55 protein-coding genes, 2 tRNA genes and 1 other RNA gene (2 of these 58 cut by a window edge) are annotated in these 57,671 nt (G+C 37.5%); 49 read left to right on the top strand and 9 right to left on the bottom strand.

The genetic code is table 11. The features are described from left to right. The 9 genes from H5R88_RS03095 to smpB form a co-directional block, all read left to right on the top strand. Positions 1-262 carry the 3' portion of a phosphoglycerate kinase gene (locus H5R88_RS03095; protein WP_182577958.1) on the top strand. It extends 944 nt beyond the left edge of the window, so only the last 262 of its 1,206 coding nucleotides appear in the window; its start codon lies off the left edge, out of view; it ends in the stop codon at positions 260-262. Positions 263-376: 114 nt separating this feature from the next. Further along, entirely contained in the window at positions 377-1,126 is a 750-nt protein-coding gene (tpiA, locus tag H5R88_RS03090) for a triose-phosphate isomerase (RefSeq protein ID WP_182600203.1), read from the top strand. Between the two features lie 90 nt (positions 1,127-1,216). Next, entirely contained in the window at positions 1,217-2,539 is a 1,323-nt protein-coding gene (gene eno / locus H5R88_RS03085; RefSeq protein WP_003666443.1) for a phosphopyruvate hydratase, read from the top strand. A gap of 317 nt (positions 2,540-2,856) precedes the next feature. Then, positions 2,857-4,230 (top strand): amino acid permease, encoded by a 1,374-nt coding sequence (locus tag H5R88_RS03080; protein ID WP_182600202.1) that lies wholly within the window; start codon positions 2,857-2,859, stop codon positions 4,228-4,230. A gap of 130 nt (positions 4,231-4,360) precedes the next feature. Continuing rightward, entirely contained in the window at positions 4,361-5,911 is a 1,551-nt protein-coding gene (locus H5R88_RS03075; RefSeq protein ID WP_182600201.1) for a ClC family H(+)/Cl(-) exchange transporter, read from the top strand. A 67-nt stretch (positions 5,912-5,978) separates the two neighbouring features. Continuing rightward, positions 5,979-6,218: a preprotein translocase subunit SecG gene (gene secG / locus H5R88_RS03070; RefSeq protein ID WP_003667480.1), complete on the top strand. Its 240-nt coding sequence runs from the start codon at positions 5,979-5,981 to the stop codon at positions 6,216-6,218. Positions 6,219-6,296: 78 nt separating this feature from the next. Continuing rightward, positions 6,297-7,073 (top strand): alpha/beta hydrolase, encoded by a 777-nt coding sequence (locus H5R88_RS03065; protein ID WP_182577962.1) that lies wholly within the window; start codon positions 6,297-6,299, stop codon positions 7,071-7,073. Then, entirely contained in the window at positions 7,060-9,465 is a 2,406-nt protein-coding gene (rnr, locus tag H5R88_RS03060; protein ID WP_182600200.1) for a ribonuclease R, read from the top strand. The genes H5R88_RS03065 and rnr overlap by 14 nt, the downstream gene beginning before the upstream one ends. A gap of 17 nt (positions 9,466-9,482) precedes the next feature. Beyond that, positions 9,483-9,956 (top strand): SsrA-binding protein SmpB, encoded by a 474-nt coding sequence (smpB, locus tag H5R88_RS03055; protein WP_182600199.1) that lies wholly within the window; start codon positions 9,483-9,485, stop codon positions 9,954-9,956. A gap of 190 nt (positions 9,957-10,146) precedes the next feature. Here smpB and H5R88_RS03050 read toward each other — a convergent pair whose 3' ends face one another. Further along, complete coding sequence (locus tag H5R88_RS03050; protein WP_182577965.1) at positions 10,147-10,731, bottom strand: LURP-one-related/scramblase family protein; 585 nt, start codon at positions 10,729-10,731, stop codon at positions 10,147-10,149. 150 nt (positions 10,732-10,881) lie between these two features. Here H5R88_RS03050 and H5R88_RS03045 point away from each other — a divergent pair, with 150 nt between their 5' ends. The 4 genes from H5R88_RS03045 to H5R88_RS03030 all read left to right on the top strand — a co-directional run bounded on the left by H5R88_RS03045 (position 10,882) and on the right by H5R88_RS03030 (position 13,693). After that, complete coding sequence (locus tag H5R88_RS03045) at positions 10,882-11,571, top strand: uracil-DNA glycosylase (protein ID WP_182577966.1); 690 nt, start codon at positions 10,882-10,884, stop codon at positions 11,569-11,571. 60 nt (positions 11,572-11,631) lie between these two features. Next, on the top strand, positions 11,632-12,606 hold the full coding sequence (gene pta / locus H5R88_RS03040) for a phosphate acetyltransferase (protein WP_182577967.1): 975 nt from the start codon (positions 11,632-11,634) through the stop codon (positions 12,604-12,606). A gap of 119 nt (positions 12,607-12,725) precedes the next feature. Then, on the top strand, positions 12,726-13,184 hold the full coding sequence (gene tsaE / locus H5R88_RS03035; RefSeq protein WP_182600198.1) for a tRNA (adenosine(37)-N6)-threonylcarbamoyltransferase complex ATPase subunit type 1 TsaE: 459 nt from the start codon (positions 12,726-12,728) through the stop codon (positions 13,182-13,184). Beyond that, positions 13,184-13,693, top strand: a complete 510-nt coding sequence (locus H5R88_RS03030) for a GNAT family N-acetyltransferase (protein WP_182577969.1) — start codon at positions 13,184-13,186, stop codon at positions 13,691-13,693. The genes tsaE and H5R88_RS03030 overlap by 1 nt, the downstream gene beginning before the upstream one ends. Before the next feature lie 31 nt (positions 13,694-13,724). On the opposite strand, the gene H5R88_RS03025 is transcribed toward H5R88_RS03030, so the two are convergent. Beyond that, positions 13,725-14,147, bottom strand: coding sequence for a PAS domain-containing protein (locus H5R88_RS03025; RefSeq protein WP_182577970.1), 423 nt, complete (start codon positions 14,145-14,147; stop codon positions 13,725-13,727). 11 nt (positions 14,148-14,158) lie between these two features. Continuing rightward, positions 14,159-14,698, bottom strand: coding sequence for a 3'-5' exonuclease (locus H5R88_RS03020; RefSeq protein WP_182577971.1), 540 nt, complete (start codon positions 14,696-14,698; stop codon positions 14,159-14,161). A 123-nt stretch (positions 14,699-14,821) separates the two neighbouring features. Between H5R88_RS03020 and murB the strand changes: the two genes are divergently transcribed. From murB to H5R88_RS02935, 17 genes are all read left to right on the top strand, one after another. Beyond that, complete coding sequence (gene murB / locus H5R88_RS03015) at positions 14,822-15,718, top strand: UDP-N-acetylmuramate dehydrogenase (RefSeq protein WP_182577972.1); 897 nt, start codon at positions 14,822-14,824, stop codon at positions 15,716-15,718. 330 nt (positions 15,719-16,048) lie between these two features. Beyond that, positions 16,049-16,972, top strand: a complete 924-nt coding sequence (gene rbsK / locus H5R88_RS03010; protein WP_182577973.1) for a ribokinase — start codon at positions 16,049-16,051, stop codon at positions 16,970-16,972. Between the two features lie 11 nt (positions 16,973-16,983). Then, a complete protein-coding gene (gene rbsD / locus H5R88_RS03005) occupies positions 16,984-17,379 on the top strand; it encodes a D-ribose pyranase (protein ID WP_182577974.1) in 396 nt (131 codons plus the stop codon). 20 nt (positions 17,380-17,399) lie between these two features. Then, on the top strand, positions 17,400-18,755 hold the full coding sequence (gene fucP / locus H5R88_RS03000; RefSeq protein WP_182577975.1) for an L-fucose:H+ symporter permease: 1,356 nt from the start codon (positions 17,400-17,402) through the stop codon (positions 18,753-18,755). A gap of 158 nt (positions 18,756-18,913) precedes the next feature. Continuing rightward, on the top strand, positions 18,914-19,765 hold the full coding sequence (gene cdaA, locus H5R88_RS02995; RefSeq protein WP_231794704.1) for a diadenylate cyclase CdaA: 852 nt from the start codon (positions 18,914-18,916) through the stop codon (positions 19,763-19,765). Further along, positions 19,749-20,645 carry a CdaR family protein gene (locus H5R88_RS02990; protein ID WP_182577977.1) on the top strand — a complete coding sequence of 299 codons (897 nt, stop codon included), beginning with the start codon at positions 19,749-19,751 and terminating at the stop codon, positions 20,643-20,645. The genes cdaA and H5R88_RS02990 overlap by 17 nt, the downstream gene beginning before the upstream one ends. A gap of 30 nt (positions 20,646-20,675) precedes the next feature. Further along, positions 20,676-22,031, top strand: coding sequence for a phosphoglucosamine mutase (gene glmM / locus H5R88_RS02985; RefSeq protein WP_182577978.1), 1,356 nt, complete (start codon positions 20,676-20,678; stop codon positions 22,029-22,031). 281 nt (positions 22,032-22,312) lie between these two features. Further along, positions 22,313-24,133, top strand: coding sequence for a glutamine--fructose-6-phosphate transaminase (isomerizing) (gene glmS, locus H5R88_RS02980; protein ID WP_182600197.1), 1,821 nt, complete (start codon positions 22,313-22,315; stop codon positions 24,131-24,133). Positions 24,134-24,393: 260 nt separating this feature from the next. Beyond that, entirely contained in the window at positions 24,394-24,705 is a 312-nt protein-coding gene (locus tag H5R88_RS02975) for a hypothetical protein (RefSeq protein ID WP_182577980.1), read from the top strand. A gap of 61 nt (positions 24,706-24,766) precedes the next feature. Further along, positions 24,767-26,632 carry an acyltransferase family protein gene (locus H5R88_RS02970; RefSeq protein WP_182577981.1) on the top strand — a complete coding sequence of 622 codons (1,866 nt, stop codon included), beginning with the start codon at positions 24,767-24,769 and terminating at the stop codon, positions 26,630-26,632. A 10-nt stretch (positions 26,633-26,642) separates the two neighbouring features. Continuing rightward, positions 26,643-27,098, top strand: a complete 456-nt coding sequence (locus H5R88_RS02965; protein WP_182577982.1) for a MarR family winged helix-turn-helix transcriptional regulator — start codon at positions 26,643-26,645, stop codon at positions 27,096-27,098. A 4-nt stretch (positions 27,099-27,102) separates the two neighbouring features. Further along, a complete protein-coding gene (locus H5R88_RS02960; RefSeq protein ID WP_182577983.1) occupies positions 27,103-27,909 on the top strand; it encodes a Cof-type HAD-IIB family hydrolase in 807 nt (268 codons plus the stop codon). Positions 27,910-28,231: 322 nt separating this feature from the next. Continuing rightward, positions 28,232-28,840, top strand: coding sequence for an aggregation-promoting factor (apf, locus tag H5R88_RS02955; RefSeq protein WP_182577984.1), 609 nt, complete (start codon positions 28,232-28,234; stop codon positions 28,838-28,840). A gap of 103 nt (positions 28,841-28,943) precedes the next feature. Next, positions 28,944-29,317: a transfer-messenger RNA gene (gene ssrA / locus H5R88_RS02950) on the top strand. A gap of 137 nt (positions 29,318-29,454) precedes the next feature. Then, positions 29,455-30,174: a response regulator transcription factor gene (locus H5R88_RS02945; protein WP_182577985.1), complete on the top strand. Its 720-nt coding sequence runs from the start codon at positions 29,455-29,457 to the stop codon at positions 30,172-30,174. Continuing rightward, positions 30,174-31,661 carry a sensor histidine kinase gene (locus H5R88_RS02940; RefSeq protein WP_182577986.1) on the top strand — a complete coding sequence of 496 codons (1,488 nt, stop codon included), beginning with the start codon at positions 30,174-30,176 and terminating at the stop codon, positions 31,659-31,661. The genes H5R88_RS02945 and H5R88_RS02940 overlap by 1 nt, the downstream gene beginning before the upstream one ends. A 170-nt stretch (positions 31,662-31,831) precedes the next feature. Then, entirely contained in the window at positions 31,832-32,692 is an 861-nt protein-coding gene (locus H5R88_RS02935) for a GRP family sugar transporter (RefSeq protein WP_182577987.1), read from the top strand. A 74-nt stretch (positions 32,693-32,766) separates the two neighbouring features. On the opposite strand, the gene H5R88_RS02930 is transcribed toward H5R88_RS02935, so the two are convergent. Further along, entirely contained in the window at positions 32,767-33,381 is a 615-nt protein-coding gene (locus tag H5R88_RS02930) for a sugar O-acetyltransferase (RefSeq protein WP_182577988.1), read from the bottom strand. Between the two features lie 173 nt (positions 33,382-33,554). Here H5R88_RS02930 and H5R88_RS02925 point away from each other — a divergent pair, with 173 nt between their 5' ends. After that, on the top strand, positions 33,555-34,913 hold the full coding sequence (locus H5R88_RS02925) for a glucose-6-phosphate isomerase (RefSeq protein ID WP_182600196.1): 1,359 nt from the start codon (positions 33,555-33,557) through the stop codon (positions 34,911-34,913). 75 nt (positions 34,914-34,988) lie between these two features. Continuing rightward, entirely contained in the window at positions 34,989-35,195 is a 207-nt protein-coding gene (locus H5R88_RS02920) for a hypothetical protein (RefSeq protein WP_182600195.1), read from the top strand. Positions 35,196-35,497: 302 nt separating this feature from the next. Here the strand turns inward: H5R88_RS02920 and H5R88_RS02915 are convergent, their stop codons facing one another. After that, a complete protein-coding gene (locus H5R88_RS02915; protein ID WP_182577990.1) occupies positions 35,498-36,337 on the bottom strand; it encodes a DNA-binding domain-containing protein in 840 nt (279 codons plus the stop codon). Positions 36,338-36,589: 252 nt separating this feature from the next. Here H5R88_RS02915 and argF point away from each other — a divergent pair, with 252 nt between their 5' ends. Together argF and arcC are read left to right on the top strand one after the other, a co-directional pair. Further along, positions 36,590-37,597 (top strand): ornithine carbamoyltransferase, encoded by a 1,008-nt coding sequence (gene argF, locus H5R88_RS02910; RefSeq protein ID WP_182577991.1) that lies wholly within the window; start codon positions 36,590-36,592, stop codon positions 37,595-37,597. Positions 37,598-37,613: 16 nt separating this feature from the next. After that, positions 37,614-38,546, top strand: coding sequence for a carbamate kinase (gene arcC / locus H5R88_RS02905; RefSeq protein ID WP_182577992.1), 933 nt, complete (start codon positions 37,614-37,616; stop codon positions 38,544-38,546). 212 nt (positions 38,547-38,758) lie between these two features. Here the strand turns inward: arcC and H5R88_RS02900 are convergent, their stop codons facing one another. After that, positions 38,759-39,661 (bottom strand): DMT family transporter, encoded by a 903-nt coding sequence (locus tag H5R88_RS02900; RefSeq protein ID WP_182577993.1) that lies wholly within the window; start codon positions 39,659-39,661, stop codon positions 38,759-38,761. 86 nt (positions 39,662-39,747) lie between these two features. Further along, positions 39,748-40,329, bottom strand: coding sequence for a matrixin family metalloprotease (locus H5R88_RS02895; protein WP_182578109.1), 582 nt, complete (start codon positions 40,327-40,329; stop codon positions 39,748-39,750). Positions 40,330-40,594: 265 nt separating this feature from the next. Here H5R88_RS02895 and H5R88_RS02890 point away from each other — a divergent pair, with 265 nt between their 5' ends. The 10 genes from H5R88_RS02890 to H5R88_RS02845 all read left to right on the top strand — a co-directional run bounded on the left by H5R88_RS02890 (position 40,595) and on the right by H5R88_RS02845 (position 50,612). Beyond that, positions 40,595-40,972: a cupredoxin domain-containing protein gene (locus tag H5R88_RS02890; protein ID WP_182578110.1), complete on the top strand. Its 378-nt coding sequence runs from the start codon at positions 40,595-40,597 to the stop codon at positions 40,970-40,972. Continuing rightward, positions 40,972-41,259: a cupredoxin domain-containing protein gene (locus tag H5R88_RS02885; protein WP_182600194.1), complete on the top strand. Its 288-nt coding sequence runs from the start codon at positions 40,972-40,974 to the stop codon at positions 41,257-41,259. Before H5R88_RS02890 ends, H5R88_RS02885 begins: the two co-directional genes overlap by 1 nt. Then, entirely contained in the window at positions 41,259-43,196 is a 1,938-nt protein-coding gene (locus H5R88_RS02880) for a copper-translocating P-type ATPase (RefSeq protein ID WP_182577995.1), read from the top strand. The genes H5R88_RS02885 and H5R88_RS02880 overlap by 1 nt, the downstream gene beginning before the upstream one ends. Before the next feature lie 123 nt (positions 43,197-43,319). Beyond that, on the top strand, positions 43,320-43,796 hold the full coding sequence (locus H5R88_RS02875; RefSeq protein ID WP_182577996.1) for a DUF7679 family protein: 477 nt from the start codon (positions 43,320-43,322) through the stop codon (positions 43,794-43,796). Between the two features lie 64 nt (positions 43,797-43,860). Further along, a tRNA-Gln gene (locus H5R88_RS02870) sits at positions 43,861-43,933 on the top strand. Positions 43,934-44,024: 91 nt separating this feature from the next. After that, positions 44,025-44,354: a hypothetical protein gene (locus H5R88_RS02865; protein WP_182577997.1), complete on the top strand. Its 330-nt coding sequence runs from the start codon at positions 44,025-44,027 to the stop codon at positions 44,352-44,354. A gap of 61 nt (positions 44,355-44,415) precedes the next feature. After that, positions 44,416-45,972, top strand: coding sequence for a cation:proton antiporter (locus H5R88_RS02860; protein ID WP_231794698.1), 1,557 nt, complete (start codon positions 44,416-44,418; stop codon positions 45,970-45,972). A gap of 62 nt (positions 45,973-46,034) precedes the next feature. Beyond that, a tRNA-Glu gene (locus H5R88_RS02855) sits at positions 46,035-46,107 on the top strand. A 280-nt stretch (positions 46,108-46,387) separates the two neighbouring features. Next, positions 46,388-47,248 (top strand): hypothetical protein, encoded by an 861-nt coding sequence (locus tag H5R88_RS02850; RefSeq protein ID WP_182577998.1) that lies wholly within the window; start codon positions 46,388-46,390, stop codon positions 47,246-47,248. A gap of 253 nt (positions 47,249-47,501) precedes the next feature. Further along, positions 47,502-50,612 carry a mucin-binding protein gene (locus tag H5R88_RS02845; protein WP_182600193.1) on the top strand — a complete coding sequence of 1,037 codons (3,111 nt, stop codon included), beginning with the start codon at positions 47,502-47,504 and terminating at the stop codon, positions 50,610-50,612. 78 nt (positions 50,613-50,690) lie between these two features. On the opposite strand, the gene H5R88_RS02840 is transcribed toward H5R88_RS02845, so the two are convergent. After that, a complete protein-coding gene (locus tag H5R88_RS02840; RefSeq protein ID WP_182578000.1) occupies positions 50,691-51,266 on the bottom strand; it encodes a hypothetical protein in 576 nt (191 codons plus the stop codon). Positions 51,267-51,455: 189 nt separating this feature from the next. On the opposite strand from H5R88_RS02840, the gene H5R88_RS02835 reads away from it, so the two are divergent. The 5 genes from H5R88_RS02835 (at position 51,456) to H5R88_RS02815 (ending at position 57,384) form a co-directional block, all read left to right on the top strand. Continuing rightward, entirely contained in the window at positions 51,456-52,475 is a 1,020-nt protein-coding gene (locus H5R88_RS02835; protein WP_182578001.1) for a serine hydrolase domain-containing protein, read from the top strand. 206 nt (positions 52,476-52,681) lie between these two features. Further along, a complete protein-coding gene (gene arcA, locus H5R88_RS02830; RefSeq protein ID WP_182578002.1) occupies positions 52,682-53,914 on the top strand; it encodes an arginine deiminase in 1,233 nt (410 codons plus the stop codon). Positions 53,915-54,024: 110 nt separating this feature from the next. Beyond that, on the top strand, positions 54,025-54,486 hold the full coding sequence (locus tag H5R88_RS02825) for an arginine repressor (RefSeq protein WP_182578003.1): 462 nt from the start codon (positions 54,025-54,027) through the stop codon (positions 54,484-54,486). A gap of 21 nt (positions 54,487-54,507) precedes the next feature. Beyond that, entirely contained in the window at positions 54,508-55,929 is a 1,422-nt protein-coding gene (locus tag H5R88_RS02820) for a basic amino acid/polyamine antiporter (RefSeq protein WP_182578004.1), read from the top strand. Positions 55,930-55,977: 48 nt separating this feature from the next. Next, positions 55,978-57,384, top strand: coding sequence for an amino acid permease (locus H5R88_RS02815; protein ID WP_182578005.1), 1,407 nt, complete (start codon positions 55,978-55,980; stop codon positions 57,382-57,384). Between the two features lie 63 nt (positions 57,385-57,447). Here the strand turns inward: H5R88_RS02815 and H5R88_RS02810 are convergent, their stop codons facing one another. Beyond that, positions 57,448-57,671: the 3' portion of a hypothetical protein gene (locus H5R88_RS02810; RefSeq protein WP_003667545.1), read on the bottom strand. 79 nt of this gene lie beyond the right edge of the window; only the last 224 of its 303 coding nucleotides appear in the window; the start codon falls outside the window, past its right edge — the gene reads right to left on this strand; it ends in the stop codon at positions 57,448-57,450.

The raw sequence follows: 57,671 nt of genomic DNA, 5'->3' as shown, positions 1-57,671 counted from the left end.
AGATGCTAAGACTGTTGTTTGGAATGGACCAATGGGTGTATTTGAGATGCCAAACTTTGCTAAGGGTACCCTTGAAATTGGCAAGTTCCTTGGTACATTAACAGATGCTACAACAATCGTTGGTGGTGGTGACTCAACTGCTGCTGTTAAGGAATTGGGTGTTGCTGATAAGCTTACTCATATTTCAACTGGTGGTGGTGCATCATTAACTTACCTTGAAGGTAAGGAATTACCTGGAATTGCCGCAATTTCTGATAAATAATTAAAGTTTAACTATTTATAAATGTTGATTAAGAGGCTGAGAAAATTTTTGCTTTTCTCGGCCTCTTACCGTATCTTGGTATTAATACTAGAATAGTAGATGGGAGGGTCAATAATGAGAGTGCCGATTATTGCTGGAAATTGGAAGATGCATAAGGATGTTCAAGAAGCTGTTTCTTTTATTAAACAAGTAAAAAATCAACTTCCACCAGCCGACCAAATTGAAACGGCAATTGCTGGTCCCACCCTTTGTTTAGTACCGATGGTTAAAGTGGCTGAAGAATCCCCGTTAAAAATAATGGCAGAGAATTGTTACTATAAAAATGAGGGGGCCTATACCGGTGAAACAAGTCCATATGCTTTGTACCAAGCAGGAATCCATCATGTGATTTTAGGACATTCTGAGCGTCGGACCTACTTTAACGAAACCGATGAATTAATTAATAAGAAAGTAAAAGCAGCATTAACAAATGGGTTATGTCCCATTGTTTGCTGTGATGATACTATGGGTCGGCGAATTGCTGGAAAGAAAGTGCATTGGGTAGTAAGCCGAATTCTTGCAGATCTTCACGGCTTGACCAATAATGAAATTTGTCATGTTACAGTTGCCTATGAACCCAGTTGGGCTATTGGAACAGGTGAAAGTGCGGATCCAGATCAAGCAGCGGAGGGGTGTTACCTAATTCGTCAGACAATTAGTGATATGTATGGTGATGAAGTTGCAAATAATGTGCGAATTCTCTATGGGGGAAGTGTGACTACTTCTAATATCAATGCATTAATGGCAAAAAATGATATTGATGGTGTCTTAGTTGGAGCAGCTAGCTTAAATCCAGAAACATTTTTACAATTAGTTCACCATTAGGCTGTTAAATGCTTGTTTTTAATTGTGTAAAATAATACAATGTTAAGTGGAATTGCTTTCCAAATAAATAACAGAGGAGAGATTCATCAAATGTCACTCATTACAGATATTTATGCACGTGAAGTCCTTGATTCACGTGGTAACCCAACAGTTGAAGCAGAAGTTTACACAGAAGCCGGTGGTGTAGGCCGCGGTATCGTTCCTTCAGGTGCTTCAACTGGTGAACACGAAGCTGTTGAATTACGTGACGGCGACAAGAACCGTTTTGGCGGTAAGGGTGTTTTAAAGGCTGTTTCAAACGTAAATAACATTATTGCTAAGGAAATCGTAGGGATGGAAGTTACTGACCAAATCGCTATTGATAAGGCAATGATTAAATTAGACGGTACTCCAAATAAGGGTAAGTTAGGTGCTAACGCTATTTTAGCTGTTTCATTAGCTGCTGCTCGGGCTGCTGCTGACGAATTACAAGTACCTCTTTACAACTACCTTGGCGGATTCAACGCTCATGTATTGCCAACACCAATGATGAACGTTATTAATGGTGGTGCTCACTCAGATAACAAGGTTGACTTCCAAGAATTCATGATTATGCCAGTTGGTGCACCAACTGTACGTGAAGCTATTCGTTGGGGTTCAGAAACTTTCCACGCCTTGAAGAAGGAATTGGAAGCTGCTGGTAAAGTAACCTCTGTTGGTGACGAAGGTGGATTTGCTCCTGACTTTGCTAACAATGAAGAACCATTCGAATACTTAATCAAGGCTATTGAAGATGCTGGTTACAAACCAGGTAAGGACATTGCTATTGCCTTTGACGTTGCTGCTTCAGAATTGTGGAACGACGAAGACAAGAAGTACAAGCTTCGTTGGTCAACTGGTGAAGAATACACCACTGAAGAATGGATTAACTACTTATCCGGTATTATTGAAAAGTACCCAGTAGTATCTGTTGAAGACCCAATTGATGAAAACAACTGGGATGATTGGGTAACTATTACTGATAAGTTAGGTAAGAAGGTTCAACTTGTTGGTGATGACTTCTTTGTAACTAACACTGATTACTTGAAGAAGGGTATCCAAATGGGTGCTGCTAACTCAATCTTAATCAAGCTTAACCAAATTGGTACTTTAACTGAAACTGTTGAAGCTATCGAAATGGCTAAGGAAGCTGGTTACACTGCCATCGTTTCACACCGTTCTGGTGAAACTGAAGATACTACTATCGCTGACTTGGTTGTTGCTACAAACGCTGGACAAATCAAGACTGGTTCTATGAGCCGGACTGACCGTCTTGCTAAGTACAACCAATTAATGCGGATTGAAGATCAACTTGGTGATGTTGCTCAATACAAGGGTATTCACTCATTCTACAACTTGAGTCAACAAGCTCGTCAAGATATCGAAAATCGTTAATTTTAAGCATTAGTAAAAAAACAAAAAAGGCTGGGAGAAAACTTTGTTTTCTCCCAGCCTTAACTATTTTCAGGAACAATGGCAAGATAACGTGGTACTGGCTTTGCGTTGTTACAAGGCTCGAGTTTAAGGTCAGCCTATCCTGTGCTAATGATCGTTCTAGCTTAGCCATCTCCCTGGTCGAGAGGTTATTTAATTAATGTCGAAAATGATTTCGTTATTTAGATTAGAAAATAATGAGAAAGAAGCGTTGGAATTTAGTATGAAATATAATATAATTTTTAAGAGTTAAATATAGTGAAAGGATACTGATACAAATGAAAAAATCGGCACCAGAACTTAATCGTTCGATGACTGCTGGTCAGATGGAAATGATCTCTCTTGGTGGAGCGATCGGTGTTGGACTGTTTATGGGGGCAACATCTACAATCAAGTGGACAGGACCATCCGTTATACTCGCATATGCGTTTGTTGGTTTAATTTTATATATTGTTATGAGAGCATTAGGAGAAATGATTTACATTAATCCGGGAACAGGTTCGTTTGCAGATTATGCAACTGAATATGTTCATCCAGTAGCTGGATATCTTGCTAAATGGGCTAACGTGTTTGAGTATATTGTTGTAGGAATGTCCGAAGTAGTAGCGGCAACTGAATATCTTAAATATTGGTGGCCCCATCTTCATACTTGGGTAGCTGGAATTGTCATTATTATTTTCTTAGTACTAGCTAATTTAGCAAGTGCAAAGGCATACGGGTCACTTGAATTTTGGTTTGCGATGATCAAAGTCATTACTATTATCTTTATGATCTTACTTGGCTTTATGATTATTTTCTTTGGCTTTGGGAATGGCGGTCACCCAACTGGTTTTAGTAATCTTTGGTCTCACAGTGGATTCTTCACTGGTGGCTGGAGCGGTTTCTTCTTTTCAATGTCAATTATCGTTGGATCTTATGAGGGAATCGAATTGCTGGGGATTTCTGCTGGTGAAGTAGCAAATCCCCAAGAAGCAATTGTTAAATCTGTTAAATCTGTTTTATTCCGGATTTTAATTTTCTATGTTGGCGCAATTTTTGTAATTGTAACAATTTATCCTTGGAATGAATTAAGTAGTGTTGGATCGCCGTTTGTATCTACTTTTGCTAAGGTAGGAATTACAGCTGCAGCATCAATTATTAATTTTGTGGTGTTAACTGCAGCCCTATCCGGTGCTAATTCAGGTATTTATAGTTCAAGTCGGATGCTGTTTAAGCTAGCGCATGAAGGAAACGCACCTAAGATTTTTGGCCGTCTTTCAAAGCGGATCGTTCCCGATGCTGCCATCCTTGGTATTTCCGGTGGTATTTTGATTGGATTTATTATTGATATGATTTCGGCAACGTATAACCATTCAACTGCTGATATGTTCGTGGTTGTCTTCAGTTCTTCTGTTTTACCTGGAATGATTCCATGGTTTGTAATTTTACTGGCAGAATTACGTTTCCGTCGTAATAATAAAGATATAATGGTTGATCATCCATTTAAACTACCATTATATCCATTTTCTAATTACTTTGCGTTTCTCATGTTAATTGTGATTGTCATCTTTATGTTTATTAATCCTGATACACGTGTTTCGGTTATTGTTGGTGCGGTAGTATTGATACTAGCAGTTGCAGTATACCTTGTTCGACATGGTTTGAAAAAATGAAAAAGTATAAGAAAATAAACAAGAAGCGGGGAAAACTCCTTAGCTTCTATTTTATTTTAAAATTAATTTCGTCTCGCTAAGCGCATGTAGTACAATGGCATGTAGACTTTTAATAAATTGGAGAAAAACAATGGAGAGTAGAAAAGCTGCATTTCATCGATATAGTCAGTTCAACCAGCTAATTCGAGCAATTATTATTGGAATGCTGACTGGTTTAGTAGTTAGTGTATTTAGGCTTATAATTCAGTACTTTTTGCAATTAGTAACAGCAAGTTTTACATATTTTCATTCTCATCCATTATGGCTAATACCGTGGACGATTGGATCAATCATTTTAGCGTTACTGTTAGGATGGTTAGCTCAAACTTATCCTGAGATAAAAGGATCTGGAATTCCACAGGTTGAAGGCCAGTTAACTAATCAGTTTGATGAAAAATGGTGGCCGGTATTATGGCGGAAATTTCTTGGTGGGATTTTCGCCATTGGATCTGGATTATATCTCGGACGTGAAGGACCATCAATTCAACTTGGGGCGACAATTGGGCAAGGAGTAGAGGAAAAAGCCCAAGTAGGACACCTCAATCGCCAAATAGGGATCGCAAGTGGAGCAGCAGCAGGGCTATCTGCAGCCTTTAATGCGCCAATCGCTGCGACGATCTTTATTTTAGAAGAAGTGTACCATAATTTTTCGCCAGTAATTTGGTTGGCGACATTTGTGAGTTCACTATGTTCTAATATGGTTTCAATGCAATTTTTTGGCTTACGACCGGTTTTGAATGTTCCTTATAATCATATGCTTCCTAATAATCTTTATTGGCATTTGATTGCGCTCGGTATTTTATTAGGTATCTTAGGGCGCCTTTATCAAATTATTATTTTGCATTTGAATGGTTGGATGGCACGGATTCCTAAACTATCCCCTATTGCTTATCCAATTATTCCGTTTTTACTGGTTATTCCTATTGCCTGGTATTTTCCAATTACACTGGGCGGAGGAAATGAATTAATCATTATTTTACGTTCCTTACCATTTTCTTTGGCGCTTTTTGTTGAGCTTTTTATTCTTCGCTTTGTATTCTCAATGGTTAGTTATGGTTCGCAATTACCAGGGGGGATATTCTTGCCAATTTTAACTCTTGGTGCTATTTTAGGCGCAGTCTATTGTGCGTTAATGGTTCGTGTGGGATTAATGCCGGTTCGATATTTACCTAATTTTATTATCTATGGAATGGCAGGTTACTTTGCATGTATTAGTAAGGCGCCATTTACTGCTATTTTATTAATTACTGAAATGGTTGGTTCACTTGCGCATTTAATGCCATTAGCTTTGGTAGCTGTGGTAGCTTATCTTGTTGTGAATGCGTTACACGGTGAACCAGTATATACAGCAATGTTTAACGCTTTTATTGGAAATAATCCGCAACCGGCACGTCATAAAGAGGATGTTACGATGTCGATTACTATTTATGCTGGAGCCCAATTGGATGGTTGTAAAATAAAGGATTTTCTATGGCCAACTGATTGCATTGTGATGGTTGTCTATCGGGGAGAAGAAAAGATCATTCCGAATGGTCAAACAAGGCTGCAAGCTGGTGATACGTTAATATTACGGGCTAATTCAGCAACTACTAGACAAGCTTACCATAAGATAAGTCGAGCCGCGCATTATGCACAAGGATAGCAATAGAACAATAAATATGATATGATAATTAAGATAAAAGCGTGAAAGTATTAGGAGGAAAAAATCCTTGTATAACACATTAATGACTTTATTCTTAATTGATTGCGTTGTATTAATTGCTTGTGTAATGATGCAACCAGCAAAAAACGATAATGATGCAATGTCAGCTTTGACAGGTGGTGCGGGTGACTTATTCTCACGTCGTAAAGCGCGGGGATTTGAAGCTGTTATGCAGATTGTTACAACAATTTGTGGAGCACTCTTCTTTATTCTGGCATTAGCGATGATTTACGTTTCGTCACATTAAATTTAAAGTGCCTCCTGAAATTATTGTGATTCCAGGAGGCTTTTTTGACGCTACGGTTGGAGTGTAGGGGATGATGTAGTGATAACGTATACTGGTGAATCTTTTTTCTTTCCCCATAGTGGACGATATGGAGTTGTTTTGCTTCATGCATATACAGGAAATACGAATGATGTTCGAATGCTAGGACGATACCTTAATTGGCAAGGCTACACGGTCTTTGCGCCGCTTTTAAGAGGTCATGGCGGAGACCCACGAAAGGTGCTAGAAAGCAATGGCCCCGATGATTGGTGGGATGATACCCGGATGGCAATTTTTCGTTTACGAGATGCTGGAGTTGATCAAATTGCAATTTTTGGTTTGTCACTCGGTGGTTTACTAGCAACAAGGGCCCTTGAGAATGATCCGCAATTATTAGGTGGTGGTGTTTTCGCGTCCCCGATTACCAGCTGGGGACAGTCAAATGTTCCGGAATACTTCCCTAAGATTGCAGCAAAGTATTACCGTCAGCAAAAAATCAATCCACTGATTATTAAAGAAAGGGTTGCTAAATTGACTGAGCGACTCCCCAAGCAACTAGCACAAATCCAAATAATGACGCATCAAATTTGTGACCACTTAGATCAGATTCATCAGCCATTCTTTATTGCGCAAGGAGGCGCAGATGAGCTGATTGATCCAGCGTCTGGACTTCAATTAAAAACAAGATTACAAGCAGATGGAGTTACAGTTGATTATCATTATTATCCAACCGCTACTCACTTATTAACAGTTAATACTGCTCATCGTCAATTATTTACCGATGTAGGAAAATATTTACAAAATTTATTCGAGGTGTCTTCTAATGACAACAAGTAATTTAAAAGAAAAAATATTAACACATTTAACAGATAATGCAGGTGTGAGTTACTCAGCAGAAAAACTTGCTCATCAATTAGGAATGGATGATGCTGAGCAATTTACACCGATCGTTCAATCTCTTGCTCAATTGGAAAGAGAGAAAAAAGTTCAAGTAACTGATCGTGGTGAATTCGAAGCAATTATTAAACAGCAACCACTTATTGGGACTTTCCATGGTAACGATAAGGGGTTTGGTTTTGTAGACTATGATCCCGATCTTCCAGACATGTATATTAATCCTGATCATACCTTGCATGCATTAAATGGAGATCAAGTAGAAGTTAAAGTATTACGACCAGCAAAAACTGGTAGTGATCAGGGTCCAGAAGGTCAAGTAACTCGGATTGTTGAACATAAATATGAAAATGTAGTTGGTGAATTTAAGCAAGAAACTGTCGGTGATGATTACATTGGTGAAATTTTGCTTAAAGATAAAAAATTATCGCAGTATCATTTTTATGTAACGGACAAGGGATTAAAACCGCTTGACGGCCAAGTAGTAACAGCTACTGTTGAGACTTACCCTAGTGACGAAGCACCGGAAGTAATGACGGGGGCCGTTACTGAAGTGATTGGGGATAAAGATGAACCGGGCATTGATATTATGTCAGTAATTTATGCTCACGATGTTCCGCATGAATTCCCTAAAGAAGTCATGGAACAAGCTAATAAGATTCCACTTCATGTTCTCCCAGAAGAAAAAAAGGGACGAGTGGATATTACTGATCAACCACTTGTTACCATTGACGCAATTGAATCAAAAGACTTGGATGATGCGGTTGTAGCTTGGAAGATGGATAATGGACACTATCACCTGGGGGTCCATATTGCTGATGTTACTCACTATGTAAAACCTGGCACACCGCTTGATCAAGAAGCATTTAAACGCGGTACATCGGTTTATCTAACTGATCGGGTGGTTCCAATGCTTCCTAAGCGGCTTTCGAATGGAATCTGTTCTCTAAATCCAGGTGAAGAACGCCTTGCAATGAGTTGTGAAATGGAAATTGATGAACAAGGAAAAATTGTTAATCATCGAATCTTCCAAAGTGTGATGAGATCACATGCCCGAATGACTTATAAAGCAGTTAATAAGATTCTTGAGTCTCATGATGCTAAAACGATGAAACAATACGAAGATCTTGTTCCAATGTTTGAAACAATGGGTAAGATTCACAAATTGTTGCTTAAAAATCGGAAAAAACGTGGTGCTATTGATTTTGAAGCTCCTGAAGCAAAAATTATTGTGGATGAAAAGGGGCACCCAACGGATATTCAACTACGGGATCGGGGACTTTCTGAACGAATGATTGAATCCTTTATGTTAGCTGCTAATGAAACAGTTGCTGAACACTACTTTAAGGAACGTGTTCCATTCCTTTATCGGATCCACGAGACACCAGATAGTGAACGAATTAAGTCATTTGTGGACTTTTTGGCTGTATTTGGAATTGATGTCCATGGTGATATTAAGAATGTTAAGCCGGGGATGCTTCAAAAAGTATTGAAGGACGTAGCTGGTACTCCTGAAGAGCAAATGGTTCAAGTAATGATGTTACGTAGTATGCAGCAAGCTAAGTATTCAGATGAGGAGCTAGGTCACTTTGGCTTGGGTGCTAAATACTACACTCACTTTACTTCACCAATTCGGCGATATCCAGATGATACGGTTCACCGTTTGATTAAATGGTACGAAGAACATGGTAAAAACGAACCAGCTAAGGATTATTGGCGGGACAAGCTTCCGGAAATTGCTGAACATACTTCTGTTACCGAACGGCGGGGAATTGATACAGAGCGTGATGTCGACAGTATGAAGAAAGCTGAATACATGGAAGATCATGTTGGCGAAACATTTGATGCCGTCGTAAGTTCAGTAATGAAGTTTGGCTTATTTGTAGAATTGCCAAATACAGTTGAAGGGTTAGTTCATATTAGTGTCATGAATGATGATTATTATGAATATTCAGAAAAACACATGGCCTTGATTGGACGAAACTCTCATCGAATTTTCCAAATGGGTCAACCAATAAAGGTTAAGTTAGTTCGGGCAGATAAAGATCTTCGTGAAGTTGATTTTGAAATTGTTAACCCTGAAGAAGCGCCAAAGACAAAGATTCGGGTTCCACATAATGATGAATATCGGGGTCGAGGTCGTGGCCGCAAGGGACGTGCCAATAATAATTCTCATCATGAGAATGCTAGCGGTAACCATTACCGGAATACTCAAGGAAAATGGCGTCGAACTCACCAAGAAAATGGACGTCAAAATAATCGTCAAATAAATCGAGGACAAACTCGTCACCACAATAATTCACGTGATCATGAAGGCGTTCGTCGCCACCATTAAGAGCGGGGAGGGATATTATGGCAAAAAAATCCCATCAAGAAAATAATGATAACTTAATTGCACAAAATAAAAAGGCACGTCATGATTATTTTGTAACGGATACTGTTGAAGCAGGATTAGTTTTAACGGGGACGGAGATAAAATCTGTTCGTGCTCACCGGGTTAATTTGAAAGATGGCTTTGCCCAAGTTCGTAACGGTGAAGCTTGGTTAATGAATGTGCATATTAGTGAATATGATAATGGAACTTACTTCAATCAAGATCCGTTAAGAAATCGTAAGTTGCTATTACACAAAAAGGAAATTAATAAGCTTGGAGGAGCCTTACAGGATAAAGGAGTTACCCTCATTCCATTAAAAATGTATATTAAACGTGGCTATGCAAAAGTCTTGTTAGGTCTAGCCAAAGGTAAACACCAATATGATAAGCGTGAAGCAATTAAGCGTCGTGAACAAAACCGTGAAATTGAGCGAGTTATGAAACATTACTAAAATGAAAGAGAGTAGGAAATAACCTTCTCGACAAGGTGGTGGGTTAAGCTAGAACGATGGTTAGCACGACACAGGCTGATCATTGTTCGTACATAGGCTCGAGCCTTGTGGTTATTTTGCTATTGTTCGTGAATACAGTTGAGGCTGAGAGAAAACAGAAGTTTTTTCTCAGCCTCTTTCATTTTAAAATCTATTTGTTTTTTCGTTCTTTACAGTTAAAGTTTAACTGGTTACTAATAGAAAATGACATACTGGTATTAAGCTTAGGGGAACGCTTCATCAACCGTGCTAATAGCGGTTCTTGTTCACTTCGGCGGGCAAAATGATTGAGAATACTAGCAATGAGGATTGCGAGTGGTTCATCATCTTCTTTGTTTACCTTTAATTCATGACAATAACCGCTTGATAGTTTAACTGGTTGAATTGAAAAAACTAAGTGACTACCGGAAAAAACACGGTAACGACCTGTTAATGGTGAACCAACAACGATCCAGTTAATCCCACGAATATAAATAACCCGTTGAACAAACCCGAGCCCTTTCCCAATTGTTCCAACACGTTGCCGATTAAGATATAATGCAAATTTGGGTAACAATCCAAGAGTTAATTGCTTTACTTCAGCTAATAAGGCTCCATCAATTGCATATAATGATAGGGCATCGTACCTCATCCCCCACTTACCGACAAGAAGATAGCACGATTTACCGTTCTTATCGCGAATGACGGTCGTTCCATGTAAATCACTTGAACGATCGCGAATATATAATTGTCGCACTTTGCCACCACCATTCTTTGATAATCTATCTCTTATTTTACCAGCTTCTTAGTAAATTTGGTGAAGAAACTTCTAAGTTAAAAAACGCTTCCAATTTATCCCATGATGATGTTTAATTATGCTAAAATAATAGGCGAGGTGCTAATAATCGTGAAACAATTAATTCATAATGACTGGTGGGAAGTGTTAAGACCCCAGTTTGAAAGTGCATATTATGCGCAACTGCATAATTTTTTAAAAGAAGAATATACCCATCAAACGATCTATCCGGAAATGCATCATATTTTTGAAGCATTTGAATGGACTCCTTTTAGTAAGGTTAAGGTTGTTATCCTTGGTCAAGATCCTTATCATGGACCAAACCAAGCTCATGGGTGTAGTTTCTCAGTACTACCTGGGGTACCGGTTCCACCTTCATTGCAAAATATTTATAAAGAGTTGCAAAGTGATTTAGGTTGTACACCGGTAAATCACGGCTATTTGAAGAAGTGGGCTGACCAAGGCATCCTTTTATTAAATTCGGTTTTGACAGTGCGAGCAGGGCAAGCGTATTCTCACCGTGGACATGGCTGGGAGCAATTAACAGACGCGGCAATTCATGCTTTATCTGAACGTCCTAAACCAGTTGTCTTTATCTTATGGGGACGGGCTGCTCGAAATAAGAAACAATTAATTAATACAAAGACAAATATTGTTCTTGAATCAGCTCATCCGAGTCCATTATCTGCTAATCGTGGATTTTTTGGATCTCGACCATTTTCTAAAACAAACGAAGCACTTCAGGCAATGGGAGAACAGCCAATTGATTGGCAACTGCCTGCCGAACCAAATTATCGTTAAAGATGTGATTGCTAGTCACAACTTTAAAATGTTTAGTGACCATAAGGAGGTACTTGCATTATGGAATTATTTGATGAGATTGCTGCAAAGATTAAGGGACAAAATAAGACAATTGTTTTCCCAGAGGGTGAAGATAAGCGAATTTTAGGGGCTGCTGTCCGCTTGAAGAAAGATGACTTAGTAGAGCCAATTTTGCTTGGTGATAAAGAAGCAATTAAAGAAGTTGCAAGTAAAAATGGCTTTGATCTTGCTGGCCTTCAAATTATCGATCCAGCAACTTATCCAGAAGACGATAAGCAAGCAATGTTTGACTCATTAATGGAACGGCGTAAGGGAAAGAATACTCCTGAAGAAATTCAAAAGATGCTTGAAGATGTCAGTTACTTTGGAACCATGCTTGTTTACATGGGCAAGGCTGATGGAATGGTTTCTGGTGCTGTTCATTCAACCGGAGCAACTGTTCGGCCGGCATTACAAATTATCAAAACTAAGCCAGGTGCACACCGAATTAGTGGTGCTTTCCTTATGATTAAAGGTAATCAACGTTATATCTTCGCTGATTGTGCAATTAATATTGAATTGGATGCTCCAACAATGGCTGAAGTAGCAATTCAAAGTGCAGAAACAGCTCGTTTATTTGAAATTGATCCAAAAGTTGCGTTACTTAGTTTTTCAACTAAGGGCTCAGCGAAGGGTGAAATGGTTACTAAAGTGGCCGATGCGACTAGGTTAGTTCATGATATGGATCCGGACTTACCAGCTGATGGTGAATTACAATTTGATGCGGCAGTTGTCCCATCAGTAGGTGCACTTAAAGCTCCTGATTCAAAAGTTGCTGGTCATGCCAATGTCTTCATCTTCCCAAGTCTAGAAGCAGGTAATATTGGCTACAAGATTGCACAACGATTTGGTGGTTTTACAGCAGTGGGGCCTATCCTTCAAGGACTTAATGCTCCAATTGCTGACCTTTCACGGGGATGCAGTGAGGATGACGCTTATAAGGTTGCCATGATTACCGCAGCTCAAGCATTGTAAAATTTAATTGAACATAATAGAGGCTGAAAAGAACTTTTATTTTTCTCAGCCTCTCTTTTTGCTTTTTAAACATGGGATGGGTACAATAAGGCTAGAATTTTAAACTTGGAGAGAATGCTATGGAAAGCTTAACGTTAACGAATTGCGAGGCGACAATTGCTCTTGGAGAGAAAATTGGTCGTCAGTTAGTTGCAGGGGATGTTTTGGTCTTAGATGGCGATTTAGGAGCAGGAAAGACTACTTTTACGAAGGGACTGGCTGTGGGACTAGAAATTCCTGATATCATTAAAAGTCCTACTTTTACAATTATCCATGAATATCAAGATGGACGTCTTCCGTTATATCACATGGATGTATACCGCCTAGAAAATGGGGGAGCAGAAGATTTAGGGCTTGAAGAATACTTTGATGGTGATGGTGTTTCTGTTGTTGAGTGGGCTAAATATGTTGAAGATGAATTACCGGCTGATTTTTTAGCCATTCACTTTAAGCGCACAGATGATGATAATACCCGGCTTTTAGAATTTGCCCCTCATGGTACTCATTTTGACCAGATTGTAAAAAGCGTGGTGAAATAATGGCAGATGAAATTTCGGTAAAGTTGGCAACAAGTGAAGATGCAGGAGCTGTTTTGCATTTTTTACGGACAACTGCAAATGAGAGTGATGCTGTATTAGTACCGCATTTAAATGAAATTAGTAAAGAAGAGGAAGCAACAAACATCGATTTAATCAATCAATTTGATGATTGTGTTATTTTGCTTGCAATGCTCGGCGAAGAGATTGTGGGGATGGTTACTGTAATGGTATTAGATCATCAACCGACAACCGGTGAATTAGGAGTCGTGGTACGGAAAAAGTATTGGCGAAACGGAATCGGTCGCTTATTAGTCGATGAAGCAGAATATTGGTTTAATACCTATAGTAGTTTAGAAAATTTGGTTCTGACAGTTTTTGAGAATAATATTCCGGCAATTAAGCTTTATCAGCAATTACACTTTGTTACAACAGGAAAAACGGTTGAACAGGGGCATAATGTCCTGCAAATGCAATACGATAATAAAAAAGAGGAAACAATGGAAAAGTAAGCCATTATTTCCTCTTTCTTTGTACATATGTTTATTTTTTATGTAATACTTGCATAATGTTTCGCCAGAAAGATCCCTTTGTTTGCTGTTTACTAACGTCTTGTGTTACCTCTATACATCCGAGGTATTTATTTTGATCATCACGTAAAGCATAAAAAGCAATGTTTACTGGATGATCGTGGTACTTGATCATAATACTAATCGAATCCCGATCCCCACTATGCATATCGTGAAGTACTTGTTTAACATGCCCTTGACTGTGTCCCGGATGGACCTCAAGGACATGTTTACCTAAGTCTGCATCGGTACGCTTGAATAAACGATGATAATTTGCAGATGACCAACGAATGATATCATTTTCATCAATGAAATCAAATTCGATAGGGATAGTTTCAAAAATAGTATTAAGTTGTTTGAGGCTTAATTTTCCGCCTTTAAGATTAATATTTGTCATGATTTTCTCCTTTAGCCGATTAAATTGATAAAGGGCTGAATTTGTTGTGGGGTAAAATGCTTACTTTGATAAAGCAGAATGTTAGCACAGGCCTGGGCATCATCAAGAGCGTTATGATGGTGATGGAGGTCGATATTTAACGCGTCACAGACAGTATTGAGTTTATAATTTGTTAATCCTGGAATCAGCTGGCGGCTTGAAGCAACCGTATCGAGTGTCTGATAAGCAGGGGCTGCGATATCGTAATGTTCTAACGTATCCTTCAAAACACTATTATCAAAACGATTATTATGGGCAATTACTAATTTATCAGGAGTGTAGAATTGATTGATGTGTTCCCATACTTCTGGAAAATCAGGTGCATTTTGGACATCCCGTTCATGAATGCCATGGATTTGTGTATTACGCCAAAAAAATTTGGTATGAGGATTAATTAGGGTGTAAAATTCGTCAGCAATTTCTCCATTACGAACGATTGTGAGTGCGAGTGAACATGCACTGTAACGCTTGCCATTAGCAGTTTCAAAGTCCATTGCTATAAAATTCATCATGCATCCTCCTTGCGAAAGTTGATAATTTCATTTTACAATCAACAAATTATTTTTCAAAACTTTTACTTTCGAAAAATGATACAATATCTCTTGAAAGTAAATATAAAAAGGAAGAAATAGAGAATGGCTAATTTGATGAACGAATTTCCTGATATTGAAATTAAACAAGATGAACCATTAATGAAATATACCTACACTAAAACAGGTGGTCCGGCTGATTGGTTGGCTTTTCCCGAAACAGTTAATCAAGTAAAAGAGCTAGTTGATTATGTCCGTGAGCATAAAATGGGGTTAACTGTTTTAGGAAATGCCAGTAATTTAATTGTTGGCGATGGTGGTGTAGACGATTTAACAATTATTCTTACACGACTTAATAAAATTGAAGTTCATGATAATAAGGTAACCGCACAGGCAGGAGCATCTTATATCGCAACAACAGAAGCTGCTCGGGATAATGAACTTAGTGGCTTAGAATTCGCTGCTGGGATTCCTGGTAGTATTGGTGGTGCTATCTTCATGAATGCGGGTGCATATGGTGGGGAAACTAAAAATGTAGTTTCCGAAGTAACCGTAATGCTCCCCGATGGAACGATCAAACAGCTTACAAATGAAGAATTAGACTTTGGCTATCGGCATAGCAGTATTCAAGATAATAACGGAATTGTGTTAGATGCCACGTTTACTTTGGAACCGGGCAAGTATGATGATATCAAGGCAAGAATGGATGAGTTAAATGAACGGCGAGAAGCTAAGCAACCATTAGATTTACCGTCATGCGGAAGTGTGTTTAAGCGACCAGAGGGATATTATGCTGGAAAATTAATTCATGATGCTGGCTTGCAAGGGTATACTTCAGGTGGTGCACAGGTGTCGATTAAACATGCTGGCTTTATCGTGAATATTGATCATGGAACTGCTGCAGACTATGTAAATGTTATCCATCATGTTCAAAAGACGGTTAAAGAGAAATTTGGCGTTAACCTTGAGACCGAAGTAAGAATTATCGGTCGGCAGGATTAAAATTATAAAGTGTAAGTTTATTAAAAGATTATTAATAAGCTTGCACTTTTATTATTTTAAAGATAGTGAAGTAATGAATGAATTTAACCTATAGTTAGGTGTCGCCAAAAAGGAAAAACGTAACTTGATTCACCTTATTATTTGTTAATTATGAAAAATCTCACAAATTGCTCATTAAAAAATTATTATTATGAATAAAAAGTGATTTCAAAGGATTTTGAAGTATAGCGATTCACTGGCTGATAAAAATAGCTTTGTAATCACTTTCAAAATATGATAGGATAATTAGGTCTCATTCTTGAAAAAATTCACAAAGTAAGGAGTATATTTATGAGCAATAATGTAGTTGTTTTAGGAAGTATTAATGTTGATACCACTTATCACGTTGATCGATTTCCTCAACCTGGTGAAACCATCTCAGCAGTAAGTAAGAGTTCTGCTCCTGGTGGTAAGGGTGCTAACCAGGCAGTTGCAGCAGCCCGTTCTGGTGCCAAAACGGCTTTTATTGGTGCTGTTGGTTCTGATAAGGAAGGAACCTATATGCTTGAATCATTAGGTGATGATCATATTGATACGCATCACATCATGACTGATGAGTTACATGGTACTGGTAGTGCTGCGATCACTTTAGATGCCGATGGTCAAAATGACATTATGGTATATGGTGGTGCTAATCAGGCAATGACCACTGATGTTCTTGCCGGTATTGATGATGTTTTAGAAGATGCTGACTTTTTAATTAGTCAATTTGAAACACCACAAGAAGTTACTTTAGATGCCTTCAAGCAAGCTAAAAAACATGGGGTTACTACTCTTCTAAATCCGGCACCGGCTCATGAAATTTTACCGGAATTATTAAAATATACAGATGTTATCACTCCCAATGAAAGTGAATGTGCCTTATTAACAGGGATTGAAATTACTGATGAAGAATCAATGTTAAAGAGTGCCAATTATTTCCGTGAACGAGGAGTTAAGCACCTTTTGATTACTTTAGGCTCAAAAGGAGTATTTTACTCCACACCTACATCTCATGGACTTGTTCCGGCATTTAAGGTTAAGGCAGTTGATACTACTGCAGCTGGTGATACATTCCTTGGTGCGTTGAGTTCACAATTAGAAAAAGACTTGTCAAATGTTGATAAGGCCCTTGTTTACGCACAACGGGCATCTAGTTTAACTGTTCAGCAAATGGGAGCAATGCCTTCTATTCCAGATCATGATGCAGTTATAAAAGCATTGGCAGAAAATTAAGGAGTATTATCATGAAGAAGACAGGGATTATTAATTCAGAAGTTTCAGCCGTCGTAGCTAATATGGGTCACATGGATTGGCTATCCATTGGTGATGCAGGAATGCCTGTTCCATTTGGTACTAAGAAGATTGATTTGGCCGTTGATAAAGAATTGCCAAGCTTTATGGACGTATTAAATAACGTTCTTAAGGAAATGAAGGTTCAAAAAATTTACTTAGCTGAAGAAATCAAAATCCAAAATCCAGAGCAACTTGAAAATATCAAAAAGGCATTGCCAGATGTTGAGATTGCCTTTATGCCTCATAGTGAGCTTAAGAAGAGCCTTGCTAGGACCCATGCCTTTATTCGGACAGGGGAAATGACGCCTTACTCAAACATTATTCTTGAATCAGGCGTAACATTTTAATTTTAGGAGTTAGTTTTTTTATGGAAAATGAAGTAAAAAAAGAGAATGGACAAAGTTGGGTTCAGCTTTCTGATGGATACTTAAGCCGAACACCAATGTTCCAATTTGTTATTTTATGTTTAATCTTCCCATTGTGGGGAGCAGCAGCTAGTCTTAATGATATTTTGATCACTCAATTCAAGACTGTTTTTACCTTAAATGATACTGCAACGGCCTTTGTTCAAAGTGCCTTTTATGGTGGTTATTTCTTAATGGCCATTCCAGCATCAATTCTTATTAAAAAGACATCTTATAAATTAGCAATTCTTATTGGGCTATTATTTTATATTATTGGTTGTGGACTATTTTTCCCAGCTTCACATGTTGCTACTTATAGCATGTTTTTAGTTGCTATTTTTGCGATTGCCATTGGTTTAAGTTTTCTTGAAACTAGTTGTGATACATATGCAACGATGTTTGGACCAAAAGAAACTGCTAACAAACGGTTAAATGTTGCTAATGTTTTGATTCCTCTTGGTGATATCATGGGAATCGTTCTTGGTAAGTACCTTATTTTTGGTGAAGGTGGAAATATTGCTGATAAGGTTGCTAAGATGTCAAAATCTGAGGCAGAAGCTTATAATCAACACTTGCTTCAATTAACTTTGCAGCCTTACAAGTATATTTTGATTGTTTTAATCATTATCTTTATTGTATTGGCAATTACTAAAATGCCTCGCGCAAAGGCCTTTTCAACCGGTTCTGAAAAGAAGGAGGAGCAACCATCACTTGGTGAAACTTTCAACTACTTATTCCACAATAAGCGGTACATGAAAGGGGTTCTTTGTCAGTTTGTTTATGCTGGGATGCAAACTACTGTATGGTCATTTACTATTCGGTTAGCATTACGTCTTGATTCTCATATTTCTGATGCGGCTGCTTCAACCTTCATGATTTACAGTTACATTGCTTGGTTCTTTGGTAAGTTAGTTGCAAACTGGTTCCTTGATCGTTACTCAATTACTAAGGTATTAACTTGGTTCTCATTACTTGGAACAATTTCATTAGTAATTACCTTTACTATTCCTAATATTACAGCGGTAATTGCGGCAATCGCAACTAGTTTCTTCTTTGGACCAGAATGGCCAACTATCTATGCTCATACGCTTGATCAAATTCATGAAAAAAAGTATACCGAAACCGGTGGAGCATTTATTGTGATGTCCTTAATTGGTGGTGCAATTGTTCCGACAATTCAAGGACGTGTATCCGATTTAACTGGTTCAATGCAGTTATCATTCATCGTTCCAGCAATTTGTTTTGCCCTTATTACTATTTACTTCTGGACAGAGCACCGTTGGGAAAAGGCTCATCCAAATGAAGTTCAAGAACACTAAAATTTCCCAGGAAATAATTTAATATTAATGGCCCAGCGGTTATTTAATCAGCTGAGCCTTTATTTATTTTTAAAACTTTAAAGTAATTTTTTCTAGATTAGGCTAAACATGGAATGAAATGATATAATATGAACGTGATTTAGAGGATGGTGAATGCGATGCAGTTTATAATTTCGCTTCTAACGTGGCAGAATCTGATTCACTTAATTGATATCTTAGTAATTTGGTTTTTAATCTACGAGTTATTAATGTTGATTCGTGGTACAAGAGCTGTCCAACTATTTCGTGGCATTCTGATCATTATTTTGGTTAAGATTGTTAGTTGGTATGTTGGGTTAAGTACTGTTTCGTGGGTAATGGATCAAATTATCAACTGGGGTGTTATTGCAATTGTTATTATCTTCCAGCCAGAAATTCGGCGAGGATTGGAACACCTTGGGCGGGGAACATTCTTAACTCATAATCAAACAGCAAATGAGAAAGAAGAAGATGTGATTAAGCAGTTAGACCAAGCGATTCAGTACATGTCAAAGCGAAGAATTGGTGCTTTAATGAGTATTCAAATGAAGACTGGGCTAGAAGAGTATATTGAAACTGGTATTCCACTCGATGCTGATATTTCGGGTGCGTTGCTCATTAATACTTTTATTCCTAATACGCCCTTACATGATGGAGCAGTTATTATAAAAAATAATCGGATTGCGGTAGCGGCTGCCTATCTTCCCTTGTCTGATAGTAAATTGATTCCTAAAGAATTAGGGACACGGCATCGAGCCGCAGTTGGAATTAGTGAAGTGACAGATGCATTGACAATTGTTATTTCAGAAGAAACCGGAGAAGTTTCAATTACGAAGGACAATGAATTAATTCGCAATATGTCACGGGATGAATACCTAAAGTTCTTGCGTGCTCAATTATATACGCATGAACCCCAACACGAAAACTTGGTAACAGAACTTTATGCTAAGTTTCAACGTAGAGGAGGTGGCCGCCATGGGCAAGAACACTAAAGGCTTCTTTCGGCGGAAATGGTTTTTGAGAATTATTTCGTTAATTCTGGCAATCTTTTTATTCATGTATGTAAATGGGAGTAAAAGTGGCTTTCTTCGTCAAAATACCCGAAATAATAATCAAAGTAGTGCATTAATGTCAAATAAATCCGTTACTCTGAGGATGCCTCTTGATGTAACAATTGATAATAATAGATACATTGTTAGCGGGTATCCGCAATATGTTAAAGTTAAGGTAACTGGTCCTTCCGCATTGGTTACAACCACCTCTAATACTCAGAATTTTAAGGTATATGCAGATTTATCTGACTTGACACCTGGTAAACATCGAGTAAAGTTAAAAACGAGCGGGTTAAACTCAGAGTTAACTTCTAAAATTGAACCCCAATATATTAATGTGAATATCCAACCACGGAAGACAATTACAATGAAAGTAACTGTTCGTTTGAGTAATAAGGATTTGGATAATGGCTATAAGCTTGGGCAACCACATAGTGATATTCAAACTGTTCAAGTTACTGGTTCTCGAGATGAAGTTAATAAGGTAAATCGAATTATTGCTTTTGTGGCGGTTTCTCGTGATGCAAAGGATAATATTACACGACAGGTAACATTACAAGCAGTTGATCGGAATGGACAAACCCTTAATGTGGTAATTTCACCAACTACTACTAATGTTTCAATTCCTGTTTCTGCAGGTTCACAGAGCAGTAGTTCGAGTGATGATTCATCAAGTAGGAGTGGCAGTGAAGAGAGTGAAGATACAAAGAGTAGTTCAAGATCGACTTCACCAAATGACTCTTCAGCTTCTTTCTCTGAAACTTCCCAATCATCAAGTAGTATAAGTAATGAAAACTCAAGTTCAAGTAGCAGAAATTAATAATAAAGGTACGTATAGAGGAGAAGTGAAATGAAGTTAAAATATTTTGGAACTGATGGTGTTCGTGGTGTTGCAAATCAAGACTTAAGTCCTGAATTAGCATTCCGGGTTGGGCGCGCGGGAGGATACGTTCTTACTCGCCATTCAGAACGGAAGCAGCCTCAGGTGCTAGTTGCTCGTGATACTCGGATTTCAGGTGAAATGTTAGAAAATGCTTTGATTGCTGGACTATTATCTGTTGGTATTGAAGTCTTGCGGTTGGGGGTTGTAACTACTCCAGGGGTTGCTTACCTTGTTCGTGCACAGGAAGCTGATGCTGGAGTAATGATTACTGCTAGTCATAACCCCATTAAATACAACGGGATTAAGTATTTTGGGGATAATGGATTTAAATTATCTGATGAACTAGAGTATGAAATTGAACAATTACTTGATGCTGAAGAGGATACGTTACCACGTCCATCTGATGCTGGATTAGGAACAGTTGCTGATTATCATGAGGGAGCATTAAAATATACCTCTTTCTTGGAACAAACAGTTTCAAATGATCTTGAAGGGTTAAAAGTGGTGGTTGATGCTGCTAATGGTGCAACAAGTGGCTTTATCTCCAATCTTTTTGCTGATATGAACGTTGATTTTATTCCAATTAATGATCAACCAGATGGTTTAAATACTAATCTAAATTGTGGATCGACCCATCCAGAGAGCCTTCAAAGAGCAGTTGTGGAAAATGATGCAGACCTTGGAGTAGCATTTGATGGTGATGGTGACCGTTGTATTGCTGTTGATAACGAAGGAAATATTGTTGATGGTGATAAGATTATGTATATCTGTGGTAAGTATATGGATAAGAAAGGTTTACTTAAGAAAGACACAGTTGTGACAACTGTTATGAGTAATCTGGGAATGTACAAAGCCTTGGAGGCACATAATTTAAAGAGTGTTAAGACTAAAGTTGGTGACCGTTACGTTGTTGAGGAGATGTTAAAAAATGGCTATAACCTTGGTGGCGAACAATCAGGTCATATCATTTTCTTAGATCACAATACGACTGGTGATGGAATGCTTACTGCACTACAACTCTTGTCTGTAGTTAAAGATTCTGGCAAGACACTTGCTGAATTAGCAAGTGATGTAACAACTTATCCACAAGAGTTGTTGAATATTAAAGTAGCAAACAAGACTACTGCGATGGAAAATCAAAAATTAAAGGAAGCCATTGCGCAAGTCGAAAAAGAAATGGACGGAGACGGACGGGTCCTTGTTCGCCCTAGTGGAACAGAACCTCTTTTACGAATTATGGCTGAAGCAGCTACTCCAGAATTGGTTCATGAATATGTTGAACGAATCGGTGATATTGCCCGTGCGGAATTAGAAGTAAAATAACTTTACGATGAGGCTGAGAGGAAACGTTTGTTTTTCTCTCAGCCTCAACTGCTATTCATGAACGATAGCAAGATAACGGGGAACTGGCTTTATATTGCTCCCAAGTAGTTATTTCCCATTCATGCTTTTTAATCTTTTAATAAATTTTAAAGTATATAGACCAATTGGATAAAATGATTGACAAGGTAATCCAAAAACTGTACTATACAATACAGTTGATTAGATTTAGTAATAATTACTAGTTATCTATACCAATTTTATTTAAAGGATGGAATTTAATTATGTGTGGAATTGTTGGAGTTACTGGAACTGACAGGAGTTTGTCAATTCTGATTGATGGATTAAAGCGTCTTGAATATCGTGGATATGACTCTGCGGGAGTTTATGTTAATGATCAACAGGGGCATGATTATCTTGTTAAGCGGCCAGGTCGAATTGCTAATTTAGAAGCAGCACTTGGGGAAGAAGTTCATGGCTTGGCAGGAATTGGTCATACGCGATGGGCTACTCACGGTGAACCAAATGAGGCCAATGCTCACCCTCAATACTCTAAAGACGAACGGTTCTACTTAGTTCATAACGGTGTAATTGAAAATTATGCTGATTTAAAGAAAGAATACTTATCTGACGTTAAATTTGTTAGTCAAACTGATACAGAAGTAATTGTTCAATTAGTTGATAAATTTGTAGTTGAGTCTGGAATGTCAACAGAAGCAGCTTTACTCAAAGTTCTTCGTTTGATCAGTCCTGATTCTTCGTATGCATTTGTATTGATGGATAAAGAACAGCCGGATACATTATTTGTTGCTAAAAATAAGAGTCCATTATTAGTTGGAATTACTGATGGTTACAACATGGTTGGTTCAGACGCAATGTCGATGATTAAAGAAACTAATACCTTTATGGAAATTGGTGACCACGAGTTAGTAATCGTTAAGCCGGACCATGTTACTGTTAAAGATTTTGATGGTAGTGAAATTGAACGGCCAACATTTAAGGTTGATATGGACGCTAATGCAGCAGATAAGGGCACCTACCCATACTACATGCTAAAGGAAATTGATGAACAGCCAGCCGTTATGCGGAAGTTAGTTCAAGAATACTTTGGCAACAATGATGTAGCACAAATTAATGAGGATCTGTTAAAAGACATGGCGAATGCTGACCACCTTTACATTGTTGGGGCCGGCACAAGTTATCATGCTGGTTTAGTAGGTGCACGGATTTTTGAAAAGCTATGTGGTATTCCTACCTCTGTTCATATTTCATCAGAATTCGCTTACGAACAACCACTGCTTTCTAAGAAGCCATTCTTTATCTTCCTAAGTCAAAGTGGAGAAACTGCTGATAGTAGGGAAGTACTTGTTAATGTTAATAAGCATAACTGGCCAAGTTTAACAATTACAAATGTTGATAAATCAACGCTTTCTCGTGAAGCAACCTATACTGAATTACTTCATGCTGGTCCAGAAATCGCTGTGGCTTCAACAAAAGCTTATACCGCGCAAATTGCTGTAGAGGCTATCCTTGCTCAAGCAGTTGGTGTTTACATGGATAAACAAGCAGCCAAAGATTTTGATGTAAAGCACCAACTAGGATTAGTTGCTAATGGAATGCAATCAATTACTGACAGTAAGAAGAAAGTGGAAGAAATTGCTTCTCGCTACCTATCTAAATCTCAAAGTGCCTTCTACATTGGTCGGGGAATGGATTGGTCAGTTTCTCTTGAAGCTGCTTTGAAGTTAAAGGAAATTTCGTATGTTCAAGCGGAGGGCTTTGCATCTGGTGAATTAAAGCATGGAACAATCGCTTTAATCGAAGATCAGACTCCAGTGATTGGAATTATTACTCAGGACCGGACAGCTGGTTTAACACGGAGCAATCTTGAAGAAACACAAGCTCGTGGTGCAAATGCAATTACAATTGTTTCTCGTCACCTTGCGAAAGAAGACGATACATTTATTCTTCCTGATGTAGATGAAGTGTTAACACCACTCCTCAGTGTAATTCCAGCACAATTATTGGCTTACTATACTAGTCTTGGTAAGGGACTTGATGTTGATAAGCCACGTAACCTCGCAAAATCTGTTACAGTTCAATAAAATTATAAAAGAAGTTAGAAATGCTTTAGTTAGTTTTTCAACTTCTTTTTATTTAAAAAGTAATTTGATATTTTCTTTGAATTTATTTAATAAAAGGATTGACTTACTTTACTGGAAGCGCTAACATTAAAGTTGTAAGGTATAAAGTAATTACCTTCTAATCAATTCTCTTTCTCTCTTATGCCGATCATCGTCTTTTAGACGGTGATTTTTTTATTTAAACTCGCTATAATGATAAAGATTGAAAGGGGAAGGACACCGTGGAAGAACAACACGAAACGTTAACATTAATTGAAGAAATTACCCGTAATGACGGCTCAAAATATTATGAAATTGGTAATATGGTTCAAAATGGTCGTGCAGAATTAGCGGCTGAACGCAATTTTATTAAAGAAGTTCGTATTTTAGAATTAAATATTCCTCATTCTAAAAATGTTATTAAATATGAGCACTTTATAAATACGCACTATAAGATGCAAACTGAAGCAATGGATCATTGGGAAGAATGGAAGCGTCCCCCAGAGGTTGATGAGGTTGTTCAAGCAATCTTAAAAGAAAATCATATTGGATAAAGAAGAAAGCTAAGTTATTTGGTAGTGCTAAAATTGAATATAAAAATGTGGAGGTTAGGCAATGAAGCCAAATTTTAATCCATCACAGGGGATGAGGTCGCACTATTTTGTCACAGGAATAGACGGCTTGCGAACATTAGCTGTCTTAGGAGTTATTATTTACCACCTATTGCCCAATATCTTGATGGGTGGTTATCTAGGAGTACCGCTTTTTCTGTTGGTTTCTGGATATTTTGTAACTTATCAGTTTAGTCGGCAACTTAAATATGGTGGTCATATTAATTTAGGGCATTTTTACCTAAAGAGATTTCGGAAACTATATCCGACATTAATTGCGATGTTAATTTTAACGACAGCGTATATTACATTATTTGCACGAGAGTTACTCCATAACATTCGGGCGGTAATCATTACTAATTTAGCTTGGATATATAACTGGTGGGAAATCAGTCACGGGCAGTCCTACTTTGATCAGTTTGGTGGTACCTCACCTTTTACCCATCTCTGGACATTAGGGGTTGAAGCGCAATTTTATCTTCTGTGGCCCTTGATTATCACTTTGTTATTTGTATTTTTTAAAAAGCTGCAAAATGTCCGGCGAGTAGTTTTTATATTAGCTGTACTATCAGCGATAGAGATGGCCGTTCTTTATGACCCGGCAAATATTAACCGGGTTTATTATGGAACTGATACTCGAGCCTTTTCACTTTTACTTGGATCGTGGTTAGGGTTAGCATGGCCATTAAATCGACTTCGACCCAACCTGCAAACAAATAGTCGCTATTTACTTAATTTTATAGGGATTCTTGCAACAATACTAACAATTGGTGGCTTTTTCTCATTGAATGGTCAGTCTCCATTTACCTATCGGGGCGGAATGTTTATCTATAGTCTTATTGGAATGGTATTGATGGCTACGATTATTCATCCAGGAGCAGGGATGAATAAATGGTTTACAAACCCGGTTTTTCATTGGGTGGGTCAGCGTTCTTATGGGATTTATGTTTATCAATATCCCGTGATGATTTTTTATGAACGGTTAATTAAAGTTGGCAACCATCCACTCCTCAATGCGTTAGTAGAAATTATTATTATTTTAGTAGTAAGTGAAATTTCTTACCGGCTAATTGAGCGACCATTTACTCAGTATCAGTGGTCAAAATTACCAGCTGATCTTCAGCATGTGTTAGAAACGCATCGTTTTAGTTGGCAAAGCGGGACAAAAATATTGGTAAGTGCATTAGTTGTTGTCATTGCGTTTATTGGTTTTTGTCAGCCAAATCGGGCACCAAAGAAAACAGTAGTTCAACAACGAATAGAACAAAATCACCAGGCTGCTGAAGAACATAATAAGAAGATTGCTAAAGGTGACAATGTTGCTGAGGCTAGTGGTAATACTTCAAAGCTTCAGAAGCAGTATGATTTAACTTCTGCGCAAATTAAAGCTGCGCAAAAGTTAAAAGTAACGGCTATCGGTGACTCTGTAATGGCAGATGCCGCAGATAGTATCCAGAAATTAATGCCCAATGCTTATGTTGATGCGCAAGTTGGGCGTCAAGGATCCGCAGCTCCTGATGTTATTAAGCAATTAAAGGCAGATGGACATTTAAATAGAATCGTTGTCTTAAACTTGGGAACAAATGGCCCTATGACGCAGAAGACGTTAAATGATATTTTAAGTTCGATTGGCTCTGGACATCAAATCTATTGGGTAACTGCTCACGTTCCAACTAAACCATGGCAACAGACAGTTAATAAGGAAATTAAAGATTTGGCAAAAAAGCATAAGAATATTCATGTGGTCGATTGGAATGAGGCGAGTCAAGGACATTCTGATTGGTTTGCAAGTGACAATGTGCATATGGGACCAAGCGGGAATGATCATTTTGCACGTTTAATTGCCAAGGCGATATTAACAGAAAAATAGGAGATTAGTAATGGCACATGAAGATCAATTATTAGATAAGGCTATCAATATTTACTTAACAGGACTAAAGGGAATCGAAAGTTTTATTTCCGAACCAGCTAGTGAATATAATTTATCTTTTGAACAATTTTTGATTTTGCGAAAAATTATTAACCATCCTAACATTAAATTAATGGATATTGCTGAGCAGCGACAGGTAACAAGAAGTGCTGTCTCTCGCCAATTAAAAGTCCTTTTTCAGCAGGGATACGTTGAACAAAAAGCTGATCCAGCCGATCGACGCCGGATGTTTTTAGTTGCAACTAAAAAGGGTAGGGATGTTGAAAGAAAGATTTGGCAAAGGATTAATTACCGGTTTGCCAATTGGGTTCAAATTTATGGCGAAGAGCGTGCGGACCAGTTTTTAACACTTTTTGAAGACTTTAATCAGCAAATAATTCAGGGTAAAATCCGAAAGAGGGAATAAGAATATGATTAAGATGGTTGCGTTAGATCTTGATAATACGCTTTTAAATAGTAATAAAGAAATAAGTCAACGTAATGAACGGGTTCTAAAGCAATTACACCAACGGGGAATTAGGGTAGTGCTTTGTACCGGACGACCGATTAATGCAATTTGGCCATACATTGAACAGCTTGGGTTAACTGATCCAGAAGATTATACAATTACATTTAATGGCGGATTAGTTATTAATAATAAATCACGCGAACATCTTTTTGAATTAGGGATGAAAAAGAGTGATTTAGCCCCTCTATTTTCTTATGTTAAAAGTAAAAAGATTCCACTCAATATTTTAGACTTTGAACGAGTATATGAATTAAATGACTATCCGGGGTCAATTTATCGGACAGTCTTAAAGAATATTGAATTTCAAACTTTACCAATGCGTGATGTACCTGAAACGATTTATAGTAAGGCTGTAATGGCAATCACACCAGAAAAATTATCTACTATTATAAAAGAGCTGCCAGCCGATCTTAAGGCACATTATCACGCAGTCCAATCACAGGCCATGATTATGGAATTTTTGCCCAAAAACTTAAATAAAGCAGTTGGCTTGAAGGCATTACTGGACCATTTTGGGGATGATTTTAGTAACTTAATGACCTTTGGGGATGCTGATAATGACCTTGAAATGATTGAAGCAGCGGCTCAAGGGATCGTAATGAAAAATGGTCTCCCGAACGTTAAGGCAGTAGCGACAGCAATTACGGATACAAATGATAATGATGGGGTTGCAAAGTATTGCGAACGTTATTTTGCAACACTTTTGTAATAAAGAATGCCATAAAAAGTAAAATAAAGAGTGTTTTTGGTGTAAATATGAATTTTTCGCGAAAAAAACACTCTTTTTTATTTAATGTTTAATGACTTTTCAATAAAAGTTACGGGACCCTAAAAGCTAACTAGCACAAGGAGTTACCAATTCTATAATCATATTAATTGCCAACTTATGTTACAAAATATTACAAAAAACCAACGGAGAGTAGTAAATAGAAATGGTGTTGTTACAGCTTAGTAATATTAAGAGTGTAGTATATAGGGTGTTGAAACGGAAAAGATAATTTGTTAAATAATAAAGGATGGTTGTTTAATTTATGATTTCTAAGAAAAACTTTGCTAAAGTATCTGCTACTCTTGGTGCAGTGGCCTTAGGTGTTAGTGCAACGGCTACTGTTGCTAATGCCGACACTATCTACACCGTACAAAGTGGTGACACACTTTCCGGTATTTCTTACAAATTTGCAAAAGACAACAGTATGATCAATGATCTTGCTAAGAAGAACAATATTCAAGATATTAACAAGATTTACGTTGGTCAAAAGTTAATCATCAAGAGCGATGGTGAAATTCAAGAATACAACGCTCAAAATGCAGCTAATGCAAATGTAGCTGATAATAATACTACTCAACAAGCTACACAAGCACAACCTCAACAAGCTCAAAGTCAAGCTAGCCAAAGCTATACTTCAAATGCTTCAGGTTCAGAAGCTGCTGCTAAGGCCTGGATTGCCGCTCGTGAATCTGGTGGTAACTACGGTGCTACTAACGGTCAATACATTGGTAAGTACCAACTATCAGCATCATACCTTAACGGTGACTACTCAGCAGCTAACCAAGAACGGGTTGCTGACCAATACGTTGCAAGTCGTTATGGTTCATGGCAAAATGCTCAGGCTCACTGGCAAGCTAACGGCTGGTACTAAAATTTAACCTGCATTACTAAGACAAAGCAAAACGAGACTAAGAAGGTAATCTTCATAGTCTCGCTTTTTTGTACAAATGTGGTATAATAAGTGTACCTCTTATGGGGATGTTTATGGATTCGACAGGTATAGGTCGAGTTTCAATTGCGTTTCGAAGGTTGCGTCTTCGTAAAAACGCTCAGTTTTAAATTATAACTGCAAACAATAATTCAAACTCTTACGCATACGCTGCCTAACAAGTAGCGCGCGTAGATCCATTCCGGGTTCGTCCATGATGCGGTAATGGGTTTTATAATGAGTGGACTACGCTTATTACTCCCGTTTGAAGTAATAGGAAGAGATTAATCAAGCTAGCTAATCATGGTTGCCCTGATCAACGGCGTTTTGGTTAGTGAAATCTAAATAGTTGAGATATGAACGTAGAGATTGAAATGGCGATATGCTTGGACACGGGTTCGACTCCCGTCATCTCCACTATATGCCTATAAGGACTGTCATTAGTTTGTGGCAGTCTTTTTTAATAGTTGAGTATAATTGTTGGAGCCTCGTAAGATGGTATCCCTCATATGAAAATTAGTAAATAGAGTTCAGAAAAATATAAAGGAATGAAGTAAATGGAAATATTAATGATTGAGGATAACCATTCTGTCTGTGAAATGATGGCAATGTTTTTCAAAAAAGAAAAATGGCAATATGAATTTGCTTATGATGGCGTTGAAGCAGAAGAAAAGTTTAATGCTGATCCTCATAAATGGGACATTATTTTGTTAGACCTTAATCTTCCTAAAAAGGATGGGATGCAGGTTGCAGCAGATATTCGGCGGGTATCACCAACAGTTCCTTTAATTATGTTGACAGCTCGTGATACCGAAAGTGATCAGGTATTAGGACTAGAAATCGGTGCAGATGATTACGTAACTAAACCATTTAGTACAATTACTTTGATTGCGCGAATCAAGGCCCTCTATCGGCGAACGCATCTAAACAAGCTTGAGGATGTTCAAGCTTCTGATAGTGATGATACATTCGATATTCAAACAAAGAACTTTAAGATTAATACTAAGACAAGAGAAGTATTCTTATACGGAAAACCGGTTGCCGACTTAACACCGAAGGAATTTGATCTATTAAAGACAATGGCTTCGAAGCCACGTCAGGTATTTACCCGTTCACAACTTTTACAATTAGTATGGGATTATGAATATTATGGAGACGAACGAACCGTTGATGCCCATATTAAAAAGTTGCGGCAAAAACTAGAAAACATTGGACCACAAGTAATTAAGACTGTTTGGGGTGTCGGTTATAAATTTGATGACGAGGGTAACGACTAATGAAATTAATGTATCGGTTGATGCTTTCATTTTTTGCGATTATTTTGACATTAATGGTGATTGTTAGTATTTCGTTTATAAATGTGACTAACAACACCATGTATCATAATACGTGGCAACAATTGAAAAGTTATTCTGATAGTTTAATTCAGGATTCTATTCGTTACAATATGGCAACCCAAAGCTTTGAAGGGTTTGCTACAGAATCATTAAATAGCAATGCCAATCTTTTGACACGTCAAAATGTTCACTTTGCTATTTACGATACAACACAACGGAAAATCTTTGCTAGTAATGGTTTTGCCCCGAGTATGAGTAAAAGTGATTGGAAAAGGTTAAAAAAGGGCGAAACTGTTTGCACCAAACTAATTACCCCTAAAATTAATTCACGGGTATCACAAGGTGTTTCTCCACGAATGACAGAAGTTTCACGTCCATATTTCTATAAGGGAAAGATGATTGCGGTAGTTTCAATTGCAACCTTTGTCTCGACAATTGAACAAAATATGCATCAAATAAAGATTAACTTAGTAATGGCATTATTAACAGCCAGTCTTGTAACGCTTGCAGTTAGTTATTTCTTGGCACGGTCAATTACCAAACGAATTGACCGATTACGGATGGCTACTCACCAAATTGCGCGTGGAAATTATAACGTTGAAGTGGATGATAATGGGCGAGATGAAGTGGCCGATTTGGGACGCAGTTTTAATCAGATGACTGCTTCATTACGTGAATCACAGCAAGAAATTCGCCGTCAAGAAGAGCGAAGACGACAATTTATGGCGAATGCAGCCCATGAAATGCGGACGCCATTAACAACTATTAATGGAATTCTTGAAGGGTTGCAATATGATGCAATTCCGGAAGAGGATAAAAAACATAGTATCCAGTTAATGCAAAACGATACACGGCGGTTAATTCGCTTGGTTAATGATAATTTAGATTATGAAAAGATTCGCACTAATCAAATTGCGATGGAACGGAAAATGTTTGATGCATCAGCAGTCCTCGAAAATTTACGAGAGCAGTTATCAAAAAAGGCAAAAGAAAAGAAAGATACTCTGCATTTAGATGTAGAAAAGAATTTACGAGTATATGCAGATTATGACCGGTTTGTGCAGATTATGTTTAATATTATTCAAAACGCAATCCAATTTACTGATGATGGAATTATTGATATTCGGGGAAAACGTGTGGAAAAAGGAAGTCAATTTGAAGTTCAAGATAATGGAATTGGGATGACTTCTGAACAGCTTGAAAACATCTGGGAACGGTACTATAAAGCTGATCGTTCACGGATGAATACTAAGTATGGTGAATCAGGGTTAGGACTTGCGATTGTGCGTCAATTGGTTCTTCTTCATGGAGGAAAAATTGACGTAAAAAGTCAGTATGGTAAAGGGACAACATTTACGATCTTTTTCCCTGATCGTGAATATGCTCCTCATAATATTCAACCTACAAATAATAAAGATAAAAAGTAAGCCAATTATTTAAACGAAGCGCATTAACGTTGATACTGGAAGTAATTCTTTTTTGTAGACCAATTCTTATGGGTTAAATAAATCTGAAGAAAGCGTTTGCGAAAGCGTTTACCGTATGATATACTTATATTTCGTAATATTATTACGGATTGATAGGAGAGAATTTTTTTATGAACTACTTACTTGCTTTAATCCCTGCGATTGGTTGGGGAATTATGCCGCTGATCACTGGTAAGATCGGTGGTTCAACAATTAACCAAATGTTTGGTATTGGAGCCGGTGCTACGATTGTTGGTTTAGTTGCATTTATTTTTGGTCATCCAACCGTTACAACGACTGGATTCTGGTTCTCAGTGTTATGTGGTGCTCTGTGGACAATTGGTCAGATTGGACAATTCATTTCATTTAAGCGAATGGGTGTTTCAAACACTATTCCACTATCAACGGTGCTCCAATTAGTTGGTAATTCTTTAATTGGGGTTATTATCTTTGGTGAATGGCGCGGAGCACGGGCCCTTACTATTGGTTTCATCGCCTTAGCAATTGTTATTGTCGGTGCTTTGATGACCTCTGTTTCTGATGAAAGTAGCGGAAAGAGAATCACTGTTCAGAACTTTCTTTTCTTATTAATTACTTCTATTGGTTACTGGGTTTATTCAGCATTCCCTAAGATGCCAATGGTTGCTAATGATAGTTCTTTAGGAATCTTCCTTCCAGAAATGCTTGGTATTTTACTTGGTTCCATTATTTATGCTATTTGTTCAGGAAATATCGATTCCTTTAAGCAAAAGGAACAATACCTCAATATCTGGGGTGGTATTTCTTGGGGGATTGCTGCCTTAGCTTATATTTTTGCTGGACGGGCACTCGGAATTAATACAGCCTTTGTCTTCACACAAATGAACGTTATCATTGCAACAATTGGTGGTATCTTAGTTCTTCATGAACACAAAACTCGACGGGAAATGTCATTTACGATCGCCGGAATCATCTTTATTGTTGCCGGAAGTATTTTAACTATTTTTGCTTAAATTATATTAAAAATAAACTAAAAAAGACCTTCATCGGATTTTTGATGAAGGTCTTTTAATATCGAAATTATTATTTAATAAGGGTAATTTTTCAGGCGATCTTTGTCAGTAATAGGACGAATAACCTTACCTGGAACCCCAAGTACTAACGAATTGTCGGGGATATCTTTAGTAACGACAGTACCTGCTCCGATAACACAACCATTACCGATCGTTACGCCAGGACAAATTGTTACATTGCTTGCGAGCCAACAGTTATCACCAATTGTAACTGGTTTGCCATATTCAACATCATCGAACTGGCCGTCTACTTGTTGACGAATATTACGTTGCTGATACATGAGGGGATGCATTGCGGTAACGATTGAGACGTTTGGGCCGCACATTACGTTATCACCAATGGTAACAGGACAGGTATCTAAAATAGTAAGATTAAAATTAGCATAGAAGTTCTTACCTATTTTAGTAAAACGGCCATAATCAATGTGAATGGGTCCTTGAAAGTAGATTTCATTAGCGTGCTGAGGAAAGAGACGATCAATAATCATTTTGCGTTCAACAATATCTTCATCAGTTGTTAAGTTATAGTCACGACAAAGACGATGAGCAAGATGAGAAAACTTATCGAGTTCTGGTGTTCCAGGACGATAAGGTTTTCCAGCTAACATATTTTCAGTATTTTGATCCATAATAATTATTCCTTTCAATTATGTAAGCGGATACTAAATGTGCCTTCAGTATACCTAACTAATCCTAAGTTTTCAATTTTATTAATAAGAAAAAATTTCTAGTTCTGATTGAAACCGACTTCATTATCCGCTATCATTTAATTGTTAAAATAAAAAAGAAAGAAGCTATTGGAATGACACACATTAAATTTGACAGTAGCGCATTAAAGCAATTTGTTCATGAAAACGAACTTGGCGAAATGCAAGCAATGGTTAACGCCGCTAATGATGAATTACGAAATGGTACTGGTGCTGGCGCCGACTTCCGTGATTGGCTCCATTTACCGACTGAATATGATAAAGAAGAATTTACCCGCATTAAGAAGGCCGCTGATAAGATTCAACGTGATTCTGATATCCTAGTTGTCATTGGAATTGGTGGTTCTTACCTTGGTGCCCAAATGGCGATCGACTTCTTGCACAATACTTTCTATCAAGCTCAAAAAGCAAAAGACCGGAAAGCTCCATTGGTAGTCTTTGCTGGTAACTCCTTGAGTTCAACTTATATTCATGATTTAATCCAATTAATCGGTGACAAAGACTTCTCAATCAATGTTGTTTCAAAGTCAGGAACAACTACTGAACCATCAATTGCCTTCCGAATCTTTAAGGACCTTTTAATTAAGAAGTATGGGGAAAATGAAGCTAATAAGCGGATTTACGCTACTACTGATAAGGCTAAGGGTGCCTTAAAGACTGAAGCAGATGCTCATGGCTATGAAACCTTTGTTATTCCTGATGGGGTTGGCGGACGTTACTCAGTTCTTTCTGCAGTAGGTCTTTTACCAATTGCTGCTTCTGGTGCGGATATTGATAAGTTGATGGAAGGGGCGGCCCAAGCGGAAAAGGATTATGTTGATCCTGATTTAACTAAGAATGAAGCTTACCAATACGCTGCTTACCGCAATATTCTTTATCGTAAGGGCTATGAAACAGAATTGCTCGAAAACTACGAGCCTAACATGCGGATGTTTGCTGAATGGTGGAAGCAATTAGCTGGGGAATCAGAAGGGAAAGACCAAAAGGGAATTTATCCTTCATCTGCTAATTTCACCACCGACCTCCACTCCCTTGGTCAATACATTCAAGAAGGGCGTCGTTTCTTAATGGAAACTGTTGTTAAGCTCGATAAACCAAATTATGACATGGAGATACCAACTGAACCGGATAATCTTGATGGTTTAGGCTACTTGGAAGGTAAGACAATGGATTATGTTAACACTAAAGCTTATGAAGCAGTAGTTGCTGCTCATACTGATGGTGGGGTACCAGTGATGACGGTTCATATCCCACAAGAAGATGAATATACTTTAGGTTACCTTATTTACTTCTTTGAGGTTGCAATGGGAATTTCTGGCTACTTAAATGGCATTAATCCATTTAACCAACCTGGTGTTGAAGCTTATAAGACAAATATGTTCGGTTTACTTGGTAAGCCAGGATATGAAGAAATTGGCAAAGAATTACGGGCTAAGATGGATAAAAACAATTAGGATAAATTAAATATAATTAAGAAGGGAATAGCTATTATGATATGGCTATTCTCTCCTTTTATCTGGAGTATGTTTATGAAAAAAGAAGAATTAATTGAACATCGTGATCGAGTAAAAGATCATTTAGTAGTATGGATTGTTTTAACAATTTGCCTTCAAATATTAACTGTATTCCATATCTTGGCTTTTTTTAAATATGTAGTGTGGCTTTCTGCCGCTTACAGTATTTTACTAATTATCTTGTGGTGTTATTTAGAATTTAAGATTTTGCATTTAAAATAATGCCATAAAACAAGAAGATAGAATTAAAACCTTTGTGAATTTTTGATCCTTCTATGCAAGAATAGTTAGATATTCAAAAACCAGTCAGTTAATGCACTTTGATTAGGTTGTATTTTTAAAATGGCAAAAAGGCTGGGATTTTCTCTCAGCCTCAACTGCTTTTACAAACCATAGCAAGATAACGTGGAACTAGCTTCGCGTCGCCACAAGGTTTGAGTCTAAGCATAAACGATAATCATCCCCTTAGCTTAGCCCATACCTTGTCGAGAAGGTTATTTTCCACTCTTATTATTTTTAGTATTTTAATTTATTTCTTGAACGAGTCCATTAAAGAAATGTTTTAGTGATACTTGCCCGCTGCTATTGCGTTCTCCTTTAAGAAATAAAATTTCATTATGGACATTTTTATATTCATACAAGTTATTTGCGTATTCCAGAATAATGTCGTTTTCTGGATAATCCATACACATGTGAGCGAGATTATTAAGGCCAGTTTTTATATCGCGCCGAATCCGTTGGAAAATTATCTTTTTACCATGCCCATCACATTGGAAAAATTCTTCAAAATTAACCTCATCAAAACTAATCTCGCGCTCAATCATTGTGTTAATAAGTTTGTTAATCGCTGGTGCTCCGTTTCCAGCTGTGATACCGAGAAAACGTAAAATAGATTGAGCATTTTCTTTTTTCTTATTTTTACCGCTAATCGTAACTGTGTTATTATTTTTAGCTGCACCACTCACAAGGTCTAAAACTTGAAGAAGACGATTGGACATATTAATATTTTGTGCGGCTAGTTTAATAATAGATTTAACCTCTGCAATATTTATTGGCTTTTCAATGAAAAAATCAATTCCATGTTGATATGCACTTGTTTTTACCGAGGGCAGAATTGCTTGAGCAGTCATAATAAAGTGCGGATAATGGTGACTATCCTGGATTTTTTGGATAAGTTGGACCCCATCCATCTCGGGTATTGCATAATCAATAAACATGATATCAATTCCTAGACGCATTGCATCGTCATAAGCTTGTTGCGGACTAGAGGTGGTTCCAACAACAGTATTGTTAAAATCATTTTCAATAATATTGGATAATAAATGAATAATTTTACTATCATTATCTAAAATATAAAAATTCATGTATTTTCACCGATTTCTTGATGTTATTTGAAGTATTTCGAAACACTTTTTTATTTTACTCTTTGTGAAGATACTAGACAATAGAGTTGCTAATTTGCAAACGTATTATTGTTTCCGCTTACATCATTGTGAATAAAGAGATTGATGCAAAAAATAGTTAACTTTTTTCTGCTATTTATGGAATTTTTTTGAAGTATTTTGAAACTTTCTCCTATTATAGTACTTGTATTAAGACCTTAGGAGGAAATAAAAATGGCTTTTAATTTACGTAATCGTAGTTTCTTAACTCTTGCAGACTTCAACACTCGGGAAATGGAATACTTACTTAACCTTGCTGAAGATTTAAAGAAGGCAAAATATGCTGGTTATGAAGGCAAGAATCTTGAGGGTAAGAACATTGCTTTAATTTTTGAAAAGAGTTCTACTCGTACTCGTTGTTCTTTTGAAGTTGGTGCTAAGGATGAAGGTGCTCATGTAACTTACCTTGGCCCATCAGGTTCACACATTGGTCACAAGGAATCTGTTAAGGATACTGCACGAGTTCTTGGTGGAATGTTTGATGGAATCGAATACCGTGGATTCTCCCAACGTAATGTTGAAATTTTAGCTAAGTATTCTGGTGTACCAGTTTGGAATGGTTTAACTGACGAAGACCACCCAACACAAGTACTTGCTGACTTTTTAACCGCTCACGAAGTTTTGAAGAAGCCATACAAGGACATCAAGTTTGCCTTTGTTGGTGATGGTCAAGACAATGTTTCAAACGCATTGATGCTTGGTGCCGCCGTAATGGGGATGGAATACCACGTTGTTACTCCTAAGGAATTGGAACCAACTAAGGAAACCTTAGATAAGGCTAACGAAATTGCTGCCAAGACTGGTGCTAAGATTGTTGTTACTAATGACATCAAGGAAGGTGTTAAAGGTATGGATGTAATCTATGCTGATGTTTGGGTATCAATGGGTGAATCTGATGATATGTGGGAAAAGCGGATTAACCTTCTTAAGCCTTACCAAGTAACAATGGATGTTATGAAGGCTACTGAAAATCCTAATGTTCTCTTTGAACACTGTCTTCCTGCATTCCACAACCTCGACACTGAAGTTGGTAAGGAAATTGAAAAGAAATTTGGCTTAAAGGAAATGGAAGTTACTGACGAAGTATTCGAAAGTGAGCATTCAGTTGTCTTTCGTGAAGCCGAAAACCGAATGCACACTATTAAGGCTGTGATGGTTGCAACTTTGGGTGAACAAAACTAATTAGGAGGCATTTACTATGGCTAAAGTAGTCGTTGCTTTAGGGGGAAATGCACTGGGCAAATCACCTGAAGAACAATTAAAGTTAGTAAAGAATACTGCTTCCTCATTAATTGGGTTGATCGCTGCCGGAAATCAAGTAGTTATTAGTCACGGTAATGGTCCACAAGTGGGTGCTATTAACTTAGGAATGAACTTTGCTGCCGAACACGGTAAGACTGCTGCTTTTCCTTTTCCAGAGTGTGGTGCAATGAGCCAAGGTTATATTGGCTACCATTTGCAACAAAGTTTAGAAAATGAATTACACTACCGTTGGATGAATAAGAGTGTGGCAACGATTGTGACGCAAATTGCAGTTGACCCCAATGATCCTGCTTTTGAAAATCCATCAAAGCCAGTTGGTGATTTCTACACTAAAGAACAAGCTGATGAAATTGCCAAAGAAAAGGGCTACACTTTTAAAGAAGATGCTGGACGTGGATATCGTCAAGTCGTTCCTTCTCCACTACCAATGAAGATTATGGAGCTTGATAGTATTAAAACGTTGATTGATGCTGACAAGCTTGTTATTGCCGGTGGTGGCGGTGGTGTACCTGTGATCATCACTGATAAAGGACTTGAAGGAGTTCCAGCGGTTATTGATAAGGATCGTTCAAGTGCATTATTGGCCGACAAGATCGATGCTGAGAAGTTGATTATTTTAACTGCTGTTGATCATGTTTATATTAACTATGGAAAGCCGGATGAAAAAGCGCTTAAGACATTAAACGTTGCAGAAGCCCAGAAATACATGAAAGAAGGACAGTTTGCTGCTGGTAGCATGCTCCCTAAGATTGAGGCATGTCTTTCATTTGTTGAAGGTCATCCAGAACGAGAAGCATTAATTACTTCCTTAGATGGCCTTGATGACGCTCTTGCTGGTAAAGTTGGGACAGTTATTCGTGATAACTAAAAAGAGAGAGTGGAAAATAACCTCCTCGACAAGGCGGGTGGCTAAGCTAGGATGATGATTAGCACGGCACAGGCTGATTATCGTTCGTACTTAGACTCGAGCCTTGTGGTGACGCGAAGCTAGTTCCACGTTATCTTTCTATTGTTCATAAAAGTAGTTGAGGCTGGGAGAAAACAAAAGTTTTCTCCCAGCCTCTCTTTTTTAGTTACTCTTTAACTTTTTTGTGGAATACGAATGTTAATTGCAAGTACTGCAACGATAACTAAAACCGACCCAAGAATGTCTGTACTTGTCATTTGTAAATGAAAAATGAGGACTGAACCGATCGTCGCTGATAAGGGTTCAAATGCATCCATTAGACTAAAGGTAGTTGCATCAATATATTTTAATGAATTGTTAGCTAGCTGAAAGGGAATTAAGGTCCCAATTACTAGAATTCCTAACACATATAACCAAACTGAAGGAACATTAGGGATATGTGGTTGACTAGGATGAATAAGCACTAAGGTTAATCCGGCAAATAGTAGGCCCCACCCCGTAATAATTAATGAAGGAACCCGACCCTCACGAAGCATATTTTGTGGAATTAAGGTATTAGTTGCAACACCAATTGCAGAAATTAATCCCCATATTAAAACACTAAGCGTCATTGCTAAGTGGTTAAATTGACCATGAGTTGCGATAATAAAGACACCTAGAAAGGCGATAATTGCACTAATAATTTCAATTCGTCGTGGTGGCAGGTGTCGAAACATAGCTTGATAGGCAATGATAAAAAAAGGCCCGATAAATTGAAGAATGGTTGCGATCGAAGCATTCCCATATTGGACAGCCATAAAGTAGGCATACTGAACAGGAACTAACCCAAAAACACCATATGCAAAGATGATCCACGCGGAATGCAGATCCCTAAAAATTTGAAAGGGATGTTCGCCGCGAATTAGACTCAATAAGACTAAAATAATTCCAGCTGAAACCATTCGGACCTGCGTTAACCACATTGATGTAATTGAACTACTAACATTAAAAAGGGCCTTCGCAAAAAGCCCTGAAATACCCCAAAAGGTACAGGCAGTAATAATCATCGCTGTACCTAAAACTTTTTTATTTGACATAAAAATACTCTTTCCAATTATTAGATTTACTGTTTCATTTTACCATACCAATTCTGTGAAGAGTGAGCTAGTCAGATTAATTATGATTATCTATGGGGATTATCTTCAGCGATGCTAGGTTGCGGGGTTCGTGAATATAAAGCTTTAACAGCTTGGATGTCCCGCAATTGAATAGAATAATATGATCCGGCGGGCTGCATTACAGAAATTTTATTAGTATGCTGTAGACCAATTGCATGTCCTAATTCGTGTTCAGCAGTATTTACGATTCGTTCTTGTGAGTATCCAAAGGCCGGATTCAATAGATAGTATGAATTTAGTTCTACTGTTGCGTGGAGATAATAGCCGGTTGCAGAATTCATACTTGTATTAGTAAGGCCTGCTGCGCCATTATTTGGATCATTAACAGCAGAAACACTAATATTTGCATCCTTATCATTAACGACCTTAAAGGTGAATGCCTTAGTATTATTCCATTGAGTAATGGCAGTTTCTGTCGCATTCTTTAATACTGGATTACTGATATTGATATAAATCGTTGCAGAGTTTTGTTGCCAGCGTGCATCAGTGGGCGTATCTTGTGTTCCGGTTTGCTGATCAGCATTTTGTTTAATTGGGGTTGCAACTTCTTTACCAGTTATTCGATGCAGCCACGATTGAGTAAGCACTTGGGCATTATGAATACCAATATTAAATTGTTCTTGAAAAGTAGAATTGTTTTGATAAAAGTAAATAATTCCGCCGAAGAGTAATAAGTAACATAAGGTTAATAAGAAATTAGACTTCTTAATCAGTTCCACCCCCTAGTACTCAAATTTTAATTAAAAAAGAGAAAAACGTCCATTGTTTAATATCTTTTCTTTATTGTTGACAATTGTAAACTTTAATAGTATGCTGTACTTATGGTATGATTACAAGTGTAAACGAAAGAAGGTGGGAACGTTGAGGATTGCTGTTATAGTCATTGCACTACTTTTAATTGCATTTATTGTTTGGTGGTTCTTTGGAAAACATACAGAGGTAGCTGGAAAATCGACTATTATTAATGATGAACAAACGGCAACGATTGTCGTTAATGGTGGGTACACCCCTTCAACCGTTGTTCTGAAAAAGGGAATTCCGGCGCAAGTTAACTTTGATATGCGTGATTCAACGGCTTGTTTATCACATGTTGTTTTTGAACAACTTGGGGTAAATAAGGATTTAACAAAACAGAAGGTTACAACGATTAATATTCCTACAGATAAAGCACAGACTTTTAATTTTGCTTGTGGAATGGATATGTTTCATGGAAAGGTGATTGTTAAATAATGAGTATTTTTTCAAAAGGTCAAATTAAAAAAGTTGTTGTTAATGCAGAAAATCACGGCTACAAGCCAGAGACGGTTACTTTCAAACAAGGGAAACCTGCACAAATAAAGTTTATTCCGTCTGAAAATATGGGATGTATGGATCAAATTGTATTTAAAGACCTTGGTATTGATAAAAAACTAGATGGTAAAAAAGAGGTTACTGTTGATATTCCAACCGATAAACCCGCAACTTATAGCTATGCTTGTGGAATGGATATGTTTCATGGAAAGGTTGTTGTAAAGTAATGAAGCTTTCAAATATTCAGCGATTTTGGATTTCATTTGTGCTGTCACTTCCAATGTTAATACAAATGTTTGCAATGCCTTTTCATTGGATGATGCCTGGCTATAATTGGATAGCATTGATTACTACCACCATTATTATGGCAATTTCAGCATTTCCGTATTGGAAAAGCGCGATTGCTGCATTTAAGAAACATAGCGCAAATATGAATACTTTAGTTGCAACTGGAACGGCCGTCGCTTATTTCTATAGTATTTTTGCGATGATAACTGGTAGGGCAGTTTACTTTGAAAGTGCTGCTTTTGTTACTGTCTTTGTTTTACTTGGGGATGCCATGGAAGAAAAAATGCATAACAATGCTTCTAATGCTCTGGGTAAGTTAATTGGACTTCAAGCAAAAGATGCTGAAGTTTTAAAAAATGGCAAGTTTGTCAAAGTACCACTTGACCAAGTACAAGTTGGTGACCTTATTCGGGTCAAGCCTGGTGAAAAGGTACCTGTAGATGGAACAATCCTTGAAGGGGTCACCTCTTTAGACGAGTCAATGGTTACTGGAGAAAGTATGCCAGTAATGAAAAAAGCTGGGGATACTGTTGTTGGTTCAACAATTAATAATAATGGGACCATTACTTTTAAGGCAACAAAGGTTGGGGCTGATACGATGCTGGCTCAAATTGTTGATTTGGTAAAAAAAGCCCAAACTAGTCATGCCCCTATTCAGAACTTAACAGATAAAATTTCAAATATATTTGTTCCAGCGGTAATGATTATTGCTATTTTGACGTTTATGATTTGGTATTCTTTTGTTGATGTAACATTTGTTCAAGCGTTATTATTTGCTGTTTCAGTAATTGTAATTGCTTGTCCATGTGCGTTAGGCTTAGCAACCCCAACTGCGTTAATGGTTGGAACCGCCAGAAGTGCCAAGATGGGTGTCCTTATCAAGAATGGTGAAGTTCTCCAAGAAGTAAGTGATATAGATACCGTTGTGTTTGATAAAACTGGAACAATTACGGTCGGGAAACCAGTCGTAACCGATATTATTGGAGACGCTAAAAAAGTATTAACAATTGCTGCTAGTCTCGAGGAATCATCAGAGCATCCGTTAGCATCAGCTATTCTTCAAAAGGCTAAGGATAAAGGGATCTTACCGGTAAAAGTAGATAAATTTGAAGCAGTTGAGGGGAAGGGGGTGCGTGCAAAATATAATGGTCAAATAGCATTTGTTGGTAGTAATCGTCTGTTAGTTGATGTGAATATTTCCCAGGAAATGGTATCACGGGCTGAAAAATTACAAAATGAGGCTAAGACAGTTGTCTACGTAGGCCTTGATGGGGAAATAATCGGTTTAGTTGCTATTCAAGATGTCCCTAAGCCAAGTTCAAAAAATGCAATTACGGAGTTAAAAGCACGTGGCTTAATGACCGTGATGTTAACTGGTGATAATAAGCGGGTAGCTCACGCAATTGCTGATGAAGTAGATATCGATAAGGTAATTGCTGAAGTAATGCCAAATGATAAGGCACAACAGATTAAGAAGCTTCAAGATAATGGTAAAACAGTTGCCTTTGTTGGTGATGGAATTAATGATGCTCCAGCGTTATCTACGGCTGATGTTGGTATTGCAATGGGATCAGGAACTGATATTGCAATTGACTCTGGTGGCATTGTCCTTGTTCAGAATGATTTGCAAGGGGTTGTTCGCGCTCTTGATATTTCTAAGAAGACCTTTAACCGGATTAAGTTAAATCTTTTCTGGGCGCTTATTTACAATGTTATTGGCATTCCGATTGCCGCAGGATTATTTGCAGTTGTTGGTTTTACGCTTAGTCCTGAACTTGCCGGTCTTGCGATGGCCTTTAGTTCTGTCTCTGTTGTTAGTTCTTCTTTGCTACTAAATAAAGCTAAGATTGCAGGGGATAACGATGTTCAAGCTTAAATTAGATGATGAGGAAAGAATGGAAAAGAAGTTTACTTTTCCTCTTTTCTTTTTGTTATATTTTACACAAAGTAAAGGCGTTTTGCGGTAAAATATTAATAAAATGAGGGAGGAGGATTTGAGATGGCAACAGCATTTTTAGTTCATACCCAGTTAAGCTGTGGAAAAACACGTGATTACTTAATTGCAAATGATGTTGAGCCTGGCTTAATGCATCGTTATGAGACACGAGAGAATTGGCAAGAGGTGATTCTTGACGCATTGATAAATGTTCCCTTAGCGCCGTACTTACCAAGTGGTCAGCCTATTCCGCCAATTGGGACGGCAAAAGTAATAGGGGTAGAAGCAGTTGACCCAGTAATGATAAAAAAAACTGTGCAACGGACACGAAGCCAATTTATAATGGCAACTATTTGGAAAAAACAGTCAACATTGAAAAACTATAATTTCTTACATCATGATTATGGCAAGTGGACCCAAAAGCAAATTTGGGCTGATGTTGATTATTGGTGCGATTTCAAGCGTCATCCATTTATCAATTTAATTACCAAATGGCGTTGTGACCGTCAACACCAACGATTGCGTGCTGAGGAGAATTGATAAAAAAGAGTTGACTATTAAGTCGCTTCCATGTATAGTATATATCGTTATAGATTTATTTTATTGGGCATTCGCCAAACTGGTAAGGCAGTGGACTCTGAATCCATAATTTACTGGTTCGAGACCAGTATGCCCAACTTTTGCCAAAGGACCTGCTAGCTAATCTAGTAGGTCTTTTGTTGATAAGGGAGCTATTTGTTATAATTACAGTCAAGTGAGGGGAAGAGTATGGCTAGTAATTCTGATTCAATTTATTATGTTTTGACAAAATTAAAGCATCATCCAGAGTTAATTAAAAGGATTAGACCACGTTATACTAATACGGTTATAATTCTATTTGATGATTCGTTAAAGATAGCTAATGCTGCGTTTTATTTCCCTGTTGATCGGTTCATGGTTAATCGCTTGTCAATTGCTTTTGTGGCAAAGAATGGTGACCTTCTTGATAGTTATTTTTCAATGACCAATGGAACAAAGAAAAGTTACCATGATGTTTGGGCGACTACTTGTCATATTCCAGAAAAGAAAGTATATTTATTAGAATTATCATTTGAATAGGGCGATTTAAGCTGCGACAAAAGATGTCACAGCTTATTTGCTATAAAGGGAGAGTTTTGTAGTGCTTGTATCAACGATTATTTTAATGGTAGCGGCAATTCTAAGTAGTATTATTTCTAGTTTTTTTTCGCACTTCTCAATTAATTATATTAGTATTTTTGTTGGCTTAATTATTGGCTTAGTTCCTTTTTTTAATGATCGTGTTGCTTCCTTTCACACAGAAGTATTTATGTATATAGTAGCTCCGTTGATTTATTTTGAGGGACAATCAACACGAATTAATCTAATCGGTAAAAGGTTACGACAAATCCTTGAAACTGCTGTTCTTTTAGTGATTGTTGGAACAGTATTTGCTGGTTTTAGTGTATCTCTTTTGGGAATTCCACTGGCCCTAGCGTTTCTGATGGGTGCTTTAAGTACACCGACTGATGCTACGGCAACCGAATCTGTTTCAGAGGGGCTAATTGTCCCTGAAAGACAAGAAAATCTTTTAAAAATGGAATCATTATTCAATGACGCTTCTGGTATTATCCTCGTAACAGCGATGGCACTGTGGGTGAAAAATGGTCAGTTTAATTATGAACAAACGTTTCTTGATTTTCTACGATCGGCTGGTGGTGGAATAATTATTGGTATTGTGGCAGCCCTTGTGATGATTAGTTTTCGGCAGTTTCTAGGACGAATTAACCATAGTGCTTATAATGCTCAAATATTATTATTTGTAAGTACGCCGTTCTTTATTTACTTTATTGCTGAGGAACTACAGGTATCTGGGATTATTGCGGTGGTTTGTGCTGGGTTAATGCAGAATAGTGAGAGTGTCCGAAGCCGGTTTATAACGCCCCGCCAATTTCATAACGGGATAGTACTTTTAAACTTGCTCCGGGAAATTTTAAATAATACCGTCTTCGTTATTTTAGGAGTATTGGTTGTAAGGATCATTCGCGATGACTTAATTATTGGAAATGCAAATTCACAATGGATAATGATTGGGATTTTACTTTATCTTGCTAACCTCCTTGCTCGTTATTTCTATGGACTGTTATCAAAGATGGGGAATAAAGGAAGTATAATTTTTGCCCTGGGGGGAGTTCATGGGGCAGTAACTCTAGCTTTAGTATATTTGATTACCAATAATGTTAGCCCTGCACAATTTGATATGATTGTGTTAGCAGAAATGCTTGTTATTATTTTGAGTATGGTAGTGCCGTCAATTGCATTTCGTTTTATTCTTGACCATGATATGTCAAGTAAGGAGGCTGGGAAACAAGTTCAGCGTTTACGACAAGAAATGGTTAAGGAAGGACTAGAGGCAGTGGAAAAAATATACCTTCCAGAAAAAATTAGAGAAAGTGTTGTGTATGATTTACGGGATCAAAAGAGTGCTAACTCATTTGCGGACTTTTGGCGTCAATGGGCTAAAGCTAGTCGCTATCCGGAATTCAATGATCAGGAAAAGGAACTGGAACAACGAGCCTTACTCTGGGCATTTAGAGCAGAAAGACAGTACCTTGATATGGTGTCGCAAAAAGAGAATCGACGTGACTATCTTTTTGAGTTATATAATGAAATTTTATTGGCGGAGTCGATCCTGATTGATACTGAAAATGAATATTAAATTAATTTGATTTTAAGTTGACGAAAAAATAAAAGTAACGTATACTTCTATTTGTACGTTATTGCCCGCTGGTCAAATTGGTTAAGACGTCGCCCTCTCAAGGCGGAGTTACGGGTTCGATCCCCGTGCGGGTGAATATGATTGGAGGCTGAGAAAAAACTTTGTTTTTTCAACAGCCTCTTTATTTATACGAATATTATTAAGATATCGAAGAAAATAACTACAAGGTTCAAGGCTAAGTCTAAATAATGATCAGCTGCCATGCTAATCACCGCTCTATGCTTTAGCCAACCGCCTTGTTGAGAAGGTTAATATTTATATTACAAATTTAGGGAAAGCATTAAGAAAAGGTTTAATTAATGCTATGATAAATTTGTGTAATTAAAAATAATAGGATGGATTTGGTGAGTTAATTATGCGAGTAATGAATTTAATGATAGTATTAGCGGTTATTGTGATTATTATTTTAGCCGCTCAATATTTTTCTCAGTTGCGGAAAAACCGCAACGGTAATAATTTCGTAAGTGGGGGCCGTGTTTTTTTTAACTGGACATTGGTCGCTGTCTTGGTAATTTGTGTTGGGGGAATAATTTTCGGTAGCATTCATTCACATCGCCAAGAAGCAAAGTCAGCTCAAACGGATAAGACTGAAAATGTTAAATACACTGCTTCCGATAATGATGATTTGGGAAAGATTTCGGTTCAATTTGATCGTAAGGTTACCTTAAATGATAATGGTGAAGCAAAGGTTAAGTTTAAGGTTTCTCCTCAAACAACTTTGACGATCCGTGGTCATAAGAGTAAAGAGATCGTTAAAACGTTTAAAGCAAGCGACGGAGAATCTTTAGTCAGTCATACCTATACTTTTGATGTAGCCGGCACTTATGATATTATCGTAGAACGCGGTGACCAAAAGGTAACTAAGCAGCTTAAGGTTAAGGAAAATGATAATACTCAAGAAAGTTCATCAAGTAGTAGTTCGATAAGTTCCAGCTCTTCTTCTGTAGCTTCCTCATCAAGTAGTACAGTTTCCTCGTCTTCTAGCTCTACGACTTCAACTACGCGAAGTAATGGTGGAAGTTCTTCAAATAACGCGACAGCAGCTTCATCTAATAATGGGGGATCCTCAAGAAGTTACACTCCTCATCAACGATACAATGGCAATGGGGAAGAAAATAGGTCTGCCAATTATAGCTCTACGCCTGCAAGAGAATCAAGTACTCCAGCCTATAATCAAGAAAATAATGGCTATGTTAGTGAGGGTCCTCAATATTAATTTTTGTTTGTAATCAAATATCTAATGATAAAAGAATAGAAGATGATTTTTTTCATATGAAAAATTATTCTTTTGTTCTTTTTTATTACTGCTAGTAATGGGTAAACGTTGATACATCAATGATGGAAAGTAAAAATTAAGCAAAATATATTTGTGAGCGCTTTATCAGTATTGAAATAAAAATGAAGTATATTATACTCAATACTAAATAATAGTTATCGAATTATAAAAGTATTTAAGGGGGAGAAAAAAGATGCTTGATACAGATGAGATCAAAAAAGATGAGGCAATTGGTGTTGAACTTGCTCCAGCGGAAACAATTGGCGAACAAATAAAACTAGGGGATGAATCTGCTTCAAGTATTGCTTTACTTAATAAAACTCCATTGCTAAAAAAGATGCTTGAAGCGGCACCTAATTTTGCAGCCCAACAACAAAAATTAAACGGCCGAGAACCAGTAATAAAAAATAATCCATCATTAGGTGAATATAAATTAATTGATGATTTAGGCGGTCTAATACATGGGACTTACTTAGAAGCAACTAATGGTGAAAGTCAGGTTAAGGAGCGTTCGCTTGTAAGTCGTAACTCAATGAATGAAACAGCAGCATTAGTTAATTATCGAGCAGTTACTGATTTTAGTGGATATGGTCATTTAAAGAATAATACAGAAACCACTAAATCGGTTGAAGTTGTCTATACGCTTCCTACATTTGAAGGTAAACAAGGAACAGCCCAAGTTGTCCTTGATGGGGCACGGGTTAATGAATTTGATGGCCTTGAGTATAAGGATGAAAAGGGAAATGTGATCCCAGGATTCGATATTACCTATAGCTATCAAGGACATGAAGGAGAGTATTCTACTATTGATACCCTTAAGCAACGTGATGACTTTAGTTGGGAAAAAGTAACGGCAGTTATGGTATTTGGTTCTTTATTGCCAAGCAGCTCTTACCGCGTTGAGTTTCCTTTTAAGATTACAAATGTAGCAAATATTAATACTCAAGAGGAATTTAAATTAAATGAATATGCATTTTATGACTTAACAGTTAATAAGCACACGACATCCCGATTGAATTTCCGTTTAAGTACCCCTATTTTTGCTCATGACGACTATCAAAATATCCCATTTATGGCACTTAGCCGAACTGAAGATGGTGATCAATTATTTCCAGAAGATGTCCAAGAGATGATGCCAACATTGGGTGAGGTGCCATATGTAATCAGTAACTTTAATGAAGATATTTCGTTTGATACTGCTAGTGATAATGTAATGTGGCAAGGTGGTCAATACTTCTTTAAGTTGGCTGCTATTCAAAGCGTAATTCAAGAAAAAGGATTTTCAGTAAATGTTGATAAGACGGGAAGAAAGTTAATGGGTGCTTCTGCATTTTTGGTGCAACCTACTTATCTTGATTTCGAAAACTTTGACTTTATTCCTTATGTCGTTATTCATCAACTCCTTATTACTAAATCATTTACTCTTAAAGTCGAGACAAAAGATGATTGGAATTCAGTTGGAGCTATTGAAAAAGTTCGGAGCCTATCCTCAACTAATGAAGAGCTTCCGGTTAGTCCTGAGCAAACGTTTATTGTTGATGATTCTAAATTGGTAGATGCAACGGCCGGCGATTATAATGTTATTATTGGTTATTTCCTTAACGGGAGTGAGGATAATGATATGTTAATCACCTCACCTGCTAAGGTAAGACTGGTTGAAAATAAACAGACAATAAATGTTTACTATGTTGATTTAGTTAATATTCCTGATAAAACAAAAGATGACTTGGAACCAAGCGATGGAAAAGTTCTTGAAAATCGCACCCAGACTTTTACCGGTAAAGGTGATGAGGATTATCATAACCAACTCTGGGGTGAAGAAAATGGCTTTGAGATTTATGAATATGAAAAAGGGGCTAAGTCAGGAACATATATCGGTGGACAATCGACAAAAGATTATTATGTTTACCTTATTCATAAAATTGAAAAGATCGATGAAGACCACCAAGTAACACGAACAATTACTTTTAATATGCCAGGTGGTTCCAAGCAGCTTATTAAGCAAACCGGAAAAATTCAGCGCTTTGGAATTATTGATAAAACAACTAATAAAAAAACGTGGAGTGATTGGAGTAAGGCCACTCTTCCGGCTGTTACCGCACCACATATTCCTGGATATACAAGCAAAAATGTTAAGGCTGAATCAATATCACTAATTTCAAAAGATAGTGATATTAATGTTGCTTATCATCCCAAACAGGTTAGTGTCAAGATTAAATATGTCGATGAAGCAGGAAATAAAATTGAGGAGCAAACAGTTTCAGGACTTGCTGGCGATTTGATCAGTCATAAAACAACAATTGAAACTGATCGGCTTGCCAGCGAAGGATATGTGGTTGTAGATAATGAAATGCCGCAAAACGCTCGCTTAATGGCCACAGACGACGGTCAAGATAAAGAATATAAGATTGTTATTAGTAAACAAAATTTACAAACACAACAAATTACTGTTTTCTACGTTGATGTCCCTGATGATCAATTGCCAATCGTCAAGCCTTCCACTGGTCGGATTATTGATGACTGGACCCAAAAATTAAATGTTGCAGAAGGACAGACGTATAATAATAAATTACGGGATTTTGAAGATGCCGGATATAAATTATTTAAGGCCGATAAAGGAGCATTAAAGGGGCAATACTTTGCTGGTAGTCCAGAACAACAATATTATGTTTACCTTACCCACCAAACTACACCCTTAAAGAAGGAACATCACGTCACACGAACCATCCAGATTACAATGCCTGATAAGACACAACAAGTTGTAACGCAAGAAGCAATTGTTGCTCGTTACGGAGTTCATGATGAAGTCATTGGTAGTGACATTTGGCAAGAGCAAGGCAAAGGAGTTATTCCTGAATACGTTCCAACACCAATTGATGGATATGATGCGCCTAAAATTCCTGCTGAACGGATTGATGAAAATGCAAGTGATCGGAGTGAAAAGATTGTTTACACTCCACAGGCGGCTAAAATTCAACTTAAGTTTATTGACCAAACTGGTACAGAATTAACTTCCAAAGAGCTCACTGGAATAACTGGAGAAGAATTTGACTATGATCCAACGTCTCAAATTAAATTATTTGAAGATGATGGTTATGTCCTCGATGAAAATCCTTTTCCAGTAGATCATCATTTCTTAGCTGGGACCCAGACCTATACCATTACCTTAAAGAAATTGCAAGCCGTAACCCCTCACAGCAATGGTGAGTCAGAATCAACAATCAAAAAAGAGAAGTCTAACGATGATGATAAAACGGGAAATAAAAAAGGAATCTTTGCGGCATTTAAAGATTATTTTAAATAAGTGAATTAATAAAGGAGTACAGAAGTAAGAAACCGATGATGGTAACTTCCCTCTGTACTCCCTTTTAAGTTAAAAATATTAATTATTATAATTACCAGTAATGGGGTTCATTTCATGGATTTGATTTGTAGCGGGGTCATATTGGTAGGTGCCAGTAAGGTGAGCTATATTTGGATCGCCACCCTGATTATTGCGAACTTCAATCTGATAATTATTATTTTGATTATTCTTAGTCATGTAATAATGATTACCATCTTCTTGAACACCACTAGTCTTGACAAAACTTGTTAGGACTTGTTGGTCGTTTTGTGTAGACGAGTTGGCATTGGTAGTTGCTGATTGGCTATTAGTTACTGGTGAATTTGGAACTTTAGTCGCTTGACTAGTTAATTTTTGGTGGCTGTTAGATACTGCTACCTTTGAATCGGCACTCATTGAAGAGGTGGATTGTGCTCTAGTAGATGTGAAGGATTGATTCTTTGTTCCTTCACTACTAGTAGAGGAGGCGGCCTTTTTACTTATTTGTTGACTTACTTTTGTTGCAGAAGTAGATGTTTTTGTTGGAGCAGCTGCACTATTCGTACATCCAGCTAATCCTAGGGCGGCTAAAATTACTAACGAGCTTGCTAAAACCTTATTTGTCATCTTCATCATTTTAATGACCCCTCACTCTCTTATTTTTATAAAATCATTACAACCACATTATACAGCTTTTTGAAATATTTTTGTAATATTTTTAACTTATTTGTCATAGTTGACCAATTCCGTTTAATAATTTCTTAGATACTTTTCCTTTACCCAATTTACGTTAAAATAAACTTTATTGAGGAAGTGAATTAGACAATGAATAAATACGATTTAACAATTACCAAGTTACATCAAATGGTTAAAGAAGGGATCGTTCCGGGAGTTAGCTATTTAATTTTTGATCATCAACAGACGATTAAGGAAGTAACCGGGATGGCGCAAATTTATCCCGATACGGAAATATTAAAACCGGATATGCTTTATGACGTTGCCTCACTAACAAAGGTAATCGGCACAGTTCCAGTGATTGCCATGCTTATTCAGCAAGGAGCGCTGTCTTTAGATGATCACATAATGAAGTATTTACCTGAATTTAATGATGACCGACCAACTATTCGTAACCTCCTTACTCATACTTCTGGGATTGCTGGTTATATCCCACATCGTAATGAGTTAAGTGCTCCTGAACTAAAGGAGGCTTTGTTGACGAAAATGCATGTAGAGGATAGTTTGAACCACCAAATTAAATATGCTGATGTGAACTATTTATATTTAGGATGGATTATTGAACAAATCTATAAGCAACCAATCCAAACTGTTATTACAGAACGAGTCCTTAAACCATTAAATATGCCAACGGCGACATTTAGTCCGCACCCGGCTGACTGTGTACCAACAGAGGTACAAGAGAAACGTGGCGTAATCAGGGGAGAAACCCATGATCCTAAAGGGTATATTTTGAGAGAAAACTGTGGATGTGCAGGCCTCTTTGCATCATTGCAAGATTTGGAAATTTTTAGTCATGCACTTATTGAAAAGAATTTAAATGGTCTTCTTAATGTAGAAACAACCAATCTACTTTTTACAGATCAAACCCGAATTCCTGGCCCACATAGCCGTTCTCTTGGGTGGAAACTATTTCATGCTAAAGATCATCATTCTTTGATTAGTCATACTGGATTTACGGGAACTTGGATGGTGCTAGATCGGCAAACTGATCAAGGCTTTATTGGATTGACAAACCGTGTTCATCCCAGCGCTAAAAACCAAGAATTTTTAGATGCGCGGGATCAACTTTTCGCAATCTATTTAAAAGAAAAAGAAAAAACTTTGTGAAATTTATATTCATTTAATTGAATAAGCGCTTTCGCAGAATATGCGTTTTGCGTTCGCAAAATGTATAAAAGCTGTCGATAGTTTATATTAATAACTTCTGCTTATATAATTCACTAAATATTGATTTGACGGTATTTGACGACGCTTACATAAAATAATATGATGTAGTTGTAGTCAAGTGATACTTCAAAAAGGAGTGATATTGTATGCAAAGTCCAATTCACGTTACATCAGAAATTGGAAAGCTTAAGACAGTTATGTTGCATCGACCAGGTAAGGAAATTGAAAATGTTTATCCTGAAATTCTTCACCGGATGCTCGTAGATGACATTCCATACTTACCGATCGCTCAAGAAGAACATGACCTTTTCGCCCAAACATTACGCGATAATGGCGCTGAGGTATTGTATCTTGAAGATTTATTAACAGAAGCACTAGCAGATGATAATATCAAAGATGAATTTCTTGAAAAGATCATTGCTGAATCTGGTTATGCTGCTGGAGCAATCCATGACGGCTTAAAGGAATTTTTACTTAGTTTCAGTACTAAGGACATGGTTAACAAGATTATTGCTGGTGTCCGTAAAGATGAGATTAAAACTAAGTATGCTTCACTTGCTGAATTAGCAGAAGACAAAGATTACCCATTCTACATGGATCCAATGCCAAATGCATACTTTACTCGTGATCAACAGGCATGTATTGGGGATGGAATTACCATTAATCACATGACCTTTAAGGCTCGTCAACGTGAATCTCTCTTTACTGAGTACATCATTAAGCACAATAAGCGTTTTGCTGACAAGGGTGTTGAGGTATGGCGCAATCGTTATCCTGAAGGCCGGATTGAAGGTGGAGACGAATTAGTTCTTAGTGACCATGTATTAGCAATTGGTATTTCCCAACGGACATCTGCTAAGGCGATTACAGAATTAGCTGAAAGTCTCTTTGAAAAATCTAATTATGATACAGTAATTGCAATTCATATTCCTCATAATCACGCAATGATGCACCTTGATACTGTATTTACAATGATTAACTATGATCAATTCACAGTTCATCCAGCAATTTTACGTGATGGCGGACATGTTGATGCATACATTATGCACCCCGGTAATAATGGTGAAATTTCAATTACTCATGAAACAAACCTTAAAGAAATTTTGAAGAAGGCGCTTGATAAGCCAGAAATTGATTTGATTCCTACTGGTGGCGGTGACCCAATTATTGCTCCACGTGAACAGTGGAATGACGGTTCTAACACGCTAGCAATTGCCCCTGGTGTAGTTGTAACTTATGATCGGAACTATGTCTCAAACGATTTGCTGCGTAAGCATGGTATTCTCGTTCACGAGGTTCGTTCAAGCGAATTATCACGAGGTCGTGGTGGTCCACGGTGCATGTCATGTCCAATTGTTCGTGAAGATCTCAAGAAATAAATAAGATAATAAAAGCAGCAAATTTATCTGAGCAATTTAGAAAGGGTATAATTTTGCTGCTTTTTCTTGTATCATTTTAGTGTAATCAACTTGATAAGAAGGGGACACGAATGAATCGAAAGGCAAGAAGAAAATATATTGAACAAGTGGTTAATGACCGTAAAATCGAAACACAAGAAGAATTGCTCAAGTTGTTAACTGAGGCAGGTTTCGAAACAACTCAAGCGACAATCTCGAGAGATATTCATGCGCTAAACATTGTTAAAGCAAATGATGGCGATGGTCACACTCACTATGTTCAACTTCATGTGACGCCAGAACATAATTTTGAGCGATTATACCAAGGAATTCATGATAATGTGCGGACAATTGAAACTGTTCAATTTATGAATGTAATCAAGACTGCACTTAATTCTAGTTATGCGACGATTTTGGCTGGAATGTTTGATGAACTTGATATTCCAGAAGTTGTGGGTACGCTTGCTGGGAATGATACCTTGATTATCATTAGTAAAGATAATGATGACGCTAAAATGGTCTATGATTTGATTATTCAACACATGCATTCATAAACTACATAGGAGGAATTATTTATGGATGAACAAAAAAAAGGTATTGGTAGAGGCGAATTAATCGCCTTAATTGTAAGTTCATGTATTGGTACTGGAATATTTGGTATCACTAGTGATGTAGCAGCAGCGGCGGCACCGGGACCTGCATTATTGGCCTGGATTTTTGTTGGAATTGGTTTTTTAATGCTAGTTCTCTCACTAAATAATTTATCTGAGAAGCGCCCAGATCTTACTTCAGGGATTTTCTCATATGCTGGTGCTGGGTTTGGACCATTAGGTGAATTTATTTCTGGATGGTCCTACTGGTTGTCCGCATGGCTAGGAAACATTGCTTTTGCTACTATGTTGATGAGCTCAATTGGGACGTTTTTTCCAACATTTAAAGGCGGTCAAAATTTGCCATCGATTATTATTGCCATCATCTTCTGTTGGCTATTGACAATCTTAGTTAACAATGGTGTCGAAAGTGCCTCCTTTGTTAATATGATTGGAACAATTTGCAAGGTCTTACCATTAGTTATCTTCATTATAATGATGGTTGTTTGCTTTAAGGCTGGAATGTTTACAGCAGATTTCTGGGGACGGGTTGCTAATAACGCTTCTCGCGGTACCACAACTGGTTCTGTCTGGGAACAAATGAAAGGTACCTTAATGACATTAATTTGGGTATTTATTGGTGTTGAAGGTGCTTCTGTTATGGCAAGTCGGGCTAAGTCGCTTACAGCCGCTCGTGAGGCTTCTCTTATTAGTTTTGGCCTTTTAGTAGTTATTTATGTATTAATTTCAATTTTGCCTTATGGTGCATTAACGCGGGCAGAGTTAGCTGGGATGGGGCAACCAGCTATCGGTCATGTTCTTCAAGCAACTGTTGGTAATTGGGGCTCGATTTTAATCAATGTTGGTTTAATCATCTCGACAATTGTTTCCTGGCTTTCTTGGACAATGCTTCCAGCCGAAACAACAATGTTAGTTGCCGATGATAAGGCAATGCCAAAAATTTGGGGAAAGGTTAATGCCAAAAAGTCGCCAACTGCTTCCTTAATGATTACAGCGGTATTACAAACAATCTTTTTGTTCTCATTGCTTTTCACTGATAAAGCCTATGAATTCGCATATTCCTTATGTAGTGCAGCAATTTTATTCTCATACTTATTTGTTGGCCTTTACCAAATGAAATACAGTTCCGCACACCAGGAATGGGGACAATTTACAATTGGCTTGCTCTCTGCTGCATTCATGTTCGCATGTATGTTCCTCGCTGGATGGCAAGAAGTATTATTAGTTTCAATTAGTTTTATTCCTGGATTCTACATTTACTACTTAGCATGTAAAGAAAACAATCGTAAAGTTACAACTGCTGAAAAGTGGACAATAGCGTTGATCTTAATCTTAAGTATCATTGCAATTTGGCTTGTTGTTAACGGAACTATTGCCATTGGCTAGGTAAATAATGTATAATTATTCCACATTTAAAGAATATTTATAAGTGAGGTGATTAAGGTGAAGGAAAAAAAGTTAAATCTCTTCCTCTTAATCACCTTAATTGTAGGAACAATTATTGGCGGTGGAATTTTTAATAGTCCGACCGATTTGATTTTGAAAGCAAATCCAATGGCGGCATTAACTGCATGGTTAATTGGTGGCTTTGGAATTTTGATGTTAGTGCTAGTTTTTTACAAGCTTTCTGTTATTAAGCCGGAGATGAACGGTGGAATTTATACGTATGCAAAAGAAGGTTTTGGCAACTATATTGGTTTTAATTCCTTTTGGGGATATTGGATGGGGGCGGTCTTTGGTAATATTGCCTTTATCTCACTTTTCTTTAAGACCTTAAATAGTATGCTCGGAACGCATCAACTTTCGCCATTAATGTGTTTTATCGGGGGCTCAATTATTCTATGGGGATACACTGCGATTACATGGTTTGGTGTCCGTGAAGCAAGTATTCTCAATGCAGTCATTACGATTATTAAGATTTTACCGCTTTTATTAGTTGTTATTGTTGGTGTCTTTGCATTTCAGCCGCATGTTTTTAATGTCCCTGATTGGACAAGGATACTTGCTGTTAATCAAGCGCATGTAGCCTTTAAGGACCAGATTAGTGGTGCAATGAGTACGATTGTGTGGTGCTTTGTTGGAATTGAAGCGGCTGTTTCGATGTCACGTCGGGCAAAACAGCCACGAGATGTTGGATTGGCAACAATTATTAGCTTTGTAATTGTACTGGTCCTTTATATCTCAATCTCTCTCATTCCAATGGGAATTCTACCTGCTAAAGAACTTAGTCAGACTTCGGTTCCACTGGCAGCCACTCTTCGTCATACGGCATTAGGAATAGTGGGCAGCCTTATTATTAAAATAGGCTTATTGATTTCACTATTAGGGGCATTATTGAGTTGGTTTATGATTGGCCCTGAAATTGCATATGTAACCAGTTATGATCGGGATATGCCACAAGCATTTAAATTTGTTAACCACCATGGTGTTCCAGGTTTTGCCTTAATTGTATATACAATTATTATGCAAGTATGTTTACTGGTTTTACTGCTTCCACAACTTCAAATGGCCTATACAATTGCCTATACTTTGGCTGCGACAATGACACTAGTTGCTTACTTGCTCTCTGCGTTATATGGCTTGAAGTTAGCAATTAGCGAAAAGATGAGTCTTGGTTTTAAGGTTATTGCTACGCTAGCCTCTATATATTCTGTCTATATGCTAGTCGCTTCAGGACTTGAATATGTATTTGCAAGTGCGATTATTTTTGCACTAGGAATACCGTTGTTTGCTGGCGCTCCTAATAAGATGAGCAAAAAAGAGAAATGGTTGGCAACGATTATCGCCTTAGCAGCTGTGATTGCGCTTATGTTGATTATTACTGGAAAGATTAATTTTTAAAATATAAACGGGATGAGATTAGAAGGCATTTTACTTTCCTTCAATCTCATCCCTTTTTGCATCCTAGTCTTCGCTAGTCATTTTACTTTTCATGTTATCCATTCGCCAGACAACATAGGTTTCAATCAATGTGATTAGGCTTACCCATAAAATCGTGAAATTTGATGAAGTAAGAAATAATAAGATGATTAGAATCCAAGATATCCAGTTCCAACGACGCTCCAAACGGATAACTTTTGCAAAGCGTGGTGGGATTCTAGTTGGATTTTGGATGGCTAGTGCTTGAA

The organism is Limosilactobacillus agrestis (assembly GCF_014145585.1).
Classification (GTDB): domain Bacteria; phylum Bacillota; class Bacilli; order Lactobacillales; family Lactobacillaceae; genus Limosilactobacillus; species Limosilactobacillus agrestis.
This window is presented reverse-complemented; position numbering and strand designations above follow the sequence as displayed.

Coding starts and splice junctions, on each gene's coding strand:
- tpiA (WP_182600203.1), top strand. CDS start 377: ATGAGAGTGCCGATTATTGCTGGAAATTGGAAGATGCATAAGGATGTT.
- eno (WP_003666443.1), top strand. CDS start 1,217: ATGTCACTCATTACAGATATTTATGCACGTGAAGTCCTTGATTCACGT.
- H5R88_RS03080 (WP_182600202.1), top strand. CDS start 2,857: ATGAAAAAATCGGCACCAGAACTTAATCGTTCGATGACTGCTGGTCAG.
- H5R88_RS03075 (WP_182600201.1), top strand. CDS start 4,361: ATGGAGAGTAGAAAAGCTGCATTTCATCGATATAGTCAGTTCAACCAG.
- rnr (WP_182600200.1), top strand. CDS start 7,060: ATGACAACAAGTAATTTAAAAGAAAAAATATTAACACATTTAACAGAT.
- smpB (WP_182600199.1), top strand. CDS start 9,483: ATGGCAAAAAAATCCCATCAAGAAAATAATGATAACTTAATTGCACAA.
- pta (WP_182577967.1), top strand. CDS start 11,632: ATGGAATTATTTGATGAGATTGCTGCAAAGATTAAGGGACAAAATAAG.
- tsaE (WP_182600198.1), top strand. CDS start 12,726: ATGGAAAGCTTAACGTTAACGAATTGCGAGGCGACAATTGCTCTTGGA.
- H5R88_RS03030 (WP_182577969.1), top strand. CDS start 13,184: ATGGCAGATGAAATTTCGGTAAAGTTGGCAACAAGTGAAGATGCAGGA.
- H5R88_RS03025 (WP_182577970.1), bottom strand. CDS start 14,147: ATGACAAATATTAATCTTAAAGGCGGAAAATTAAGCCTCAAACAACTT.
- H5R88_RS03020 (WP_182577971.1), bottom strand. CDS start 14,698: ATGATGAATTTTATAGCAATGGACTTTGAAACTGCTAATGGCAAGCGT.
- murB (WP_182577972.1), top strand. CDS start 14,822: ATGGCTAATTTGATGAACGAATTTCCTGATATTGAAATTAAACAAGAT.
- rbsK (WP_182577973.1), top strand. CDS start 16,049: ATGAGCAATAATGTAGTTGTTTTAGGAAGTATTAATGTTGATACCACT.
- rbsD (WP_182577974.1), top strand. CDS start 16,984: ATGAAGAAGACAGGGATTATTAATTCAGAAGTTTCAGCCGTCGTAGCT.
- fucP (WP_182577975.1), top strand. CDS start 17,400: ATGGAAAATGAAGTAAAAAAAGAGAATGGACAAAGTTGGGTTCAGCTT.
- cdaA (WP_231794704.1), top strand. CDS start 18,914: ATGCAGTTTATAATTTCGCTTCTAACGTGGCAGAATCTGATTCACTTA.
- H5R88_RS02990 (WP_182577977.1), top strand. CDS start 19,749: ATGGGCAAGAACACTAAAGGCTTCTTTCGGCGGAAATGGTTTTTGAGA.
- glmM (WP_182577978.1), top strand. CDS start 20,676: ATGAAGTTAAAATATTTTGGAACTGATGGTGTTCGTGGTGTTGCAAAT.
- glmS (WP_182600197.1), top strand. CDS start 22,313: ATGTGTGGAATTGTTGGAGTTACTGGAACTGACAGGAGTTTGTCAATT.
- H5R88_RS02970 (WP_182577981.1), top strand. CDS start 24,767: ATGAAGCCAAATTTTAATCCATCACAGGGGATGAGGTCGCACTATTTT.
- H5R88_RS02965 (WP_182577982.1), top strand. CDS start 26,643: ATGGCACATGAAGATCAATTATTAGATAAGGCTATCAATATTTACTTA.
- H5R88_RS02960 (WP_182577983.1), top strand. CDS start 27,103: ATGATTAAGATGGTTGCGTTAGATCTTGATAATACGCTTTTAAATAGT.
- apf (WP_182577984.1), top strand. CDS start 28,232: ATGATTTCTAAGAAAAACTTTGCTAAAGTATCTGCTACTCTTGGTGCA.
- H5R88_RS02945 (WP_182577985.1), top strand. CDS start 29,455: ATGGAAATATTAATGATTGAGGATAACCATTCTGTCTGTGAAATGATG.
- H5R88_RS02940 (WP_182577986.1), top strand. CDS start 30,174: ATGAAATTAATGTATCGGTTGATGCTTTCATTTTTTGCGATTATTTTG.
- H5R88_RS02935 (WP_182577987.1), top strand. CDS start 31,832: ATGAACTACTTACTTGCTTTAATCCCTGCGATTGGTTGGGGAATTATG.
- H5R88_RS02930 (WP_182577988.1), bottom strand. CDS start 33,381: ATGGATCAAAATACTGAAAATATGTTAGCTGGAAAACCTTATCGTCCT.
- H5R88_RS02925 (WP_182600196.1), top strand. CDS start 33,555: ATGACACACATTAAATTTGACAGTAGCGCATTAAAGCAATTTGTTCAT.
- H5R88_RS02920 (WP_182600195.1), top strand. CDS start 34,989: ATGAAAAAAGAAGAATTAATTGAACATCGTGATCGAGTAAAAGATCAT.
- H5R88_RS02915 (WP_182577990.1), bottom strand. CDS start 36,337: ATGAATTTTTATATTTTAGATAATGATAGTAAAATTATTCATTTATTA.
- argF (WP_182577991.1), top strand. CDS start 36,590: ATGGCTTTTAATTTACGTAATCGTAGTTTCTTAACTCTTGCAGACTTC.
- arcC (WP_182577992.1), top strand. CDS start 37,614: ATGGCTAAAGTAGTCGTTGCTTTAGGGGGAAATGCACTGGGCAAATCA.
- H5R88_RS02900 (WP_182577993.1), bottom strand. CDS start 39,661: ATGTCAAATAAAAAAGTTTTAGGTACAGCGATGATTATTACTGCCTGT.
- H5R88_RS02885 (WP_182600194.1), top strand. CDS start 40,972: ATGAGTATTTTTTCAAAAGGTCAAATTAAAAAAGTTGTTGTTAATGCA.
- H5R88_RS02880 (WP_182577995.1), top strand. CDS start 41,259: ATGAAGCTTTCAAATATTCAGCGATTTTGGATTTCATTTGTGCTGTCA.
- H5R88_RS02875 (WP_182577996.1), top strand. CDS start 43,320: ATGGCAACAGCATTTTTAGTTCATACCCAGTTAAGCTGTGGAAAAACA.
- H5R88_RS02865 (WP_182577997.1), top strand. CDS start 44,025: ATGGCTAGTAATTCTGATTCAATTTATTATGTTTTGACAAAATTAAAG.
- H5R88_RS02850 (WP_182577998.1), top strand. CDS start 46,388: ATGCGAGTAATGAATTTAATGATAGTATTAGCGGTTATTGTGATTATT.
- H5R88_RS02845 (WP_182600193.1), top strand. CDS start 47,502: ATGCTTGATACAGATGAGATCAAAAAAGATGAGGCAATTGGTGTTGAA.
- H5R88_RS02840 (WP_182578000.1), bottom strand. CDS start 51,266: ATGATGAAGATGACAAATAAGGTTTTAGCAAGCTCGTTAGTAATTTTA.
- H5R88_RS02835 (WP_182578001.1), top strand. CDS start 51,456: ATGAATAAATACGATTTAACAATTACCAAGTTACATCAAATGGTTAAA.
- arcA (WP_182578002.1), top strand. CDS start 52,682: ATGCAAAGTCCAATTCACGTTACATCAGAAATTGGAAAGCTTAAGACA.
- H5R88_RS02825 (WP_182578003.1), top strand. CDS start 54,025: ATGAATCGAAAGGCAAGAAGAAAATATATTGAACAAGTGGTTAATGAC.
- H5R88_RS02820 (WP_182578004.1), top strand. CDS start 54,508: ATGGATGAACAAAAAAAAGGTATTGGTAGAGGCGAATTAATCGCCTTA.